Here is a 51,309-nt window from a genome sequence, read left to right as displayed (position 1 = left end):
CCTGATTCATAACTAATTCCTTTGTTTGCAAAATTATTATATAGCGAGCAAATGAATGGCATGAAAAATATAGCGGAACGGAGAATAAGGTCCTTCGCCTAACAAACAAACCCTGTCTTTTTTTCTAATATGGAAAAATATGACTAAGTTTGCATGATAGACATAGCAAGAAACATCGTTCCATTCAGTGATAAACAGGATATGAAAAGTAGAAATGGAAACTATTTCCAACCTTCTTTTTCAACCCGGAAAAGGCAACGGATAAGTAGCGATTTGTTTTCCTAACTCCCTCAAAAACGGTCAAAAACCACAAATGGAAGAATCTGGAACAAAGCTACATATTTCTTTAGTTCTCAAACACTTTGTACTATTTCCTCAAAAGTTATCCGAATGTGGGCGAGTTTCCTTATCTTTGCAATTTGAAACAATAAAAACAAATGAACAACAAGATGGAAACAAACAAGTACATTACCGTAGCCTATAAACTATATGCTATCGAGGATGGTGAGCGCGAATTTACAGAAGAAGCCACCGTGGAACATCCTTTTCAGTTCATCTCGGGACTGGGACTGACACTGGACGCTTTTGAAAGCCAAATCAAAGGACTGAATGCGGGCGACAAATTCGACTTCACCCTGACCTGCAACGAAGCATACGGCGAATACGACGAAGACCACGTCATCGACCTGCCGAAGGAAATATTCCTAATTGACGGAAAATTCGACACGGAACGCATCAAGGAAGGTGCCATTGTACCCCTGATGACAGCCGAAGGACAGCACATCAACGGCAGCGTGGTAGAGGTGAAAGACGACGTGGTAGTGATGGACATGAACCATCCGCTGGCCGGATGCGACCTGAACTTTGTAGGCGAAGTGGTGACCAGCCGCGAAGCAACCAACGAAGAACTGGCCGAAATGGCCCGCATGATGAGCGGCGGTTGCGGAGGCGGATGCGGCAGCTGCGGTGGCGGATGCGGCGACCACGGTTGTGGCGACGACTGCGGATGCAAAGAGGGATGCTGACACTAAACAATGAAGAACTAAAAATGAAGAATGAAGAATTTCCTGAGTGCTTCTTTATTTTGAATGCATAAATAGGGAATTCTTCATTCTTCATTTTTAGTTCTTCATTTACTCGTCATGATGTCGAGCACCAAGCGGTCTGTCTCGTTCATTCCCTGCGAACCAATCTTGGTGAGGTTACGGATGCTCTGGTCCACATCGGCATCGATGATGCCTTCGACCGAAGTGACGCAACGGTTTTCCATTGCCATAATGGCCGACAGGACAGCGGTAGAGACACCGGTAGTCACCTTCAAGGCACAACTGGGCTTGGCACCGTCGCAAATCATGCCTGTCAGGTTGGCAATCATGTTCTGCACGGCATAGGTAATCTGCTCGTAGGTACCGCCCATGAGCCACGTAATGCCGCAACTCGAACCGGTAGCGGCTACCACACAACCACACAGGGCAGACAAGCGGCCCAGGCTTTCCTTTATATAAATGACCGTCAGATGGCTCAGCATCAAGGCACGGATCAGTTCTTCTTCCGATTTGCCATTCTCTTCGGCAAAGACCACAACGGGAAGCGTGGCTGATATACCCTGGTTACCGCTGCCCGAATTGCTCATCACCGGTATCATGGCACCGGCCATACGCGCGTCGCAGGCACCGGACGTATAGGAAAGAATGTGCGAAAAGACACTGTCGCCCATCACCTTGTGTTCGTAAGTACCGCGAAGCATCTTGCCCAGACCGTGGCCGTAGTCACCTTCAAAGGAACGTTCGGCGGCAGCCTTGTTCAGGCGGGCCGTATCGAGAATGAAGCGGATCTCATCCAAGGGCGCCGTCGTGGCAAAGTCGTAGACCTTGCGTAACGTCAGGTCGGGTACCGGCATCTCCTTTTCTTCGCCGGAAGCCGTCTGCTTGTCGAGCAGCACTTCGCCGTCGCGGGCCACGTAGACAAACGACGTATGCCCTCCGGCAATGATGGCCGTGGCTACATGTCCACCAGCTTCGCAACACACCTCTATATATAGTTTCTCCGTAATGTCCGGCTTGAGGGCAATGGAGATGCGCTTTTCCCCGATGAAACGCTTGCCGGCCTCCACAGCTTCTGGTGTACTGTCCTTCAACACTTCCAACTGATATGCCGACTTGCCGACCAGGGCACCCAAGGCAATGGCAATGGGCAAACCGATCATCCCCGTCCCGGGAATGCCGACACCCATGGCGTTCTTCAGGATATTGGCACTGAGCCACACACTGATTTTCTCGGGCTTCATGCCCAGCGTTTCGGTAGCCCGCGCCACACACAAGGCCACGGCAATGGGCTCCGTACAGCCGATGGCCGGAACCACCTCGCGCTTTACCAGCGCTATAATCTGTTGTCTTTCTGCTTCGTTTATCATTCTGTCAGTTGATTTAAGTTCCTGCAAAGGTAGGAAAAAGGTTTTATCAATCAAATAGTCAGCACGGGGAATTTAATGTGCCGTAAATGACAGAATTTCAAAAAAGAAACGTAACTTTGCCCGCTCATTCAATTATGCTATTATTTTTATGAAAGTCAAACAGTTATTATCTTGCTTCCTGCTGGCAGCTTCATTATTTTCCTGCATACAGGACGAAGCGCTGAATGTGGAAGCGGCTATCGATGCCTGTACAGGCCCGGACGTGCAACTGGCCAGTATCAATCCCATGAACCGGACTGTAGATATCTACATTTCACGAAGTACAGACCTTAGCAAACTGGAGCTGAATTTTACTTTACCAGAAGGTGCTACCATCCAGGCTGACGAACCTCTTGCACAAGACGCTCCTCCCAAATACGATTTCAGCTCGCAGGCCAAACGTTCGTTCACCGTCACGGCAGAAGACAAAGAATATACCGCTGTTTATGAAATTGCCCCCATCATCAGCGAGTTGCCCACCGTTTACCATTTCGACGAATTGAAAAACGCGGCACAGACCAAATATCACACGCTGATGGAATTTCAATACCCCAGTTCAGGTTCGGACTTCCGCGTGATGGAGTGGTGCAGCGGTAATCCGGGCTTTGACATGACAGGCGAAGCTAAAGTCGCCGCCGACTACCCTACCGTACAAGCCCCCGACGGCATCAGCCGACAATGTGTCAAGCTGGAGACCAAGAGTACAGGCAGTTTTGGAGCCATGGTGAAAATGTATATTGCAGCCGGTAATCTGTTCATCGGATCGTTCGAATTGGAAAGCCTGGCCGAAGCTGCCAAGAACACGCATTTCGGTTATCCGTTCTACCAGATTCCCAAGGAACTGAAAGGCTACTACAAATACAAACGGGGAGCCCAATTCCAGGTTGGAAAGGATATCGTTACCGACCGTCAGGATTATTGTGACATCTACGGCGTGATGTATGAAAGTGACGACCAGGTAGACTTCCTGGACGGAACCAATTCGTTGACATCTCCCAACATTGTGCTGCTGGCTCGGGCAGAACCAAGCAGTTATGCCGAAACAGACGAATGGACAGAGTTTACTCTGCCTTTCGTTGCCCAAAACGGAAAGACCATCGACGAAGCCAAGCTGAAAGCCGGCAAATACAAACTCAGCATCGTCTTCTCATCCAGTGTAGAAGGAGCCATCTTCAATGGAGCCATCGGCAGCACACTCTACATTGACGAAGTGAAACTGGTGTGCGAACCCTGATATTTTTAACAAACAATCCATGAACAAAAAGAAGATATGAAAATTATACGAATCATCTTATGTTGTGCAAGTCTGCTTCTGGCAGCCCCCTGCCTGCATGCACAAAGCAAAGAAAACAACAAGGCCTTGTGGAAATCCTATCTGCACGGATGGGAATATGCCATCAAAGCAGGGTTCAATATTGGAGGCACCTCGCCCATCCCTCTCCCTGCAGAAATCAGAAGTCTTGAGAAGTACAACCCCAACGTAGCCATCTCCATCGAGGGAACCACTACCAAATGGCTGGATGCAGCCAAACAATGGGGACTGACTGTAGGTTTGCGGCTCGAAACCAAGAGCATGACAACAGAAGCCACAACCAAAAACTACGGTATGAAGATATTCAACAGCACGGGTGGATTTCTGGAAGGCCTGTGGACCGGAAAGGTATATACCAAGGTTAAAAACGCTTATCTCACCGTACCCATCACTGCCGACTACCGGATCAATGACCGCTGGAGAGTGTCTGCCGGTCCCTATTTTTCCTACCTGATGGAAGGAAATTTCAACGGACACGTATACGAAGGCCATCTGCGTACTCCCGACTATTCAGGAAGCAAAGTGGAATTTACAGGTGACAGCCAGGCCAACTATGACTTCTCCGATGAATTGCGCAAATTCCAATGGGGTATGCAATTGGGAGGCGAATGGAAAGCCTATAAGCACTTGAGCGTATATGCCGACCTCACCTGGGGCCTCAACGACATCTTCCAAAAAGACTTTGAAACCATCAACTTTGCCATGTATCCCATCTATCTGAACATCGGATTCGGATATGCTTTCTGATAAACGGACAATATAAATTCACGAGGGTATCAAAATGAAGAGTTCCGTACCTGAAATTAACATGAGGCCGGTCTACTTTATTTTGATACCCTCTTTATTTTATGTCACTGCCTGAAACCGAAGGAAAGGAAGTAAAGGCGTCCCGGATTATACCATAGCACATGTAAGATACGATCTCATGTTGCACAAGATGGCATCTTATGCTGCACAAGATGCCATCTCATGCTGCTCAAGATGCCATCTTATGTTGCATGAGATGCCATCTTGTGTAACGGATGATTCAAACCTGCATTGGACAGGATTATACGATACTCTTTGCAGGATGGGATTTCCCGAGTGTGAAGACAAACATATAAAAAGAGAAACTCCCATTTCTAGAACCAAGAAGAAACCAGAAATGGGAGTTACAAAACAATGTCAACCTTCAATGTTATTCAGCTTCTGTAGCCGGAGCCGCATCTGTTTCCGAATAGGAACCAAGAGCCAGATTCAAGCCAATGTTAAAAGAAGAAGTTGCTTCCCAAATCTGCTCAAATTCTGTCACATTCTGAATTCCTAAAAGTGCCTTTATCAAAGGATATATTGGAGTGGGATTTCCATAGATTTCAATTGTTGTATTTTGCAACAATTCATCCAAATCGGGTAACATCGGAAACAAAGCAGGCATAAGGATATCGAACACTTCTTTATCCACACTGACATACATATTCTCCAACTTCATTCCATTCTCAAAATTCACATCACCTATAAAATGAGACAGAGGGAAACCATTGAAAGCATAATCCATTAATGTCTCAATACCTTCATCGGAAATTTTACTGATATCCAATTTAGCCAGAATAGTATCCTTACCTACTTGTTCCAGCAATGCAGCAATCAGCTGTTTGATTTCAGCAGGTGTCTTTCCTTTCAAAGATTCGATGATACTGACAATTGCTTCAGTATCGCCTTCTCCACCTTGATCGGCCACAGCTTGTGCCATGATAGCTGGAATATCCAACACGACATAAAGGTCATTATCCGTTGCATACCAATCTACCAAATTGGCTGGAGATGTTTTCCAGGTCAACCCTTCACGGGAAGGTAATGCCCCCCCCATCATAACAGACATCAGTTGGTTCATATTAAGCTCAGGCATGTTTTCTGCGTATTCTGCAGTAAGTGAACCATCTGCATTAAAAGTCACCTTATTCAACAGCTGGGTCATGAAATAGGATAATGCCGTTGTACCCACAGTTGTAATATTACTGGTTGCCAATCCAGGATTGTTTCCATCAGAAGTATAATCCGAAATCCAGTTAATGTGACAAGGCGCATAACGGATTCCATCTTTATAATCAATCAGTCCATCACCATTATAATCCCCGAATTTATCAATATGACTGTCATCGCACAACGTCCACGTCTGTACCAACATACCCTCTGCTACAGTCTTGACACTGACAGTCGCCTTTCCGTCCATCGTAATGGTACCATCTACTTTTGCCTCCATAGAATTAAGAAGTGTACGAGTCAGAGGCAACATATATGAACCTTGGAACTTGAACGAACCGTCAGCTTGTTCAGCAAGCGTTACATCAACCTGTACTTCATCCCAACCTCTGATTGCTTTTGTCAATGTCAGCACACCGCTTTGAGCATCTTTCACAGCAAGAGTCACAGCAGCATCCGGCATATTCTTTTCATTCAAAGTCAATTCCAGATTCTCTGCCGATATGGCATCTGAAGGCAGCTTTTGCCAATTAGGTTGTTCGTCGTCGCTACAACCTGTAAACACTCCCATTGAACAAATCAATGCGAACAAATAAAACAAACTCTTTTTCATTGTAAAAAACATGTTTAGTTAATAATTAGTTTCCATTTAGAAAGTGGTTGATATTCCATTTTTTATTTCGGCTGCAAAGGAAGATGTTTCAAACGAGTTTCACAAGACCTATTTCCTTGAATTGATATTCCATTTTTAAGATTTTATTAGTTTAACACGATACCGCCAACATAGCTATTCAAGGAGAGTGACAAGAAAACTGTCTTAAAATTTGCGGCATCGGAAACTATTCCCTACTTTTATAGTGCGAAAAAGCCACTGAAGGCTACATGAAGCACAGCAGACTTATACACAACCCTTTAAAGCATCTGACTATGTTCAACTCATTCGGAAACATCCTGCGCCTGACCAGCTTCGGTGAGTCGCACGGCAAAGGTATCGGAGGTGTTGTCGACGGATTTCCCGCAGGTATCACCATCGACATGGACTTTATACAGAAAGAACTGGACCGACGACGCCCGGGACAATCGGCCCTTACCACTCCACGCAAAGAGGCCGACAAGGTGGAATTCCTCTCAGGAATCTTCGAAGGCAAGTCGACAGGCTGCCCCATCGGATTTATCGTGTGGAACGAAAACCAGCACTCCGGCGACTACGACAATATGAAAGACGTGTACCGCCCCTCGCACGCCGATTATACCTACAAGACCAAGTATGGCATCCGCGACCACCGAGGCGGCGGACGTTCGTCGGCCCGCGAAACCATTTCGCGTGTAGTGGCCGGTGCACTGGCCAAGCTGGCCCTGCGTCAACTGGGCATACACATCACGGCCTATACTTCGCAAGTGGGTCCCATCCGGCTGGAAGAAAACTATACGGCGTATAACCTGGAGCTGACCGAAACAAATCCCGTCCGCTGCCCCGACCCCGAGAAGGCAAAAGAAATGGAACAGCTCATAGCCGAGGTGAAGGCCGAGGGCGACACGATAGGCGGCGTAATCACCTGCGTCATCACAGGATGTCCCGTCGGATTGGGGCAACCGGTCTTCGGCAAGTTGCAGGCTGCCCTGGCATCGGGCATGCTGAGCATCAACGCCGCCAAGGCTTTTGAATACGGCGACGGCTTCAAAGGGCTGAAGATGAAAGGTTCGGAACAGAACGACGTGTTCTACAACAATGCCGGACGCATCACCACCCATACCAACCACTCGGGCGGCATACAGGGAGGCATCAGCAACGGGCAGGACATCTATTTCCGCGTAGCCTTCAAGCCCGTAGCCACCGTGCTGATGGAACAGCATACGGTGAACATCGACGGTGTGGACACCACACTGAAAGCCCGCGGACGCCACGACCCCTGCGTACTGCCACGTGCCGTGCCCATCGTAGAAGCCATGGCTGCACTCACCATCCTAGACTTCTACCTGATAGACCGGACGACACAATTATAATTGAGAAAACGTATTAAAACGAACTTTCACCACAGATTACCCGGATTTTCACAGATGCTCCGAACTTGTATACTGAGACTCAAAAAAACAATCTGTGAAAATCGGAGTAATCTGTGGTAAGTTCAAATACACCTTATATATAATGTATAACCTTTCATTCATATTCCTCTTCCACTTATGATCAGAACTTACATCTCCGAAAACGAACCCCGCATGCTGGACGAGCTGTTCAGCCTCATCCGCATTCCCAGTATCAGCGCCAAGCCCGAACATCACGACGACATGCTGGCCTGTGCCGAACGCTGGCGCCAACTGTTGCTCGAAGCCGGTGCCGACGAAGCCATGGTGATGCCCTCGCAGGGCAATCCGATGGTGTTTGCCCAAAAGACGGTAAATCCCGAAGCGAAGACCGTCCTCATTTATGCCCACTACGACGTGATGCCTGCCGAACCGCTGGAACTGTGGAAGAGCGCCCCCTTCGAACCCGAAGTACGCGACGGCCACATCTGGGCCCGCGGTGCCGACGACGACAAAGGCCAGTCGTTTATCCAAGTAAAAGCATTCGAATACTTGGTAAAAAACAGTCTTCTGACACACAACGTGAAGTTCATCTTCGAAGGTGAAGAAGAAATCGGCTCACCCAGCCTGGAAGCTTTCTGCCAGGACCATCGGGAATTGCTCAAGGCCGACATCATCCTCGTATCGGACACCAGCATGCTGGGAGCCGACCTGCCCTCGCTGACCACCGGTCTGCGCGGACTGGCCTACTGGGAGATAGAAGTGACAGGGCCCAACCGTGACCTGCACTCCGGCCACTTCGGCGGAGCGGTAGCCAATCCCATCAACGTGCTGTGCCAGATGCTGGCCCGCGTGGTGGATGCCGACGGCCGCATCACCGTCCCCGGCTTCTACGACGATGTGGAGGAAGTGCCGCAGGCCGAACGGGACATGATAGCCCACATCCCCTTCGACGAAGAGAAATACAAGGCCGCCATCGGGGTGAAGGAACTCTTCGGCGAAAAAGGTTACAGTACGCTGGAACGCAACAGCTGCCGCCCGTCGTTCGACGTCTGCGGCATTTGGGGAGGCTATACAGGCGAAGGTTCGAAGACGGTACTGCCGTCGAAAGCCTATGCCAAGGTGTCTTGCCGCCTTGTACCCCACCAGGACCACCACAAGATCTCACAGCTGTTTGCCGACTACATCCAGAGCATTGCCCCCGCTACGGTACAGGTAAAGGTAACGCCCATGCACGGCGGACAGGGCTACGTCTGCCCCATCACACTGCCCGCCTATCAGGCTGCCGAGAAAGGATTCGAGAAAGCGTTCGGACGGAAGCCGCTGGCTGTGCGCCGCGGCGGAAGCATCCCCATCATTTCGACCTTCGAACAGGTGCTGGGCATCAAGACGGTACTAATGGGATTCGGACTGGAGAGCAACGCCATCCACTCGCCCAACGAGAACATGCCGCTCGACATCCTGCGCAAAGGCATCGAAGCGGTAGTCGAATTCCACTTGAATTACGATTAAACAGACTGGTCAAGCATCGAACGGCTTACGGAAGGTACAACCATTGCGCCACTCGGAGCAACCGTAAGCCGTTTTTCCTTTGATAATGGTACCCTTGCCGCACAAGGGACACGGACGCCCCACCCATTCATCGGCCTGCGCCGCAGGAGCCGGAACTGTTCCGGCATCGGCAGCCTCGGTCTTCTTCTTGCGGGGCGAGCGCTTACGGGGTTCCTTCTTCGGCTGATCGTCGGAAGTGGAAGTATTACGCGCAACCTTACCCGCTACAGGAGGCACCTGTACCGTAATGTGGCGGTTGCTGTTGTCCGACAGGACACTGGTCACAATCTCAGCCACCATCTGCTTCAGTTCTTCCAAGAAACGAGAGGCATCATACGTGCGGCGTTCTATCTCGCGCAGCTTCTTTTCCCAGATACCCGTCAGTTCGGCACTCTTCAACAGTTCCTCGTGAATAGTTTGAATCAGCTCCACACCCGTGGGGGTAGCTATCAGGTTCTTCTTCTCCTTGCGGATATAGTTACGTTTGAACAAGGTCTCGATAATGGCGGCACGGGTGGAAGGACGGCCGATACCGTTTTCCTTCAGGGCGTCGCGCAGCTCGTCGTTGTCCACCAGCTTGCCGGCGGTTTCCATGGCACGGAGCAGGGTTGCTTCGGTGTAGGGGCGCGGAGGTTGCGTCCATTTCTCCACGAGTTCGGGCACGTGGGGACCGTTCTCTCCCTTGACGAAGGCAGGCAGCACACGGTCTTCTTCACTGTTCTCTTTATTCCCCTCATCGCCGCTTCCTTCCTGAGCGGAGGCATTGGCCGTGAACACCACCCGCCAGCCCGGATCGAGTATCTGCCGGCCGGATGTCTTGAACTCCACGCTATCCGCCTCACCCATAACGGTCGTAGTCGAAAAACGGCAGTCGGGATAGAACACGGCGATGAAGCGACGGGCAATGAGGTCGAACACCCGTCGTTCTACATCGGTGAGGTTGACCGGAGGCTGGCCGGTAGGGATAATGGCATGGTGGTCCGTGACTTTCGAATTGTCGAACACTTTCTTCGACTTCGTCAGGGTGGTTCCCTCCAGCGGCGAGGTCCAGGTCTCATAGCCCCGCAACCCCTTCAGAATGGAGGGACACTTAGGATAGATGTCATCGCTCAAGAAGGTCGTATCTACACGAGGATAAGTAGTGACCTTCTTCTCATAGAGCGACTGGATAGTCTTCAGCGTGTCGTCGGCCGAGTAGGCAAACTTCTTGTTGCACTCCACCTGCAGGGAGGTCAGGTCGAAAAGGCGGAGCGGTGCTTCACGCCCCTCCTTCTTCGTCACAGAGGTAACGGTAAACGGCACATCCTTGATGCGTGCCAGCAGCTCCTCGCCTCTCGTGCAGTCGGTTATGGGGTCTATACCACGGTTCTCTTCCTCCTTCTTGGGCTTCTTGCCAGCGGCCAGGGCTTCCTTCTGCTTCTCTGCTTCCAGTGCCAGCTCTTCGTCGCTCTTGCGGATGAGGGCCGAGAAAGTAGTATCGCGGTAAACGGTATTGAGCACCCAGTACTGCTTGGGCACAAAGTTCTGAATCTCCAGCTGGCGGTTCACGATAAGAGCTAGCGTAGGCGTCTGCACCCGCCCGATGGAAAGCACCTGACGGTTCTGCCCGTACTTCATGGTGTACAGGCGCGTGGCATTCATGCCCAACAGCCAGTCGCCGATGGCACGGCTCAAGCCCGCTTCGTACAGAGGCTGGAAATCGGCGGCATCCCGCAGGTTGGATAATCCTTCACGAATGGCCTCTTCAGTCAGTGAAGATATCCACAGGCGCTTCACGGGGCATTTGGCTCCCGCCTTCTGCATCACCCACCGCTGAATGAGCTCTCCTTCCTGGCCGGCATCACCGCAATTGATAATCATGTCGGCTTTCTGCATCAGTCCTTCGATGACGTGGAACTGACGTTCGTAGGTAGGATTGCTGATGAGCTTGATGCCGAAACGGGGCGGTATCATGGGCAGGCTGCCCAGACTCCACGCCTTCCAGCTCGGGGTATATTCATGCGGTTCCTTCAGGGTACAGAGGTGGCCGAACGTCCACGTCACCTGATACCCGTTCCCTTCGATATATCCGTCTTTCTTCTCCTTCGCTCCCAGCACGTCGGCAATATCGCGTGCCACCGAAGGCTTTTCGGCAATACAAACTATCATTTTCTTCTATTATTTGACAGGCAAAGATAGTGCAAACTGAGAGAAGTACAAAAGGGGAAAACAGAGTTTTCAACTTTTGTACTGCCGAGGTGCAGCCTATCTTATTCATAACTCACCACAGATTACACAGATTGGCACAGATTTATTCTCCTCCCCAACTCATACGGATAAACAGATAATCTGTGACAATCTGCGTAATCTGTGGTGAAAAACGACTTTCTCCAAAGGCTGAATCAATCAAGAAATTCTTACCTTTGTACATCATTCAACATCAAACCGTCAAAACAATATGGAAACAATTTCTGAAAAAGAATCCGGTTATCGCGTAAAATGCTACAACCAACCCGTAAAACGTTATTGCCAGACATTGGACCTGAAAGACAATCCCGAACTGATTGCCGAGTATCGCAAGAGGCATAGTAAAGAAGAAGCTTGGCCCGAGATACGCCAAGGCATCCGTGAAGTAGGAATCCTTGAAATGGAAATCTATATTCTGGGAAACCGCCTGTTCATGATTGTAGAGACACCGCTCGACTTCGACTGGAGCAGTGCCATGAAACGTCTGGCCACCCTTCCCCGCCAGGAAGAATGGGAAGCCTATATGTCCATTTTCCAACAAGCTGAAGCCAACGCCACTTCCGACGAGAAATGGCAACTGATGGACCGCATGTTCTACCTTTATGAATAATCCACTAACATACGAAAGGGCATAAAAAAAGGGCTCCGCTGAGCCCAACCTTTGTTAACCTTAAATCTAATACCATGAAAAACACAGTGCAAAGGTATTCGTTTTATGGGAATTTCCCCAAAAACAAAGTTCAAAAGCATGTTTTATAACATAGATTAAAAGAAAACGGCGGAAATGCAAATGCCTTCCGCCGTTTTTTAACATTTATCGATTCCGATTATTCTTCATCCAACAGGATATCCAGAATCTGACAAGCAGCCTTGGCCACAGAAGTACCAGGACCAAAGATAGCAGCCACACCAGCCTTGTACAGGAAGTCATAGTCTTGTGCAGGGATTACACCACCGGCTATCACTACAATATCCTCACGGCCCAGCTTCTTCAACTCTGCAATGATTTGCGGAATCAAAGTCTTATGACCGGCAGCCAGTGAAGATACACCTACTACATGTACGTCGTTCTCGACAGCCTCACGGGCAGCCTCGGCCGGAGTCTGGAACAAAGGTCCCATATCTACGTCGAAACCACAGTCGGCATAACCGGTTGCTACTACCTTCGCACCACGGTCGTGACCGTCCTGACCCATCTTGGCAATCATGATACGGGGCTGACGGCCTTCCTTCTTGGCAAACTTCTCGCAGAGTTCACATGCCTTGGCGAAGTCTGCATCGCTCTTACTTTCTGATGAATACACGCCTGAAATAGTTCTGATTACTGCTTTATAACGTCCTACAACTTTCTCGCAAGCATACGAGATTTCTCCCAAAGTAGCGCGAACACGGGCAGCCTCAACAGCCAGTTCCAGCAAGTTGCCCTTGCCTGTCTTCACACATTCGGTAATGGCGTCCAGTGCTTTGTCCACTTCTGCCTGATTACGTCCTTCCTTCAGACGCTTCAGGTTCTCCAACTGTTCCTGACGAACGGCCGTATTGTCAATCTCAAGGATATCAATCGGAGCTTCCTTCTCGAGGCGGTACTTGTTCACACCGACAATGGTCTGCGCACCGCTGTCGATACGGGCCTGCGTACGTGCGGCAGCCTCTTCGATACGCATCTTGGGGATACCAGTTTCGATAGCCTTGGCCATACCGCCCAGCTTCTCGATTTCCTGGATGTGCTCCCATGCCTTGTGGGCAATCTCGTTGGTCAGCGACTCTACATAGTAGGAACCACCCCACGGGTCAACGTTCTTACAGATATTGGTCTCTTCCTGAATATAGATCTGCGTATTACGCGCGATACGTGCAGAGAAGTCGGTCGGCAGGGCGATGGCCTCGTCGAGGGCGTTGGTGTGCAGAGACTGCGTATGTCCCAATGCAGCTGCCATAGCCTCGATACAGGTACGGCCTACGTTGTTGAACGGATCCTGCTCGGTCAATGACCAACCGGAAGTCTGAGAGTGCGTACGCAAAGCCAGTGATTTCGGGTTCTTCGGATTGAACTGCTTTACAATCTTGGCCCACAACATACGTGCGGCACGCATCTTGGCAATTTCCATGAAGTGGTTGGTACCGATGGCCCAGAAGAAAGACAGACGCGGTGCAAAAGCATCGATGTCCAGTCCGGCACCCACACCGGCACGGAGGTATTCCAGACCGTCGGCCAGGGTATAAGCCAACTCGATATCTGCCGTAGCACCAGCTTCCTGCATGTGGTAACCGGAGATGGAGATGGAGTTGAACTTCGGCATCTTCTGCGAAGTATATTCAAAGATGTCGGAAATAATCTTCATGGAGAATGCAGGCGGGTAGATATAGGTATTGCGCACCATGAATTCCTTCAGAATATCGTTCTGGATGGTGCCGGCCATTTCTTCAAGCTTGGCACCCTGCTCCAGACCGGCATTGATATAGAACGCCATGACGGGCAGCACGGCACCGTTCATCGTCATGGACACGGACATCTTGTTCAAGGGAATACCATCGAACAGAACCTTCATGTTCTCCAGCGAGCAGATGGATACACCGGCCTTACCAACGTCACCCACTACACGTTCGTTGTCGGGGTCGTAACCGCGGTGCGTAGCCAAGTCGAAGGCTACAGACAAACCTTTCTGACCGGAAGCCAGATTACGGCGATAGAACGCATTCGATTCTTCGGCCGTAGAGAAACCTGCATACTGACGGATTGTCCAGGGACGCAGGGTGTACATTACTGAGTACGGGCCACGCAGATAAGGAGGAATACCGGCAGCAAAGTCCAGATGCTCCATTCCTTCAAGGTCTTCTTTGGTATAAACAGGCTTCACATTGATGTGTTCCGGCGTCTTCCAATCAGCCTCAATGCCGTTAGCCTTCTGCCATTCAGCACCATTGACGGGCTTGAAATTGGCATATATATCTAAGTTTTTAAAATCTTTTCTCATCTTACTTCAAAAGTTTAGCGTTGTATTCTTTCAGGGTTTCCAGCACGTTGACACGAACATGGATGAAATTCTCGATACCGGCAGCCTTCAGTTCGTCCATGCAGGCAGGAGCTCCGGCAACGATGAACATGGCACGGCCATTCAAAGCCTTGAATGCGGGAACTGCATACTCAGCATATTCGTCATCGCTCGAGCAGAGTACTACAATGTCGGCCTTTGCAGCTACAGCAGCTTCAACGCCTTCTTCTACAGTAGAGAAGCCCAGGTTGTCCACCACTTCGTATCCGGCGCAAGCCAGGAAGTTGCAGGAGAACTGTGCACGTGCCTGACGCATAGCCAGGTTACCAATCGTCAACATGAATGCTTTCGGACGCTTGCCGGAAGTTTCGGTCTGCAGACGCAGAGCCTCGAATTCGCTGGCGGCACGGTCGAAATTCAAAGAAGGAACATCCTTTTCGCAAGTATCATGGTGCCCGCCACCACAGCAGCAAACAGCTTCCAACGGACGCTTTTCGCCAGCCAGCTCGGTGAAGTTAGGATACTGGTTGGTACCCAACAGAATCTCCTTACGCTTGGCCACTGCCTCGTGACGCGCCTTGTTGCTGGCATTCACAGCTTCCTGTACCTTGCCGGCCTTCACTGCCGCATAGAAACCACCTTCATCCTCAACAGCCAGGAACAAATCCCAAGCCTGCTTGGCAATGGATACCGTCAGGTTCTCAATATAATAGGAACCGGCAGCCGGGTCAATCACTTTATCGAAGTGAGATTCCTCTTTCAGCAACAACTGCTGATTGCGTGCCAGACGCTCGGAGAAATCATTCGGAGTCTCATAAGCCTTGTCGAACGGAACTACTGTCATAGAATCAACGCCTGCAATAGCAGCACTCATGGCTTCGGTCTGCGTACGGAGCAGGTTCACATACGAATCAAAAACTGTCAGGTTGAAAGAAGATGTTTCAGCATGTATCTTCATCTGCGCAGCACACTTACAGTCGCCTTCGGCCAGATACGAATTCACGATATCGGCCCACAACATACGGCCGGCACGGAACTTGGCAATTTCCAGGAAGTAATTGGAACTGATACCAAAATTAAACTTAATTTTCTTGGCAACCGTCGCAGCGGGAATACCAGCTTCGGTCAATTGGTTCATATATTCATTACCCCATGCCAACGCATATCCCAGTTCCTGATAGATATAGGCACCTGCATTGTTCAAAGTCAACGCATTGACATTGATGACACGATATTCGGGCAGAGCAGCTGTAGCGGCAATCAACGCCTTTGCCGTATCTACCAAGCTACCCTTCTCCTTACCCTTGGCCAGCATCTTGTTCAGATAGTCGAAGTTGATGGAGCCATGCAACTTGTTCAGGTCATATCCCTTCTTCTGGAAATACTCAACCAACAGATTGGCCAGTTCCACGACATGTCCCTGACAGGTAGAGAAGTTCAATTCGACACATTCTGCACAAATGCCCTCGAGCAACGTTTCCAGATAGGCGGCATTCAGTTCCTTGGCCTTTACATGGAACGACAAAGAATCAATTCCTTTGTTCAGGATATCCAAAGCTTTGGCATTGGCTTCCTTCGCATCGTCTACTCTGATTTCCTGACGTACCAGCCACTCATTGTTGTCTTTCTTGTTACCTCTCAAATAAGGAAATTCGCCGGGAAGCGCATCAGTAGTCTTCAGTCCTTCGAGGTCCTCCTTACGGTAGAAAGGTTTCACTTTGAATCCTTCGTTTGTCTTCCAAACGAGTTTCTTCTCAAAATCAGCGCCTTTCAGGTCGGCTGTCACTTTCTCCATCCACTGTTCGGTGGTAACAGGAGAAAAGTCCGAGAAGAGTTTTTCTTTACTGTCTGCCATAGTTTATTAAAAAATTAATATGATGAATACAATTCATTTTGTCGTCAATAGACATGCAAATATAGAAAAATCAATTGAAAGACCATTTATTTTAGCGAAATTTCGCACGGCATGCTAAACAAGTGTCAAGTCCACATAGCAAAATGGAAAAATAGATAAAAAACTTTGGCTATAATAGCTTTATTAAGTAATTTTGCGCACTCATTTTTTAAAATAATAGATGTAAGAAATAGAGATACTATGAATTGGTTAGAAAGCTTGTTGTGGGATCCGGCATCGGTTGCCCACATCGTATGCCTTTATGCCTTTGTCATATCGCTGGGCGTATTATTAGGCAAAATCAAATTCTTCGGAGTGTCCTTGGGAGTCACGTTCGTACTCTTTACCGGCATTCTGATGGGTCATTTTGGATTTACAGGAGAAATTCACATCCTGCACTTCCTTCGTGAATTCGGCCTCATCCTGTTTGTATTCTGTATAGGTCTGCAGGTAGGTCCTTCTTTCTTCTCTTCTTTCAAAAAGGGAGGAATGACTCTCAACTTATTGGCGGTTGGCATTGTTTTGCTGAACATTGTAGTGACCTTGGCCATCTACTTTTTGGCTAACGGACGTGTAGAACTGCCTATGATGATTGGTATCCTGTATGGTGCCGTCACCAACACCCCTGGTCTTGGTGCCGCCCAGGAAGCCCTGAACCAGCTGAACTATACCGGCGAACCTATCGCCCTGGGCTATGCCTGCGCTTATCCGCTCGGCGTAGTAGGTATCATCGGTTCCATCATTGCCATCCGTTACATCTTCCGCATTTCACTTGCCAAAGAAGATGAACAAATCAAGGTACAGGACAATGACACGAAGCACAAACCCCACAACATGCATCTGGAGGTACGTAATGAATCCATCAACGGCAAGACACTGCTGCAGGTGAAAGACTTCCTGGGACGTCCGTTTGTCTGTTCACGTATTCGCCACGAAGGTCATGTCAGCATTCCCAATCATGAAACGGTGTTTTATACTGGAGACCAATTATTCATTGTCTGCTCTGAAGAAGATGCTGAGGCCATCACAGCTTTCATCGGTAAAGAAATTCAAGTAGACTGGGAAAAACAAGACATGCCGATGGTTTCCCGACGAATTCTGGTCACCAAGTCGGAAATAAACGGAAAGAAACTGGGAAGTATGCACTTCCGCAGCATGTATGGTGTCAACGTGACCCGCGTGAACCGTTCGGGTATGGACCTGTTTGCCGATCCGAATCTGGTTCTTCAGGTAGGTGACCGTGTTATGGTCGTAGGCCAACAAGATGCAGTAGAACGGGTAGCAGGCGTATTGGGCAATCAGTTGAAACGTCTGGACACTCCGAACATCGTCACAATCTTTGTCGGTATCTTTATGGGTATCATATTGGGTAGTCTGCCCATCGCCTTCCCGGGTATGCCTACTCCCGTAAAACTGGGTCTGGCCGGCGGTCCGCTGGTAGTAGCCATCCTCATCGGACGTTTCGGACACAAATTGAAACTGGTAACCTATACCACAATGAGTGCCAATCTGATGTTGCGCGAAATAGGTATTGTACTCTTTTTGGCAAGTGTAGGTATAGAGGCCGGTGAGCATTTCGTACAAACGGTAGTACATGGAGACGGTTTATTGTATGTAGGCTACGGTTTCCTCATTACAGTCATTCCATTGCTTATCATCGGTGCCGTAGCACGTCTTTATTTCAAGGTCAACTACTTCACTCTGATGGGTCTTATCGCCGGTAGTAATACAGATCCCCCCGCACTGGCCTATGCCAATCAGGTGGTATCGGGTAACGATGCAGCTGCAGTTGGTTACTCTACCGTATACCCGCTGTCCATGTTCCTGCGTATCATTGCCGGTCAAATGATTCTGTTGGCCATGCTTTAGTACCCTCCTTACGGAAGATAAAAACAAACATCAGGCGCAAATTGCACACTTCAAAAGATGTACAATCTGCGCCTGAATTATTTTCAGACCGTATAACAAATATCCGTCAACGGACAGTAATATCCAAATTCAGCTTCTTGCGTACAAACTCCTCTATGTAATCTACCGTACCGGCAATACCCAAAACAGACGAATCGATACACAGATGATAGGTAGCAGCAGCCCCCCAGGTTTTATAACTATAATAATTGTAATATTCAGAGCGCTTTTTGTCTGCCTTTTCCATCATTTCCTCAGCCTCTTCTTTGGATATGCCGTGAATGCGGCACAAACGGGCCATCCTATCTTCTGGCGTTGAAGATATGAATATATTGGCACAACGGGGATGGTCACGCAAAATGTAGTCGGCACAACGCCCCACAAAAAGACATGACTTCTCATGAGCCAGCCTCCGAATGACGTCACTTTGTACCTTGAACAGCGAATCATTACTCAAACAATTATTCGCCGGAATAGTGCCGTCACCAATAAACGGAAACCGCATTCCGAACAACCCTCCCATAATACCTTGAGAAGGACGTTCATCGGCTTTCTCAAAAAATTCACGACACAATCCACTCTCTTCCGAGGCCAACTGAATCAGTTCCTTATCATAAAAGGATATATTCAACCGATGGGCCAGGCGTTCGCCAATCTCGCGTCCACCGCTTCCCAACTGACGGCCGATATTCACTACAAAATGTTCCATAAACCTTTATTCTTAACACGTTTGCTGCAGGCAAATATAAAAAATCTCACGCAAACGAACGAACACATCGCAAAAAATGTTTCACGCTGATGCAGACTGACGGGCCGCCGCTTTATGAAATTTACGGAATTGCATCAACAACATAACTGCTGCAATAATACTGGCCAACAAATCGGAAACAGGCATACTGATCCAAACACCAAGCGCACCAAAGAAATGCGGCAGAATCAGCAGACAGGGAAGCAGAATCAACAGCTGACGGGATAGCGAAAGGAAGATAGCCTTTCCGGCCATACCTATACTTTGAAAGAAATTGGCCGTAACCATCTGAAAACCTATTATAGGGAAAAACATAACGATAATGCGCAGTCCGCGAGCCGACAAGTCTATCAGTTCGGCATCCGAAGTAAAGATACTCACAACCAGTCGCGGTACAGCCATACCTACGACAAAACCAAAAGTCGTTACGACCGTAGCATATACAATGGTCAGTTTCAACACCTTGGTAACACGCTGATAGAGTTGCGCTCCATAATTATAGCCGGCTATAGGCTGCATCCCCTGATTCAATCCCATCACAATCATTACAACAATGTATACCAGACGATTGACAATACCAAATGCACCGATGGCCAAATCGCCTCCATGACGTTTCAATCCCTGGTTAATCAGAATGACAATAAAACAGGCAGCCATATTCATCAGAAACGGTGACATGCCGATAGCCAACGAATCAAATACAATCTTACGTTTCAGACGGAATATACCACGATGGAAATGAAGCAGTTCATTACGGTTACTGAAGAGTTTGAACTGCCAAAGCAATGCTATAATCTGAGCCAATATCGTAGCAATGGCTGCACCACGGATACCCCATCCGAAACCATAAATAAACAAAGGGTCGAGAATGGTATTGATGACGACCGTAGCCACCGTGGCATACATCGCCTTCTGCGGATGCCCCGAGGAACGCAGCACAGAATTCAATCCGAGATACAGGTGGGTAACAGCATTGCCGATAAGAATAATCTCCATATAGTCGCGTGCATAAGGGACCGTATCATCACTTCCACCGAAAAAATAAAGAATGGGGTCAAGAAAAGGCATCACCACCAACGTAAAAGCAACACCCAGCAGGATATTCAGCACCAGAACATTACCCAATACACGCTGAGCCGTATCATAATCCTTTTGTCCCAACTTGACCGACACCAGCGTGGAAGCCCCCACACCTACCAACGAACCGAAAGCCGCCGCAAGGTTCATCAACGGGAAAGTCAATGCCAGGCCCGAAATGGCCAATGGTCCTACACCATGGCCGATAAAGATACTGTCGACCATATTATACAGAGAAGAAGCCGTCATCGCAATAATTGCAGGAACGGCGTACTGCATCAACAATTTACCAATGTTTTCTGTACCCAACGCTGTAGGAGTATTCAATCCTGCCATATCTATTTCATCTAAACATTTTTACGGGTGCAAAGGTAGACAAAAACAATGGAAATCCGACATAATTACACTATCTTTGCCCAACGATTGGACCCACATTATTTTATTATGGACGAACGAACCATCAACGAACAACATAACAGCATCATCGCCCTGCTGAAAGGCAAGCGGCTGAAAGAAGCACAAACCCAACTGGCCGCTATGCTGGACGACTGTCCTGACTGGACACTACACAACCGGTTGGAACAGGTGCAGACCTCCTACGGCTATATGCTGCAATACATGAAGCAAGGTATTGACGACCCCGAACGAAGTAAGCTATACACCAGACTGCTGACCGAAACATGGACCATTGCCGACCAGGTACGGCTGATATTACTTGACGAAACGGTTTCCGGTTATTACCAGACACTTCACTACAGAAATCGCCATGCGGCAGTTCGTCTGGATGAATGCCTCCATGCGCTGGAAACCTTTCAAGACGACGTAGCCGTATGCCGTCTGATAGCTGACAACAACCAGAATCTGAATCACTTGCTGAAACGTCACGAAGAGACGAACCTGAAACTGTTCCAAGCCATCTGGGGAAACAGTGAATGGACAGTCGAAGAGAGTGGCCAGATGCAAGCTTTTCTCATCTCGGAACTATTGCGTCCCATTGACCTCTGCCTGGTTGTAAGCGCTGTAACCATGAGTCTTCAAGGCTGTTTCGACATTCGAAAGTGCTTGTGGCTGCTCGAAGCCTGCCAACACAAAGAAACGATCGTGAACCAGCGAGCTTTGACCGGCCTGCTTCTGACGCTGAACACATATCCCGACCGATGCCAACTCTATCCCGAATTGCAATCTCGCATCAGCCTTGCCAATGAGAACGGATGGCTGGGAAAAGAGCTGAATCGCATCAGCCTCCAATTGCTGCAAAGCCAGGAAACGGAAAAGATAGACAAGAAAATGCGCGAAGAAATCATCCCCGAGATGATAAAAAACGTCAGCATGATCAAAGGAATGAAACTGGGGCTGGAAGAGACGGCAGATGAAAACGACCGGAATCCCGATTGGGAAAAAGCATTTGAAAAATCGGGACTGGGTGACAAAATCCGTGAAATGAACGAAATGCAGATGGAAGGTGCAGACATCTACATGAGTACGTTTGCCCAACTGAAATCGGGTCCGTTTTTCGGCCAACTGTCCAATTGGTTTTACCCGTTCGACCTGCTGCACTCCAGCGTATCGGCCCTGTTCGGCTCTCCGGCAACAGGCGAGAATGCCATTCTGAACGTCATCCTGCAATCGGGTTTCTTCTGTAACAGTGACAAATACTCGCTCTGCTTCACCATGGCCCAGCTGCCTCCGTCGCAGCGTAACCTCATGTTGCATCAGCTCACTCCACAAGAACTGAACGACATGATGGACAACGAGCAGGCCAAGACTATGAAACAATATGCCGAACGCCCCGAAGTCATCAGTAACCAATATATACACGACCTGTATCGTTTCTTCAAACTAAACCAACGCCGACGTGAATTCAACGACCCGTTCAAGGATGATTTCGCTTTCTACGACCTACCTATCCTGAAGGGTATTCTGGATACCTCCGAGCTGCTGGGCAACATAGCCGACTTCCACTTCCGCAAAGAACACTACCCGGAAGCCCTCACTCTCTACAGACGTTTGGAGGCTGACAACCAAACTCATGCAGACCTCTTTCAAAAAATCGGTTACTGTTTGCAGAAAGAAAAAAAATATGCAGAAGCTATTGAAGCCTATCGGAAAGCAGATATCCTGAAACCTGACCACCTGTGGACCATACGCCATCTGGCTACTTGTTATCGGCAGATGCACAACTTCGGCATGGCTTTGGAATATTATCGGAAAGCGGAAACCATACAGCCTGAAAATGCCAACATCCTGTTCTTTGCAGGAAGCTGCCATGCCGAACTGGAAGAATACAAGGACGCACTCCAATATTTCTTCAAAATGGATTTCCTGGACAACCATTCTATAAAGGCCTGGAGAGGCATCGCCTGGTGTTCTTTCATGACCGAGAAATACGAACAAGCCGAAAAATACTACCAAAAACTGCTGCAAGACGAACAGGTGCTTGCAACAGACTGGCTCAACGCAGGGCATGTGGCATGGGGACAGCACAAAACTGATGTCGCAGCCGATCGCTACGGAAAAGCAATTGCGATGTGTGGAAGCAAATCTGATTTTCTGGATTTGTTCGACAAAGACCGCGACATCCTTGTCAGACACGGCATTCGCGAAGAAGATATCCCACTGATGGCCGACATTGCAAATTAAAAGCCATTGGTATCCAGATGCGATAAAAAATCAGGCCGGGAACTTTTCTTACTGTTCCCGGCCTGTTCCTTAAAGAATATTCATTCTACGGACAGCGAACTTCATTTCACTTCTTCGCCCTTGTCGGTAAAGAGGACAGCTGTCTCCGTTCCATCCTCGGCAACCAGCGTCAGTTTGTAAACCTGAGTTTCAGACTCTTCTTCCTGGCGTACAGCTGCTTCCTTCAACGTCTGTTCGGGATATGCTTTGGTTACGGCATCAATGACTGCCTGAGGAACCTCCTCCAACTTGACGGGAACAAAATCGTCCATCACCTGAATGGTCATCACTTCGTTTGTATTGACTGCCGCTGCAAAAGCTGCGGTTCCTAAACTCAATGTCATAGCTGCTACAAAAAACAATTTTTTCATAATCGTAAAGTTTAATAGTTAAAACATTTATTGAATAGAATAGTTGATCAAGCTATCTGCCTAACTAAAAACAAACCGAATGCCACAAATACATCCAACAAACAAACCAACTGAAAAACAGCATATTAAAGAAACATCCCGGTAAGAGCCATCAGTGCATTTGGGGAATTGTACCACAATAACTGAGGAAAAACGACTGTAAAAGTCACATAAAATCTACAGCAGTATATATAATATTAAACCTGTGAAAGGTTATGCAACCTTCATCCGCGCCAAGATACGGGGAAAGAAAAAAGCAAAAATCGTGGTACAGCAAATGGCAGCTACCGCATCAGAGATACCCTCAGCGGCAAAGACACCCATCACGCCCATCCAGCGGGGAAGCAACAAAGCCAGCGGTACCAGCAGAATGACCTTGCGAAGCAAAGCTATGAAGATAGACACCTTGGCCTGCCCCAAAGCGACAAACATATTCTGACAGGCACGTTGCAGCCCGAAGATGGTCATACCGGCCAGAAAGACAGGCATCGTGCGGGTCACAGTCTCCGTCAGATGCACATCGCTGGTGAAGACGGCCGATACCAATGAGGGGAAAAGTATCATCAGCAATACCAGCAGGAAGTTAAAGAGAAACATCACGGTCACCACTATCTTGAAGCACTCCTTCACCCGCTCACGGTTACCGTGCCCATAATTATAGCTGACTACAGGAACAAAGCCCTGGGCGAAGCCCGTCAGCGGCACACTGACGCAAAGCATGGCCGCCTGCATCACAGCCAATGCACTGACGTAGATGTCACCGTATCGCTCCAAACTTCCGTTCAGCACAAAACCCACCAAGCTCTCGGTACTGGCCATAATGAAAGGCGAAAGACCTAAAGCCAACGTAGCCCCCACAATACGGCGGTCCAGCCGCAGATATCTGCGTTCAAGCTGCAACGAAGCCCGCTTGGAAATGAGAAACGCCAGTACCCACACGGCACTGCATGCCTGCGACAGGATGGTAGCCAAGGCAGCCCCCTTCACCCCCATGCCAAAGGTAAAGATGAAAAGCGGGTCGAGCGCAATGTTGAGCACGGCTCCGATGATGACCGAACACATAGCCACGCCCGGACGTCCCTGACAGTTGATAAATGTATTGAGCCCCACGGCTACCTCGACGAAGAGTGTACCCAGCAGATAGACGGAAAGATAATCCACCGCATAGGGCAACGTGTGGGCCGACGCACCGATAGACGTCAGAATGGGCTTCATGAAAAGGTAGGAAACGGTCGAGGTAACCACTGCAAAGAGTACCAGCAGCACAAAGCCGTTACCCAGTATCTTCCCCGCCCGCTCGCGATGCCCCTGTCCCAAAGCAATGGCAGCCAGCGGAGCGCCTCCTCCGGCCACGATGGCCGAAAAGGCTGAAATAAGGATAATGACCGAGCTCGTCACCCCCACCCCAGCCAACGCATCGGTACCGATACCGGGTATGTGGCCGATGTAGACACGGTCTACCAACGTATAGAGCAGGTTGACCAACTGGGCCGCCACAGCCGGCAGGGCCATACGGAAGACCAGCGGCAACATGCGGTCGGTACCCAGACGTTCTTCGTACTGCGTGTTCGGCATCACTCTACAGACTTCAGTTCACGATAGAGACGCTGCACAGGCAGCCCCATAATATTGAAATAGCTGCCCGAAATATACTCTACGCCCACAAAACCAATCCACTCCTGCACGCCATAGGCGCCTGCCTTGTCCATCGGTTGGTAGCGGTCCACGTACCAGGCGATTTCTTCTTCAGTCAGCTGTGCAAAGCGCACCTCGGTCTGAGCCGAGAAACTGCGCTGCCACTCGGTCGTCGTGATGCACACGCCGGTAAACACTTCGTGCGTGCGGCCCGACAGGTTGCGAAGCATCTGCAAAGCCTCCTCACGGTCGCGAGGCTTACCCAACACACGGCCCTCCAGCCACACAATGGTGTCGGCTGTTATCATCAGTTCGTCGGCCTGCATCAGGTCGCGGTAGGCAGCAGCCTTCTCGCGGGCGATGTACAGGGGGATGTCTCCACCCTGCAACGTATCAGGGTAAGATTCGTCCACATCGGGCAGGGTACGTACTTCGTAATCGATACCCAAGCCTGAAAGCAGCTCCTTGCGGCGGGGGGAATTGCTCGCCAGTATCACTTTGTATTTCTTCAGAATGTCCAGCATAAATCAGATAATGTACAATGAATAATGAACAATAATATAGAAGACCGGTTACCAGCCGAAAGCCTTTTCGTCGGCCAACCAGAGTCCCTGCACCTTGAGAACCTGCTCCACGACGTCGCGCCCTACGCCATACCCGCCGTCGGCATACGAAATGTAACGGGATACGGCCTTCACCTCGGGCACGGCGTCGTGCGGACAGCAGGGCAAGCCGCAGGTACGCATCACTTCGAGGTCGGGGATGTCGTCGCCCACATAGAGAATTTCTTCGTCGAGCAGGCCATAGCGGTCGCGGAAGTCGCAATAGTCGTGTATCTTGACCGAAGAACCCAGGTAGATGTTCTCTTCCTTCAGGCCCAGCGAGAGGAAACGGCTGCGCACGGCCTCGGTCTTCCCTCCCGTTATGATGCCCAGCAGTACGCCCGACTTGGCAGCCAAATGGAGCGAATAGCCGTCCTTGATGTTGACGGTACGCATGGGCTCGCCTTCGGGACTCATGGGAATGACATTTGCACTGAGCACGCCGTCCACATCGAACAGCAAGGCCCGTATCTTCCTTAAATCATAATTGATGGTACTCACGATGGTTTGATTCATTTAATAGGGTTTCACAAAAAGTTTCATCGGTTGAAACCAGTGGTTTCATTGCTTGAAACCGGTAGTTTCATTGAATGAAACCAGTGGTTTCTTTAAATGAAACCGATGGTTTCAAATTACGAAACAAGTTTGAAACTACTGGTTTCATTGTCTAAACAACTTTTGAAACCAACAGTTTATTATCTCAATACCAGTTTTAAACTATGCCAGCCGATGGATATCATCGCTGAGCAGACGGTAGAGCTGTTGCATCTGAGGCTCGTCGGCCAGCATGTCGAGGTGCTTGCCAATGACGCCCATGTCGTAGCGTACGGCCGGTCCCGTCTGCGCCAGTCGGGGCGAAAGCTCGTGCACCTTGCGCGCCGTCTCGTCGATGAGGGGCAGCATCGCATCGAAAGGCAGGTCGTACTTCTGCAGCAGATGCTCGGCCAGGGCATACATGTGGTTGGTGAAATTGCAGGTGAAAACGGCTGCCAGATGCAGATTGCGCCGTTGTTCGGAAGAGGCTTCCAGCACCTTGCGCGACAAGGCCGAGGCTATCTGCTTGAGGAAGTGCACTTCCTCATCCGAGCTGCCTTCCACAAAGACGGGTATCTCGCGGAAGTCCACCAGGCGGCTTTTGCTGAAAGTTTGCAGAGGATAGAACACGCCGTAGCGCTCCACATGCCCCTTCCAGATGTCCATCGGGATGCTTCCGGCCGTATGTACCCAAAGTCCCCTTCCCTTGCCTGCCACCATTTGCGGCAGGAGCTCCACCAAGGCGTCGTCCTTGAGCGACACGATGTAGAGTTGCGCATCGGGCACTACGCTCGCGAGGCTCGTGGTATAGTCGGCCTCAACGGCCTGAGCCAGCGTTCGGGCCGACTCCTCCGTACGGCTGTATATCTGCACCACCCGAAAGCCTTTGCGGTAGAAGGCATGGGCCAGATTGGTGGCCAAGTTGCCTGCCCCGACGAACACGATGGATGTATCTTCTATACTTCTTTTCATAATGGATTTCGTTTCGTTATCTCGTAGCTATAAAATAGAGGATGATGCCTATCACCAGCAGCGCCAGTGGCAAAAGATAGGCCGACAAGGTACCCAGCAAAGCGGTTATCAACCCGAAGTTCAGCACCAGCCAGAGGCCTGCCAACACCAGGCCGACCGACTTGTCGTGCTTGACCAGCAGGAAAATAACAGCCGTGTAGAGCAGGAAGTTGTCCTTCTGCATGACCCACGGCAAACCCAATGCCGCAAAGTGCACCAGCTTGTCCAGCAGGTAGAGCACGCCGAAGACCATCAGTGTGATGCCCGTAGCCTTGTATGTGTCCTTATTGTTATTCGCCTTCGCCGCACTCACCGTTGTTTCCTCCGTATTTGTTCAGGTGAATCTTTTCCCATTGCAGGTGTTCCTCGTTGAAGGGCTTGCGCTCCATGCCCTTATGGCCAATGGCAATGATGCTGAGCACCTGGAGTTGCAAAGGGATGTCGAGCACATCGCGCACATACTCTTCGGACGTGATGCCCGGAGCGGCAAAACGCTCGCGCACCTGTACCCAGCAACTGCCCAATCCCAGGTCTTCGGCCTGCAACTGGAGATAGATGGAGGCAATAGAAGCATCTTCTATCCACACGTCACTGCCCAGCGGGTCGGCCATAACAACCACCGCCAGCGCTGCGTCGGCTATAAATTGCGAGGCCTGTTCCTTGCAACGGGACAACTTCTGGAGCGTTTCCTTATCGTCCACCACCACAAACTGCCAGGCATTGCTGCGCTTCGATGTAGGTGCCATTAGAGCCGCCTTCATCAGCGTCACCACTTCTTCCTGTGTCAATTCCTCGTCCGTAAACTTGCGCATGCTGCGACGGTTCTTTATCAATTCGCTGAAACTTTCCATAACTGAATCATCTATTTGTAGTGAAGAGAGCACTCTCTTCCCGATTAAACTTGATAAACGTTGCAAAGATACGAGAATATTTTCTAAATTTGCCGTCGATGCCTTTGAAACTGACGACATATCACGCGGGAAGCGACATTCCTCCCCTGCCGGGAAATGACACCTTCCATTCGGCAACCCTGTTCCGCATCTACGAAGCGACGCCGGGCTACAGGCCTCTGCTTGTTGTGGCCAGCCTCGACGGGCAGCCCGTAGCCAAGTTACTGGCCGTCGTCCGCCGCAGCGTGCGTCTATTCCCGCCAGGCATCATCCACCGTTGCGAAGTCTTCGGCAACGGCGAATACCTGGCCGAAGGTATCGACCGCGAAGCCGTCTTCAGCGACATGCTCCAGCGGCTCACCGACGAAGCCTTGCGCAGCTGTTTCCTCATCGAGTTCCGCAACCTGCCTGACGCCCGCTTCGGCTACCGCTCGTTCCGTTCGTGCAGCTACTTCCCCATCAACTGGCTGCGCGTACGCAATTCCCTGCACGACATGCCCCGTACCGAAGTGCGTTTCAGCCCGTCGCGCATCCGTCAGATAAAGAAAGGTCTGAAGAACGGTGCCGAAGTGCGCGAAGCACGTACGACCGAAGAAATCAAGGAGTTTGCCCACATGTTGCACCACGTCTATTCGTGGAAGATACGCCGCCATTTCCCCAGTCGGGAGTTCTTCAGGCAACTGGCCCTACAGGCTACTGACCCGCAACGGCAGAGCCGCATCTTTATCGTCACCTACAAAAACAAGATTATCGGTGGCAGTGCCTGCATCTACTCGGGCAGCAACGCCTACCTGTGGTTTTCGGGTGGCATGCGCAAGACCTACGCCCTGCAATACCCCGGCGTACTGGCTGTATGGAAAGCCCTCGACGATGCCCGTCAGCAGGGATACCGCCATTTGGAGTTTCTGGACGTGGGACTTCCTTTCCGCCGGCATGGCTACCGCGAATTTGTTCTCCGTTTCGGCGGAAAACAAATCAGCACCCGGCGTTGGTTCCGCTTCCGCTGGAAGTGGCTCAACCGAGTGCTGACTTGGATTTATGAATAAGCTTTTTCCTATTTCAGCTTGAATACGACAGAGGAATAGGCACCCAACTTCACAAGCGTCTGCCCTTCTTCGGTCGCCTGCTCTGCATTGCCCGATACGGCCACAGCTTTTTCCACTTCGTCGGTCAGCGGGAACTGTACTTCCGCGCCTCCAAAGTTATGGAGTACCAGCATCTTTTCCTCGTCCTTCGTCATATACCAGGCCGCCAGCGACTTGTAAGTCTCATTTGTTTCATTGTAGACGGCATGCCGGCTCATGGTTCCTTCTGCCAAAGCCGGATAGGTATTTCGAAGACGTGTAAAAGTGAGGTATGTGTTCAGCAACGAACTATTATCTGTCTGCTGGTCGGCCACCGACTTTACTGCTGAAGCAACTCCGGCATCCACCTTATCGGTATAGGAAGTGGTGTAGCTGTCGCCCCACAGCATCGGGGCGCGTACATATTCATCACCTTTTTCCTTGGTACCATATAATCCGAGTTCTTCTCCATAATAAATATAAGGAGAGCCAGCCGCCGTCAGCAGCACCGCCGCTGCCAGCCGACACTTGTCTGCCGACTTGCCCAGCTTGGAAGCTGTACGGTCTTCATCGTGGTTGGAGAGCTTCGTTGCCTCAATATAATCACTACAATAAGACGCATATTCCTGCTGATAACTCAGGATATCCTTGGCAAAATAGCAACCGGTCGCATTGTTGATGGCCCACTCCAGTCGATACCAGAAAGAGAACTCGAAAAAAGCAGGAAGGCCGGCATAATAAGGCGCCACCTCGTTGTGCTCCGAAAGCACTTCACCTACCATATAGAAATTATCCGTCTTTCCCGTCTGCTTGTAATACTTATTCATGTCGTCGTAAAACGTTTTCAGGAAACGGGGATTTTCATCGGAGGTCGCATTGTGATAGATATGTTTCACCGCATCCAGCCGCAATCCGTCCACTCCTTTGTCCACCCAGCCTTTGGCCGCGCTGACCATGGCAAGATAAGTTGGATTGGTAGCTACGGCATCCACTTTTCCGTAATTCAAGTCGGCAAACCAATCGGTATAGAAATGAGAATGATAATACCATAAGTCCATTGATTCGAACAGGATATCGGCAGCCGTTTTGTTGTCCAAAGCAAACGGCTCACCCAGCTTCACTTTGGCCGATTTGGAAGAAGCGCCGTATTTCGTGCCGCCATCCCAAGATGTGTTACTGGTACGGATCAGAAAGCCCCATGCCGAAGCGAAGTCCACCGTCAGGTCGTAGACTCCGTTTCCACGGTCATAGAATTTCTTGCAGACCTCATCACCGTAATACAGATATTTGGCCCCAGCGGTACTCGTGTCAGGATTGTCAGCATCGGGCTTCTCGGCCTGAGTCACCGTCACCGTAGGATGAGCGGCATCCGACCAGTCGAGCACAAACTTGTAACATCCTGTCATTTCGTCATCAGCCGAAGTGGTCGAGAACCATTCGCCTGCATTATATCCGGCCGCTCCTTCCGTAGCAATCATCGGAATCTTCCCAGCCGCAATATCAGCCGCAGGATCCTGTGAAAAGACATAATAATCACGATACTCACTGTCGGGCGATGCCTTGGCACTGACAAACCATGGATGATCTTTACCGGTATGATTCATCACATAATCCAGATAAACCTTGATGTCCCGCTGATGTGCTTCCGTCACCAGGCGTTCGAAATCGGCCATCGTCCCATATTGCGGATTGACCGCCGTATAGTCCGTCACGTCATATCCATGATACGACATGGCCGGATGAATGGGCGAAAGCCAAATAGCTCCTACCCCCATCTGCTGCAAATAATCCAATTTGGCTGTAATGCCATTGAAATCTCCCCATCCGTTTCCGTCGCTATCAGCAAAAGAATATACCAGAAGTTGGTACGAGATATCAGCCCGCTTCTGATTATCCCAGCTGTCGGGAGTAGCGGTAATGGAAGACCATTCGGTCGGTGTCGGTTCAGGTGAAGGGATATCAGACTCTGTATCCGAACAAGAAACGACTCCTAATGCCAGTAAACTTATTAAAAAATTATAGCTAAATCTCAACAAATAATGCATGATAATCTATTTCTATTGGATTAATAGATGAATAAAAATTCTCCATATTAGAATAAAAAATCCACTGGACAAAGACATTTCCTCAAGAAAGACAACAATTCTTGCAAAATATTCTTTCTCCAGTGGACTCTACCGGATTATATCAAAATCCTGACACGATCTGTCAATTCTTGGTCAGAACACAATAAATATTGTCAGAAGTACTTCGAGTCATATACACTGTAATCGTATAGTTTCCAGCTTCTTCTACTACAATATCTGATCCATTCTGAGTCAAATTATCGATATCACCACCTAAATTGATAGCCCAATCGTTATTAGCTCGGAACTTAAACTTTCCAGCAATCAGATCGGTAGTTACCGTCCATGTAGCATCTGCTACATTATAGGTCAATGGTGTATCCGTGTTCCATCCTCCAACGGTTGCATCACCCATAATTCCCCAATTAGTGGCCGTTACCGTAAGTTTTCCCGTTGCTACATCAGCAACAATATAATAAAATGCGGGAGTGGCTACATTAAAGTTTGTTCCTTCACCAAGAGTTATTTCAGGACTGTAAGTAGAGAAATCATTATAGTTATATTCACCATCTGCCCAACTTGCGTCACGACTCTTATTAAACTTAAAGTCACCATCCAGATAACTAAATCCTGTATACACTCCATCAAAATTGGGAGAACGTAATGCCGGAGCATTGGAAGTATTCCATCCTTGATGATTACCAGGCAAATAAATGAACTCTGTGAAATCAACAGATAATGTCACCTTTAACTCGATAGACGTTGTAGCTTTCATGACAGATTCTCCCGCAGAAATAAAGGCACTCAACGAACTCGAGATGGTACGCTCGACAGGAGCTTGACCAAACAATGAAACCACCACATCCGCCAATTCCGAAACTTTTGCCTTACCTTCCAAACTTACAGGCAAATTATGAGTACCGCCCAACAATAATTCATAGGAAGATACCACATCAGATTCTCCCATAGTTACAGACGGCGTAAACAACACAATAGAATCAGTAGTGACCTCCGCCATATTTATAGGATCGGCAGCCACGGCAGACAAAGAAACGTTTCTGCCTTCTTCCTGTTCAAAACCTTGTGGCGCAGCCCAATCTGTATAATCACCCTTACATCCCACAAAAGTAAGGACCAAGAGGAACAAACAATATAAAGCTTTCTTTTTCATAAAACTAAAAAAATTATATTTTCCGAGTGGAGGGATGTGCCATCAACTTCGGCACATCCCACCATCTCACATCAATCTAAGGAATAAAAGTAATAGAAGCCATTAATATCATTGAAAATAACATTATACCGGCCGGCTGGAATGGAGATATTGGCACCACCATTGGATCCGATACCATACGGGAAACTTGTTCCTCCCCAGTTAACACCCCAACCGTCAGCACTACCACCTTCGCCAGGACCTACTTTGAATTTAGCGGTTGTGTCTCCAGAAGTTGCATCCAATTCATACTTCCAAACATGATTGTTCATTCCTTCCACGGTATTTACCGGAGACATTGCAACATCAGTCCATCCGTTAAAATCACCTTGCATCATGATATGATAAACGTCTGGAGCCTCCACCGCCTCAATTGTCAATACATCTGTAGCTGTATTCAACTTGATTGAATAATAGCCACTTGTTGCCACCTGCAAGTTTGAAGAACCACCATCATTCTTCACAGGACTGTCAATACCTGCAGCAGAAGAATTACCCCATTGATTATCCCAGCTGCCCGGGGTCTTGATCAATTTAAAGCCTTTGCCTGCCAGGAAGTAACCGGTAAAGATAATTTCTCCCTGACCGGTAGTTGCATTATATTCATATCCGTCCACGATAGACATCGGTATCAATGATACGCCAATATTTCCGGGACCATCATTTCCCCACGTACCGTCACCGATGCAATCGCCAACCAGATACCAAATCTCTGGCTCAGCATTCACAACAGGCATATAATAGGGGAACACAGACAACGCAATAGAGTTCGAGTAACACTGGTAACCAGAAGTCAATGTGGCTCTCAAACGAATGTAAATCTTCACTGCTTCTTTGGGAACAGTTTCTTCATCATATCCACCCAGTTGCATAATCGCCCGATCAATCTGCGAAGTTTCCACACCAAATTCACAAGTAGACGAATTGCCATTCAGCTCTACATAAGTAGCCTCCGACTCTTCCGTCGCGTCATTCCATTTATCGGTCATTGATACCTGTGCATAATAAGTGACAGCTGCAGTATAACCATAATCAGGTTGTTTATAAGTCAATTGTATATACGAGGATTTCTCCAGATCATATACATTACCACTCAATGCAGGTGTATTCAATTCAAATGTATCAGGCTGCTGGACAATGGGATTTGAATCATTATCGTCTTCACAGGCTGTGAACAGACTCAAGCCTATCCCCAGAAACAATCCAGCCAATATATTAATTTTTTTCATACTATATTCATTTTAATAAATTAATAACCAGGATTTTGAATCAGGTTGCTATTATTGGTCAAATCATTTTCAGGAATAGCAAAAATATTCATATAGCTACCAAACTGGGCACCATCATAAGTACCGCCCATCCATTCCCATTTATAGGAAGCCTGTCCGCCGAAACGGCCGAAACGAATAAGATCCATACGACGACGTCCCTCAAACCAGAATTCTTTTGACCATTCATCCAAAATGTTGTCCAATGTATAAACATTCTGAGTAGCCGCATTGGCACGTCTGCGCAAATCATTAATCTTTTCTGAAGCATCTGTATTGACACCGTTCAAGCGAGTAGAAGCCTCGGCATAAGTAAGATAGGCTTCAGCAATACGGAACAATGGCAAATCGGTATTCACATAATCAATGACTTGATTGGGCTGACCATCCGAACGTACATTTCTAAACTTAACACAACCATAACCGGCAGCCTGTTCGCTTTCGTCATCAATAGACGGGGTAAAGCCTTCACCGTAGAACAAAGCACGGTCATCGTTAGCAGCAGCAGTCATTGCAGCTACAGAGTTGGCAGCCGGCGCTGTACTGCTTGGGAAGAACTTATCCAGCAACTGCTGACGTACTCTTGTACACCGGTTCCAACTGTTATTCGTTCCGGAAGGAACATTGACACTCATGTCCGAACTATAGGCAGCAAGTATCAGGAAGTTCATTCCACCATAGCTTTTAGTGGTTACACCATCAAACAAAACTGGGAAAATCATCTCATAACGAGCTTCTGTCTCATTATTATCGGCAAGGAACAACATCTGATATGGAGAGTAAACTTCACCTGTCGAAGGATTGGTTGCCCCCACTGTACACAGATGATAATAACCATTATTGATTACCTTGTCTGCATAATTCATGGCATCCTCCCAACGGGCGTTACCAGTGTATACTTCTGCATTCAAATAAAGTCTCGACAAGAGATTCCATACAGCTACTTTATCCACCCGGCCATAAGTATTCTGCCCTGCATCGGCCATATCATTTACGCAATTCAACAATTCGGTTTCAACAAATTCAAAGAGTTGCGAACGGGTATAGCGTTCAGCCAAATCCGAAGTGACAGTTGTCACAAATGCAGCATTGGCATACATATCCATCACATAATAATATTGTAAGGCACGGATAAATCGCACTTCAGCCCGCCTCATGGCTGTCTCAGGAGTACCATCTTCTGGAACTTGCTCCAAATAAAAGTTACATAATGTAATCGTAAAATATAAACGATAGTAAAAGCCTACTGAAAATACGTTACTAGCACCATAAGAATTATGAAGCAAATCGGGTACACCGGCATCTGTTGCCCAAACCCAATGAGCTTCGTCCGTTGTAAATTCATTCAGATACCAAGACATACGATAGAAATCGGACTGACCTTCATCAATGTCTGCCACGTCACCGCTACCGGCAGGACCTGTCTGACCTGTCAAAGCAAAACTGGCATATACTTTATTGAATAAAGCATCATTGTCTGCCTCCATTGTTTGTTGCGGATTGATTGGAGTGACATCCAAATCACCGACACAAGATGTATTCCCCATCAACAGTGCCAGGCTTGCCGCAAAAATAAATGCTTTTATTTTATTAAATTTCATATTCCACAAATTTTAAATGATTAGAAATTAAGACTAACTCCCAAAATACCCATAAAAGGACGGGGATAAATGTTGCTGTCATATCCACCGTTGACTTCAGGATCCAATCCTTTATACTTCGTAACAGTAAATACATTCTGAGCTGTAAAATAGATTCGTCCACCTAAAGCAAGCTTTCCTATCTTATCAAAAGAATAACCCAAAGTAATGTTGTCACACTTCAAATACGAAGCATTTTGAATAAAGTAGTCAGACAGGGCATCAGTTGAAGAAACTTGTTGCCAATTCTTAGGCCTTGTCATATCCAATACATTATGCCACGTAGACCCAGAATAAGTACTGGAAGAAGAAAGATTAGAATTGCTGCACTCAACCGCATTATAATTGTAGTTGCCCAAACTTGCGCGCAAAGAAAAACTTAAATCCCAATTCTTATAAATCAACTTAGATGTGAGTCCCATTAGTACATCGGGATCTGCTTTCTTATAGAAATAACGGTCGTCACCGTTGATTACACCATTACCATCGCGGTCTACAAATTCGCCTTCAATGGGCTGGCCATTTTCATCATAGACCTGTTGATAAGTATAATAAGCAGTGGACGGTTGACCTACTGCCCAACCCTTTATTCCATCCGAGCTACCTGCGCCTACAGCACTACCACCGTATTGCACAACATAGTCATCACCTTGACTCGCTACCAGTTCATCAATTTCATTGGAATTCCAAGTTACATTATAACCAAGTTCCCAACTCCAATCCTTCATTTGGATAGCACGCCAAGTCAATGCGAATTCCACACCTTGATTATGCAATGAACCGATATTGCTCGTCAACTTATTGGAAAAGTTTGAACCTGCCGCGATAAACACGGTATTGATCAAGTCTGTCGTTTTACGATAATAATAGTCAATATTTGCAGTCAACCGATTATTCCAAAAGCCTAAGTCGATACCCGCATTATAAGTTGTCGTCTTTTCCCATGTCAAATCCGGATTATATGCATCAGGTCTATAGGTAATTCCATTGCCGACTATCGGATAATAGGCACCTTGAGAGTTAGGAGTATAAGATGCGAAATAAGTATAATCGCCAATACCTTCCTGTTGTCCAGTAATACCATATCCCAAACGAAGTTTCATATCAGACAGCACATCTACATCTTTCAAGAAAGCTTCTTCCTTCAAACGCCAAGCCAAAGCGACTGACGGGAATATACCCCAACGATTATCTGGAGAGAAACGTGAAGACCCGTCACCACGCAAAGTTGCTGTCAACAGATACTTATCTTTATAAGAATAGTTCAAACGTCCAAAGAAAGAAACCAGATAGTTTTCAGTCTTGTATAATGTATTTTCTGATGGATTATACTGTTGACCCGGGAATTCTTCGTGGGTGTCTTGATAGTATCCACAATAGAAATAATCAGTTTCTTTATGGAAATGCTGCCATTCATAACCAGCCATAATATCAAAATGGTGATCCTCCGTAAAATCTTTCGTATATTGCGCATAGGCATTCAATGAAAGATTATAAGTATCCATCGTATTCCAACCATAGTTACCATAATAATAGTTGGCTGTATCATAGAAATAAGGAGAATAGCTTTGATTGGTTTCACCTGAAGACAGATTCATACCACCATTAACATGCAGACGCAAATCTTCAAAACCGTGTACTTTGTAGTCAATTTCCGCATTACCCATCAACACCTTAGACTCACCTGTATTAGAGTGCAGATTCAGTATAGCCACGGGATTTCCAACCGCCAGGTTGTTTACGCCATATTGCCAAGACGGGTCATAATCTGAAGCATATGGCCACTGCCAGTAACCTGCATAATTCTTCTTACCGGCTTCAGTATTGTCATACACAGGTTTTGTGGGGTCCATAGAAGCGGCAGCACCGATAGCACCTTCATCGGCATAATCAGTATTCGAATACATACCTTTTGCATTCAAATTGACACTCAAGTGATTGTCTAAGAACGATGGAGCTATATTGAAGCTTGCTGTGTAACGCTCGAAATTTGAGGTTTTCAAAATACCGTTCTGGTTGGTATATCCAAAAGAAACTCGGTAGGGCATATTTTTCAAGCCACCTGAAACTGTAATATTATGATCCGTGCTGATAGCCGTACGGTAGATTTCGTCCTGCCAATCGGTATTGGCGAACAAATGATTGCCGTTTTCGTCATAATATCCCAAAGACTGATATTCAGCACTGTTCAAGAAGTCTTCGTCCGAATAGCCGAACAAATTCTGAACATAATCCATATAAGCAGGTCCATCCAAGACATCTACCGTCTGCTTAACCTTGCTGAACGATACATTTCCATTGTAGGTAACCTTGGGTTTAGAGCCCTTGGAACCTTTCTTTGTAGTAATCAAAATAACACCATTTGATGCTCGAGAACCATAAATAGCGGTTGCTGAAGCATCTTTCAGAACAGTAAAGCTTTCAATATCATTCGGATTTACCATAGAAAGCGGATTCGACAAACCCTGAACACCATAACTGTCCATAGCCAAACCATCAATCACAATCAGCGGGTCGTTTGAAGCATTCAAAGAGGAACCACCACGGATACGGATAGTAGCTCCACCACCCGGCTGACCACCATTGTTCTGAACATTTACACCAGCAATTTTGCCCTGCATCATGTCCTGAGCATTAGTTACTAAACCTTTGTTCATTTCATCGGGCTTGATGGCCGTCACCGAACCGGTCAAGTCATTCTTCTTGGCCACACCATAACCGATGACCACCACCTCGCTCAACAACTCGGTGTCGTCCTGCAATGTTATTACGACCGAAGGGGCGGCTGCCACTTCCTGCGTCTTGTAACCGATAAACGAAACAACCAACGTTGCACCCTGAGGTACAGTTAAGGTAAAGTTACCATCCATGTCGGTAATGGTACCGTTGGAGGTATTACCCTTTTCCACTACATTCGCGCCAATCACACCACCCAGGGCATCTTTCACATGTCCTTTCACGGTGACAGTCTGTGCATAAGCGCCAGCACACAAGAACATCCCTAATACTAGGGTCAGAATCGTTTGACAGATTCTAAGATTAACTTGCTTCATGCATCTACAAAAATTAAAGTTAACAATAAAATTATCTTTATCAAAAAACACGCGGTACATTCACCGACAGCCGTCTGCCGTCTGTACATATTGCACCAAGACAAAAGTATGAGTTTCGTGTTTACCTTGTTTTGACAACCGACAAAAAGATGCTTCAGAAAGCATGCAAACGATTGCATCATGATGCATGAAAGCGGAGGTATAGTGAAAAGAAAGTCGGGGTTGTGTCAAAAGGACTCACCACAGATTGCGCTGAGTTCTGTTGACACAACCCCGACTCAATATCAGGACCGAAGCAGGCAAGTGCTTCGGAAACGCTTCATCAGCGTGTCACGTCGAGTGTGAGTTTGGCAGACTTCAAACCTTTGGCCTTTGCCTCGAACACCAGCTGGCCGGCTTCGGTACCCGTCTGCACGATGGCCGTCAGCTGGCCGCTGAAGGCGTGCATGCGCGGCAGGTGGAAGAGGTCCAGACAGGTGGCGTCACCATTGGCGGCCGCACGATAGGTACCCGCTCCCTTAACAGAGAAGGTCACCAGGCGGTTGTCGGCCGGGCAGAGGTTGCCGTCCTTGTCCACCACGCGGACGGTGATGTAAGCCAGGTCCTTGCCGTCGGCCGTGAGCTGCATGCGGTCGGCCACCACTTCCAGGTGATGGGGCTTGCCGGCCGTGCGCACAATCTTCTCTTCGGCGGGGCGGCCGTCCTTGTCGTAGGCCACGACTTTCAGTTCGCCGGCTTCATAGGGTACGTCCATCCACATCAGGCGGTAGCGGCGTTGCAACCACAAAGCATCCTTTTCCTTCAACGAAAGCGCTGTTTTCGCATCCAGTTTACGCTGCTTTCCGTAGCTCTTCCCGTTGACGAAGAGTTCGGCCTCGGGGTAGCTGGTGTAGACAAAGACAGGCGTGTTCTCCCCTTCCCTGCCAGGCCAGGTCCAGTGGGGCAATACATGGAGGGTGTTGTCGCGCTTGTTCCAAAGGCTGCGATAGAGGTAGTAGCGGTCCTTGGGAAGGCTGGCCAGGTCGATGATGCCGAACACGGAGCTATGGCTGGGCCATGCGTCGGTGTCGTAGGGCGACGGTTCGCCCAAATAGTCGAAGCCTGTCCACACGAACTGGCCGAGCGTCCAGTCGTAGTCATCGGCCAGGGCAAAGTCCTCGTCGGGCACGTTCGACCACGAGCAGGCCTCCAGGTCGTAACCCGAAGACTGATGGTCGTCGTACATGGCGTGTTTCTTCAGCTCGGCAGGGAACTTGTAGACGCCACGCGAGCTGACGGTGGAAGCCGTCTCGGAACCCAGCACCAGGTTCTGTGGCAACTGGCCGTAGGCCTCCACGTAGCGGTGCGTGCGGTAGTTGAAGCCGGGCACGTCGAGCATGGCGGCAAAGCCATTGCCCAGGACGCAGGATACCTGATCCATGCCGCAGGTGACGGGGCGTGTGGGGTCTTCGCGATGGCAGATGTCCTGCAGGAACGAGGCCACCTTGTAGCCTTCGGGGCTGCACTGGGTAGGCACTTCGTTGCCGATGCTCCACATCACCACGCTGGGGTTGTTGCGATACTGGCGGAGCATGTTCACCATGTCCTTCTCCGCCCACTCGTTGAAATAGCGGTGGTAGCCGTTCTCACACTTGGCGATATCCCATTCGTCGAAAGGCTCGAGCATCATCATGAAGCCCATCTCGTCGCAGAGCTGGACCAGCTCGGGCGCGGGCATGTTGTGGGAGGTGCGGATGGCGTCGCAACCCATGTCCTTGAGCAACGTCAGCTGGCGGCGGAGGGCAGCCACGTTGATGGCGGCACCCAGCGGACCGAGGTCGTGATGGTTGCATACTCCCTGAAACTTGCGGTGCTTGCCGTTGAGGAAGAAGCCCTTGTCGGCCACCAGCTCGATGCTGCGGATGCCGAAGCGGGTGACGTATTCGTCCACCTGACGGCCGTCCACGTATATCTTCGAAGAGGCCTTATATAAATAAGGTGTCTCGGGGCTCCACAACTGGGGCTTGTCCACGAGGAAGTTCTGCTCGAAGGGCTTTCCGTGGTTGATTTTCATCGTATTGTCCTTCACGGCCACCACCTGCCCTTCGGGCGAGAGGATTTCGGTGACGATGCGCACGTCCTGCTGTCCGGCTCCCTCGACGGTGGTCTTCAGGCAGACGGAGGCATAGTCGGCGGCCACGTGGGGCGTGGTGAGCTGGGTGCCCCATACGGGTACATGCACCGCTTCCGTGGCTACGACACGCACGTTTCTGTACAAGCCCGCACCCGGATACCAGCGTGAGGACTGGGGACGGTTCTCCAGGCGCACGGCCAATACGTTCGGCTGACCGTCCTTATATATATAAGGTGTAACGTCGCAATGGAAGGAATTGTAGCCGCAAGGCCAGAAGCAGGCTTCCTGCCCGTTGACGTAGACGCGCGCCTCGCTCATGGCACCGTCGAACACGAGCGACACCTGCTTGCCCGCAGGAGCGTCGAACGTGGTACGATACCACCCCACTCCTACGTAGGGAAGACCGCCCGTTCGGCCTGTCTTCACCGAAGCGGCCGTCTCGAGGTTCTGCGTCACGGCCACATTCTGCAGGTCGTTGTTACGGTCGAAAGGACCGTAGATGGCCCAGTCGTGGGGCACGGTGACCGTCTCCCACTTCGTGTCGTCAAACTCCGGCTTCATGGCATCGGCCACGTCGCCCTTCGTAAATCTCCAGTTCTTCTCCAACAACGTCTCCGTGCGTTGCTGGGCGGCCACCATCCAGGCCAACAACAGGCAACACAAGGTTGCCAACAATCTTCTGTTCATAAATTTGTCAGTCTTTAAAGGCGTTCATAATTACGGTAGGTTTTCCGTCTGCGGTAAAGGCACCCAGGCGGTATTGGCTTGGCTTGCACTCGGGCTCCCAGTAGAACACGCCCTTGCACTTGCCACCGGTATTCTCGCGGCATTCCTTGATGATGCGCGCCAGCTGCTCCCTGCCCTGCTGGAGGACGGCGTCGCCGGCCAGATTGCCCTTGTCGTCGGCACACTCCATGCCCGTCTCCACCACCATCACGTCGCAACCGTAGCGGGCACTGACGGCCATGATGTTGGCGATGCAGTCGGTAATCACCTTATTGGGGTCGGTATATTGATTGCCGTCGGCATCCTTGTTGTCCCAGTTGATGCACCAGTAGGGATAGAGCGACATGCCGATCATGTCCCACTTGCCGCCGTTCTTCTTCAGTTCGTCGAAGAACCAGGTATAAAGGCTCTTGTCGAAGCCGTTGTCCAGATGGACGATGGCGGCAGCCTGCGGGAAGACGCTCTTCACGGCATCATAGCCCGCATTGATGAAGGCGGCCAGATTGGCCCAGTTTTCCTTGAAGCTCACCTTGCGGTTACCGTCATAGTCGATGGTGCTTTCGCCGCTCCACGAGGCACCGCTGAGCGAGGCGTCTTCGTCCCACAACATGCCCGGGCGTATCTCGTTGCCCACCTGCACCCACTTGGGTGTCACGCCTTTGGCTTTCAGGGCCTGCAAGGCTTCGGTGGTATGGTTCCTGATGGCTTCCTTCAGCTGGCCGAGGTCCATGTCCTTCCAGGCCGCGGGCTTCACCTGCTTGCTGGGGTCGGCCCAAAAGTCGCTGTAGTGGAAGTCCACCATCACGTCCATGCCCAAGTCCTTGGCCCGCACGGCCTTCACGACCATATCTTCCACGTCGCACCATCCGCCGTACTTCGAAGGGTCGACCCACACGCGCAGGCGGATGGCATTGAGGCCGCACTCCTTCATCAGGGCGGTGCACTCGCGCTCCTGCCCGGCCGCATTGTAGAACTTATGTCCCTGGCTCTCCATCTGGGTCACCCAGCTGATGTCGGCCCCGAGGGCGAAGTCTGTCGTGCCCGAGGGCGTTTCGCCTCCCTCCTCGCCTTCCTTGGCAGAAGAGCTGCAGGCCCCGAAGAAGAGGACGAGGGCCAGCAAGAGGCTGGAAAAAGTAAAATGTCTCATAATCACATGTACTGAATAAAACATAAAAGGATAATTTTACTCAAAGATAAACAATATATCCTGATGATGAAAACATAGCTCCTATTTTATGGAAAAAAACTCCTGGTCCTCCCTATAAACCATGCTGATTATCAGCACATAGACTTTCTACCCCTTTCTCAAAACCGGGGAAAAGCTTTCCCTCACCGGGGGAAAGGTCTTCCCTTTTAAAGGGAAAGGCTTTCTCCTTTAAAGAGAAAGGTTTTCCCACGGCGTGAGATGCAGGGGGAAAAAGCCGGACTTCCTGTACTTCCGCCTCCTCCGCCCTGCCAAAGGAACGCAACAGAAGCCCCTATATGCAATCGTTTGCAAAAACAGATAACCCGATAACATTCAAGACTGAACGCCAATCCGCCCAAATCGCCTATTTTTGCAACAAAAAAGCAACGGCAAGCAGCTCCGGCCCTTGGGCGGATGGCAAATATTGCCTACCTTTGGCTGGAAAAAAACCGATACGTATGAACAGACCTCAAATCACCATCAAAGACATCGCACGTGCGCTGAACGTATCTCCCTCGACCGTGTCGCGGGCCCTGAAGGACAACCCGGACATCAGCCAGGAAACACGCGACCTGATACACGCCTATGCCCGCGAGCACAACTACAAGCCCAACGCACAGGCGGTGAACCTGCGTGCCGGACGGAGCAACACCATCGGCGTCATTGTCCCCCAGATGGTGCACCACTTCTTCTCGTGCGTACTGAGCGGCATCGAGCAGGCGGCCTCCGAAGCCGGCTACAACATCATCGTGGCCCAAAGCAACGAGTCCTACGAACAAGAGGTGAAGATTGTCCATTCGTTTCTGGCCGCACGCGTGTGCGGCGTCATCGCTTCGCTGGCCAAGGAGACTTCGCACTACGAACACTACCAGGAGTTGCTGGACAACAACATACCCATCGTCTTCTACGACCGCATCTGCACCGGCATCAAGACCGAGCGGGTGGTGGTGGACGACTATGCCGGCTCGTTTGCCGCCGTGGAGTACATGATACAGACGGGGTGCAAGCGCATCTGCTTCTACGGCTCGTCGCCCCACCTCGAAATCACCAAGAACCGCCGCAACGGCTATCTGGACGCCATGAAGAAGTACCACATGCCCGTAGACGAGGGCATGATGCTCCTTTGTGACACGCGCGAACAAGCCATCGCCCTCACGCCCGACCTGCTGGAGAGCGCCAACCGCCCCGACGGCTTCTTCGCCATCAACGACGAGACGGCGGCCGGCATCCTCTATGCGTGCAAGCTGGTGGGCGTCAAGGTGCCCGACGAGGTCTCCATCTGCGGATTCACCAACGGCGTCATCGCCCAGAACACCGACCCCAAGCTGACCACCGTCGAGCAGCATGGCGAGGAGGTGGGAAAGAGCGCCTTCAACATCCTCTGCGAGAAGCTGGAGGGCGAGGAGAAAAGCCCGAACAAAATCGTGCGAACCAACCTGGTGGTGCGGGGCACAACCAAATGAGAAACGTAAGAAATGAAATAACATAAAGAACGACCATGAAAGTAAAACCTGACTTGAGTTTCTGGAAGCTGTGGAACATCAGCTTCGGCTTTTTCGGCGTACAGATAGCCTACGCCCTTCAGAGCGCCAACATCAGCCGCATCTTTGCCACGCTGGGCGCCGACCCGCATACCCTGAGCTACTTCTGGATTCTGCCTCCGCTGGCGGGCATCATCGTCCAACCCATTGTGGGGGCGGCCAGCGACCGCACCTGGACACGCTTCGGACGCCGCATCCCCTACCTGTTCATCGGCTCGCTCATCGCCGTGCTGGTGATGTGCCTCCTGCCCAACGCGGGCAGCTTCGGCATGAGCGTGGGCACCGCCATGATATTCGGCCTCTTCGCCCTGATGTTCCTCGACACATCCATCAACATGGCCATGCAGCCGTTCAAGATGATGGTGGGCGACATGGTGAACGAGAAGCAGAAAGGCCTGGCCTACTCCATCCAGAGCTTCCTGTGCAATGCCGGAAGCCTCGTGGGATATCTGTTCCCCTTCTTCTTCGCATGGATAGGCATCCGCAACACGGCTCCGCAGGGCGTCATCCCCGACTCCGTCATCTATTCCTTCTACATCGGCGCGGCCATCCTCATCGCGTGCGTAATCTACACCAGCGTCAAGGTCAAGGAGATGCCTCCCAAGGAGTATGCCGAATACCACGGCATCAGCGAGGAGCAGGAGAAGGAGAAGACCAACATGCTGAAGCTGCTCGTCAAGGCGCCCAAGACCTTCTGGACGGTGGGACTAGTACAGTTCTTCTGCTGGTTTGCCTTCATGTTCATGTGGACCTACACCAACGGTAGCATCGCCGCCAACGTGTTCGGCGCGCCTACGGTAGAGACGGTGGTCAACGGAGTTACGAAAGTGGTGCTCGACACCACCAGCCAGCCCTATCAGGAGGCGGCCAACTGGGTGGGCGTACTCTTTGCCGTGCAGGCCATCGGTTCCGTCCTCTGGGCCATCTGCATCCCCCTGTTCAAGAACCGCCGGCTGGTCTATTCGCTCAGCCTCGTGCTGGGCGGCATCGGGTTCATCTCCACCTACTTCATCCACGACCCCTACACCCTGTTCTTCTCGTTCGTGCTCATCGGTTGCGCCTGGGCAGCCATGCTGGCCCTGCCGTTCACCATCCTCACCAACTCGCTGAGCGGTAGCCACATGGGCACCTACCTGGGGCTGTTCAACGGTACCATCTGCATCCCGCAGATTGTAGCGGCCGCCCTGGGCGGAAGCATCCTGGCCCTGTTCACCCCCGAAGGCTGCCTGCCGCCCGAAATCAACATGCTTGTCACCGCCGGCGTCATGCTGCTGATAGGAGCTGTCTGCGTGTATATTATCAAGGAAGGACGATCGGAATAAGAAAAAAATGTCTATCTTTACGGCGTAACCCTTATACAAAGACTATCGCCATGAGAAGATATCTGAAGACCGACGAGTGGAATATCATTGAAGACGAGTTTCATGCCGACGACCTCCGCATGTCCGAAAGCATATTCAGCCTGGGCAACGGACGCTTCGGCCAACGGGGCAACTTCGAGGAGCCCTATAGCAGCGACAGCTACCCGGGTTCGTTCGTGGCAGGCATCCCCTTCCTCGACAAGACCCGTGTAGCGTGGTGGAAGAACGGTTTCCCCCGCTTCTACACCCGCATCCCCAATGCCGCCAACTGGAGCAGCATCCACCTGCGCCTCATCGACGAGGAGCTGGATCTGGCACTATGGGACGTGAACAGCTTCAACCGCCGGCTCGACATGTACGACGGCATCTCCTACCGCGATGTCAAGGCCACTTCTCCGCGCGGAAACAGCCTGCAGGTGCATGTCGAGCATCTGGTCAACATGGCCCACCCCGACCTCTGCCTCATCCGCTATAGCGTCACCTCGCTCAACTATACCGGCCGCCTGTCGCTGCTCCCCCTGCTCGAGGCCAACCTGAACGACCACGCCGAATATACGGAAGAAAAGATATGGAATGTGATTGATTCGGGCGTCAGCCAGGATTGCGCCTACCTGTGGACACAAACCCGACGGGAAGACTCGCAAGTCTGTTTCGCCCTGTCCTATCACTTCTACAAGAACAACAAGGAAGCCGTCCACAACCCCATCCGCATCGAGAAGGGCAAGGTGACCGGCTTCAGCTTGGGAGCCGACGTCAAGCCGGGCGACACGGTGACGCTGGTGAAGTATGTCGTCGTGGCCTCTTCCCTCTACTACGAAAGGCCCCACCTGGTAGAGACCTCCATCCGCATGGCCCGACAGGCCAAGGCCGACGGATGGGACGCCCTGACGGAAGACCACCGGCAAGCCTGGCATGCCATCTGGGAAGAAGCCGACGTCACCATCGAGGGCGACCCCGAAGCCCAGCAGGGCATCCGCTACAACATCTTCCAGCTCTACCAGACCTATCGCGGCGACGACCCCCGCCTGAACATCGCCCCCAAAGGCTTCACGGGCGAGAAGTATGGCGGCAACACCTATTGGAATACCGAGTTGTGCTGTGTGCCCTTCTTCCTGTTTTCCACCCCGCGAAGCATTGCGAAGAACCTGCTGATGTACCGCTACAACCAGCTGCCCAAGGCCATCGAAAATGCCGAAAAGCTGGGATTCAGGAACGGAGCAGCCCTCTTTCCGCAGGTGACCAACAACGGCGAAGAATGCCATAGCGAATGGGAAATCACCTTCGAAGAGATACACCGCAACAACATCATCATCTATGCCATCCTGCAATATGCCACCGTCACCGGCTCCGACGACTACATTCTGAAGTACGGGCTGGAGGTGATGATAGCCGTCTGCCGCTTCTGGAGCCAGCGGGTCACTTTCTCACGCCCCAAACAGCAATACGTCATCCTGGGTGTCACCGGCCCCGACGAATATCAGAGTAACGTGGACAACAACTGGTACACCAACCTCTCCTGCACCAGCTGCCTCAAAATCACCTTATATTACCTCGACCTGGCCGCCGAGAAGCATCCCGACGACTACGCCCGCATCTGCCGCCTCACCGGCCTCGACTACGAAGGCGAAACGCCCCTCTGGCGCGACATTGCCCGCCGGATGTACCTGCCCGAAGACAAGGAGCAGGGCATCTTCGTGCAGAACGACGGCTTCATGGACAAGACCCTGCAAACCACCGACGCCATCCCCGCCGACGAACGCCCCATCAACCAGCACTGGTCGTGGGACCGCATCCTGCGCTCCTGCTACATCAAGCAGAGCGATGTCCTGCTGGGCCTCTACCTGTATTACTACAAGTTCGACACGGAGACCATCCGCCGCAACTTCCACTTCTACGAACCCATGACCGTACACGAGTCATCGCTCTCGCCCCACGTACACGCCATCCTGGCCGCACGCATCGGCGAGACGGAGAAGGCCTACCGCCTCTTCCTGCACGCCACCCGCCTCGACCTGGACGACTACAACAACGAGACCGACCAGGGCCTGCACATCACCAGCATGCCGGGCTCGTGGCTGGCCCTCGTCCGAGGATTTGCCAACCTGCAGGTGTACCACAAGATACTGAACTTCTCGCCCGTGCGGCCCTCGCATTGGACGAAATATGCCTTCAAGGTAAACTTTCAGGGAAGGAAGCTGGGCGTCGAAGTGACCGGCGAGGTGCGGATTACCCTCCTTGCGGGCGAACCGCTGGCCATCCAGGTGTACGACACTCCGTACACCCTCACCCCCAGTCACCCCCTCTGCGTGCCCTGCAAGTAAGCGGGCTCTGCTACAAGACAGCACAAAAAAAGAGAGGGTGCATCAAAAAAAATAAGTTTTATCATAAAAAAGTCATCCTGAACGAAGTGAAGGATCTCCCTACACAGATAACTGTTTTCGAGATTCTTCGCTTTGCTCAGAATGACAAAATGTAGTACTTATTTTTTGATACACCCTTCTTTATCGGATGTCTTTATCTTATCCCAGGAACGAGATGAGCACACCGGCAGCCACGGCCGAACCGATGACACCCGAGATGTTGCTGGACATACAGTAGTTCAGCACGTGGTTCTTCGGGTCGTACTTCGTGGCAATCTCGTTGCACACGCGGCTTGCCATAGGCACGGCGCTCAAGCCCGTCGCACCAATCAGCGGATTGATCTTCTTCTTCGAGAAGAGGTTCACCAGCTTCACGAACAGGATACCGCCCGAGATGGACAGGGCAAAGGCCAGGAAACCTCCGGCTACGATGCCGATGGTCGTCCAGTTCAGGAAAGCCTCGCTCGTCATCGTGGCGCCCACACTGAGGCCCAGGAAGATGGTGGCGGCGTTCATGATGCTGTTGGCGGCAGCGTCGAACAGGCGGCTCGTGTCCGAACCGATTTCCTTAATGAGGTTACCGAACATCAGCATACCGATCAAAGGCACGGCCGTAGGCACAAACAGGGCCACAATGGTCGTCACGGCTATCGGGAAGATAATCTTCAATACGCGCAGGTTTTTGATTTCGGTCTTCGACGGATAGAGCTTCTCCTGCTCCTTCATGTTGATCATCAGCTCCTTCTTGGTGCAGAGCAGCTTCACAACCAGCGGGATGATGACCGGCACCAGAGCCATGTACGAGTAGGCCGCGATGGCGATGGGTCCCAGCAGGTGGGGAGCCAGCTTGATGGTAGTAAAGATGGCCGTCGGGCCGTCGGCACCACCGATGATGCCCAGCGCACCGGCTTCCTTAGGCGTGAAGCCCATCAGCACGGCACAGATCAGCACCGTAAAGATACCCAGCTGGGCGGCCGCGCCGAAGATGGACAGGCGCAGGTTGCGGAGCATGGGGCCGAAGTCGGTCATGGCGCCCACACCCATGAAGATGACGGGCGGCAGGAAACCGGTCTTGATCAGCATGTAGTAGATGAAGTTCATCAGTCCCAGCTCGTGGGCAATCTCGTGCAGAGGCATTTCCCAGATGTTCTTCATCACCCCGTTCACCATTACCATACCATTCTCGTCGGCCTGGATGACACCCATTTCGCCGCCCGGAAAGTTGGCGATGAGCACACCGAAGGCGATGGGCACCAGCAGCAACGGCTCGTAGTGCTTCTTGATGCCCAGGTAGAGCAGGATGAAGGCAATGGCATACATCACGAGGAACGACGGGTCGGCAATGATGTTGCTGAACGCCGTCATGTCATAGAGTTTTCCAAATATATCTTCCATTATCCTATCTTCATTAATACGTCGTCTTCTGATACTGAGTCACCCGAGTTCAGGCAGATGGCGGTCACGGTGCCCTCCACGTCGCTACGGATGGCGTTGTAGGTCTTCATGGCCTCGATGTAGCACAGCAGGTCGCCCTTCTTCACGCGGTCGCCCACCTTGATCGGCGTCTCCTGCGTGTTCTTGGTCAGGAAGAACTTGCCTTCCAGCGGAGCCACTACCGGCTCGCCTTCGCCCGAGGGAGCCACCTTCTCGGTAGCCGAGGCGGGCAGGTCGATGTCGCCATAAGCCACGGTCACGCGATAGGATTGTCCGTCCACCTGTACGGTCAGGGTCTTGGGTTTGGCGTCGTCGGCCGGGGTGCTGTTCTGCTCGGCGCGGCGCTTCTCCACGTCGGCCAGGAAGTCTTCCTTGGCCTTTCCGCTCTTGTAGGCCTCATACTGGGCGGGGTGCATAGCATATTCGAAGAGTTCTTCGTCGTCTTCGCCCGTATCCCATTTCTTCTCCTTCATCATCTTGCGGTACTTGTCCAGGCAGTCGGGATAGTTGTCCTGCGGGTTGCCGGTGAAGAACTTGCGTCCCTCGCGTTCGGCCTTCTCCACGATTTCGGGAGCCAGCTCGCCCGGCAGCTTTCCGGCCTTGCCCAGAATCATGTCCCAGATGTCGTCGGCAATCATGCCCCAGCGTTCCTTGCCCTTCTCCATGGCGATGACGTTCATCATGGCCAGGTTCTTGACGTACTGGCTGAAGGGAGTCACCAAGGGAGGATAACCCACGCGCGGCCATACGTAAGCCACTTCGTTGAAGAGCTTGATGAGCAGCTCGTCCTGCTTCATGAAGGGCAGGTTGTGCTTGGCCTTGTATTTGTTGATGCTTTCGAGGTTCGTCTCCAGGTCGGCCATCAGCGAACCCATCATGCCGCCCGGCAGACCCGGACCGATGAGCAGGGAGTTCATCAGACGGTTACGCGGCGAGATGTACAGGCCCAGGAAGTCGTCCATGAACTCCTGGATGAGGGCGCGCACCTTCATGTAGGCCTCCATGTTGATTTCGGGCACCTGATAGCCGGCGTCCTTCAGCATGGCCTGCACGCTGAGCAGGTCGGCGTGACCCGTACCCCACGACAACGGCTCCATGCCCACGTCGATGTAGTCGCATCCGGCTTCGCAGACGGCCAGGATGCTGGCCATGTTGAAGCCGGGGCCCGCATGGCTGTGATACTGGATGGGGATGTCCTTGATCTGCTTGATGCCGGCCACAATCTTGCCCAGCGTCACGGGGCGTCCGATGCCCGCCATGTCCTTGATGCAGATTTCGTCGGCACCTGCCTCGATGAGCTGCTTGGCCATGTTGACGTAGTATTCCACCGTGTGTACCGGCGAGTGGGTGATGCAGAGCGAGCATTGCGAAATCATGCCGGCCTCGTGGGCATAGCCGATGGAGGGGATGATGTTGCGCACGTCGTTCAGTCCGCAGAACGTGCGGGTGATGTCAGTGCCCTGCGCCTTCTTTACCTTATAGAAGAGCTTGCGCACGTCGGCAGGCACGGGGCTCATGCGAAGGCCGTTCAGCGCACGGTCCAGCATGTGTGTCTGTATGCCGGCTTCATGGAAAGGTTTCGTCCAGGCACGCACGGCCTTATTCGGGTTTTCTCCAAAAAGCAGATTCACTTGTTCGAAGCCGCCGCCGTTGGTTTCCACGCGGGCAAAACAGCCCATCTCCACAATGGCGGGAGCCACCTTCACCAGCTGGTCAACGCGGGGAACATACTTACCGGCGCTCTGCCACATGTCCCTGAAGACCAAGCTGAACTTAATTTCTCTTTTCATCGTTGATTCTATTCTGTAAAAATATGAATAATGTGTTTTTTTATCTCAGTTTCTCCACCTTCGTCACCTTGCCTTTGTCGTGTGTCACTACGGCAACCGCGGCACTGATGGCCGCCATGATGTTGGCCGGTATCGGAGCGGGACCTTCCTTCTTGGCAGCCACCGCCTCTTCGGGCGCATACTTGTTGACAAGTGCAATCATCGCCTTGCCTAAATAGATGACAATCAGCAGGATGGCAAACACGGTAGCCATGCCCACCACCATCAGCAGAAGTGCAATATTCAAGTTCTCCATATTGATAATTTATTAGTATTTTTCATGAATCGGTAAAAAACCGCCCGAAATTACTGCTTTTTGCTTAGAATGTAACGGGCGATTATGATAAAAGATGCTAAATAACAAGAGCAGAATGAACAAAACAGAGTTGTCGAGTCAACAAGGTTTCATTCTCTATTTTCAATTTTCCCCCGTCGATTTATCGTAATTCACAGGCTCTCGTCCAGCTTTTGGGACTCCAAACACCTATTTTTTGAACTATTTTCGTTCATTTATGCCTGATTTTGAATGCCGACAATCGCGAAAAATCTACGCTC

At 50.5% G+C, this 51,309-nt stretch carries 36 protein-coding genes; 12 read left to right on the top strand and 24 right to left on the bottom strand.

Translation table 11 applies throughout. From position 1 onward, the window contains the following. Positions 1–449 precede the first annotated feature (449 nt). On the top strand, positions 450–1,025 hold the full coding sequence (locus tag RDO88_RS11590) for an FKBP-type peptidyl-prolyl cis-trans isomerase (RefSeq protein ID WP_307759524.1): 576 nt from the start codon (positions 450–452) through the stop codon (positions 1,023–1,025). A 104-nt stretch (positions 1,026–1,129) separates the two neighbouring features. Here RDO88_RS11590 and RDO88_RS11585 read toward each other — a convergent pair whose 3' ends face one another. Further along, positions 1,130–2,413 (bottom strand): L-serine ammonia-lyase, iron-sulfur-dependent, subunit alpha, encoded by a 1,284-nt coding sequence (locus RDO88_RS11585; protein WP_307759523.1) that lies wholly within the window; start codon positions 2,411–2,413, stop codon positions 1,130–1,132. A 148-nt stretch (positions 2,414–2,561) separates the two neighbouring features. On the opposite strand from RDO88_RS11585, the gene RDO88_RS11580 reads away from it, so the two are divergent. Together RDO88_RS11580 and RDO88_RS11575 are read left to right on the top strand one after the other, a co-directional pair. Beyond that, complete coding sequence (locus RDO88_RS11580; RefSeq protein WP_307759522.1) at positions 2,562–3,686, top strand: PCMD domain-containing protein; 1,125 nt, start codon at positions 2,562–2,564, stop codon at positions 3,684–3,686. Between the two features lie 36 nt (positions 3,687–3,722). Beyond that, positions 3,723–4,511: an outer membrane beta-barrel protein gene (locus RDO88_RS11575; RefSeq protein ID WP_307759521.1), complete on the top strand. Its 789-nt coding sequence runs from the start codon at positions 3,723–3,725 to the stop codon at positions 4,509–4,511. Positions 4,512–4,941: 430 nt separating this feature from the next. On the opposite strand, the gene RDO88_RS11570 is transcribed toward RDO88_RS11575, so the two are convergent. Continuing rightward, a complete protein-coding gene (locus RDO88_RS11570; protein WP_307759520.1) occupies positions 4,942–6,336 on the bottom strand; it encodes a DUF4925 domain-containing protein in 1,395 nt (464 codons plus the stop codon). 314 nt (positions 6,337–6,650) lie between these two features. On the opposite strand from RDO88_RS11570, the gene aroC reads away from it, so the two are divergent. Together aroC and RDO88_RS11560 are read left to right on the top strand one after the other, a co-directional pair. Then, positions 6,651–7,727: a chorismate synthase gene (gene aroC / locus RDO88_RS11565; protein WP_022021453.1), complete on the top strand. Its 1,077-nt coding sequence runs from the start codon at positions 6,651–6,653 to the stop codon at positions 7,725–7,727. Positions 7,728–7,904: 177 nt separating this feature from the next. Further along, entirely contained in the window at positions 7,905–9,257 is a 1,353-nt protein-coding gene (locus RDO88_RS11560; protein ID WP_307759519.1) for a dipeptidase, read from the top strand. 9 nt (positions 9,258–9,266) lie between these two features. Here RDO88_RS11560 and RDO88_RS11555 read toward each other — a convergent pair whose 3' ends face one another. After that, positions 9,267–11,444 carry a DNA topoisomerase 3 gene (locus tag RDO88_RS11555; RefSeq protein WP_307759518.1) on the bottom strand — a complete coding sequence of 726 codons (2,178 nt, stop codon included), beginning with the start codon at positions 11,442–11,444 and terminating at the stop codon, positions 9,267–9,269. A gap of 289 nt (positions 11,445–11,733) precedes the next feature. On the opposite strand from RDO88_RS11555, the gene RDO88_RS11550 reads away from it, so the two are divergent. Further along, positions 11,734–12,132: an L-rhamnose mutarotase gene (locus RDO88_RS11550; RefSeq protein WP_307759517.1), complete on the top strand. Its 399-nt coding sequence runs from the start codon at positions 11,734–11,736 to the stop codon at positions 12,130–12,132. 217 nt (positions 12,133–12,349) lie between these two features. Here RDO88_RS11550 and scpA read toward each other — a convergent pair whose 3' ends face one another. Further along, a complete protein-coding gene (gene scpA / locus RDO88_RS11545; protein WP_307759516.1) occupies positions 12,350–14,497 on the bottom strand; it encodes a methylmalonyl-CoA mutase in 2,148 nt (715 codons plus the stop codon). Between the two features lies 1 nt (position 14,498). After that, positions 14,499–16,370: a methylmalonyl-CoA mutase small subunit gene (gene mutA, locus RDO88_RS11540; protein ID WP_307759515.1), complete on the bottom strand. Its 1,872-nt coding sequence runs from the start codon at positions 16,368–16,370 to the stop codon at positions 14,499–14,501. 240 nt (positions 16,371–16,610) lie between these two features. On the opposite strand from mutA, the gene RDO88_RS11535 reads away from it, so the two are divergent. Next, entirely contained in the window at positions 16,611–18,278 is a 1,668-nt protein-coding gene (locus tag RDO88_RS11535) for a putative transporter (RefSeq protein WP_307759514.1), read from the top strand. Between the two features lie 106 nt (positions 18,279–18,384). On the opposite strand, the gene RDO88_RS11530 is transcribed toward RDO88_RS11535, so the two are convergent. Both RDO88_RS11530 and RDO88_RS11525 read right to left on the bottom strand, forming a co-directional pair. Further along, entirely contained in the window at positions 18,385–19,026 is a 642-nt protein-coding gene (locus RDO88_RS11530; RefSeq protein WP_307759513.1) for a cytidylate kinase family protein, read from the bottom strand. 81 nt (positions 19,027–19,107) lie between these two features. Next, positions 19,108–20,478 carry an MATE family efflux transporter gene (locus RDO88_RS11525; protein ID WP_307759512.1) on the bottom strand — a complete coding sequence of 457 codons (1,371 nt, stop codon included), beginning with the start codon at positions 20,476–20,478 and terminating at the stop codon, positions 19,108–19,110. Positions 20,479–20,586: 108 nt separating this feature from the next. Here RDO88_RS11525 and RDO88_RS11520 point away from each other — a divergent pair, with 108 nt between their 5' ends. Continuing rightward, on the top strand, positions 20,587–22,782 hold the full coding sequence (locus RDO88_RS11520) for a tetratricopeptide repeat protein (protein ID WP_307759528.1): 2,196 nt from the start codon (positions 20,587–20,589) through the stop codon (positions 22,780–22,782). Positions 22,783–22,883: 101 nt separating this feature from the next. Here the strand turns inward: RDO88_RS11520 and RDO88_RS11515 are convergent, their stop codons facing one another. The 7 genes from RDO88_RS11515 to RDO88_RS11485 form a co-directional block, all read right to left on the bottom strand. Then, on the bottom strand, positions 22,884–23,192 hold the full coding sequence (locus tag RDO88_RS11515) for a hypothetical protein (RefSeq protein WP_307759511.1): 309 nt from the start codon (positions 23,190–23,192) through the stop codon (positions 22,884–22,886). Positions 23,193–23,444: 252 nt separating this feature from the next. Beyond that, complete coding sequence (locus tag RDO88_RS11510) at positions 23,445–24,806, bottom strand: MATE family efflux transporter (RefSeq protein WP_307759510.1); 1,362 nt, start codon at positions 24,804–24,806, stop codon at positions 23,445–23,447. Continuing rightward, the gene (locus RDO88_RS11505) at positions 24,806–25,390 is read right to left on the bottom strand and encodes a Maf family nucleotide pyrophosphatase (RefSeq protein WP_307759509.1); all 585 of its coding nucleotides are present in this window, start codon (positions 25,388–25,390) and stop codon (positions 24,806–24,808) included. The genes RDO88_RS11510 and RDO88_RS11505 overlap by 1 nt, the downstream gene beginning before the upstream one ends. 48 nt (positions 25,391–25,438) lie before the next feature. Beyond that, a complete protein-coding gene (locus tag RDO88_RS11500; protein WP_307759527.1) occupies positions 25,439–25,969 on the bottom strand; it encodes a 3-deoxy-D-manno-octulosonate 8-phosphate phosphatase in 531 nt (176 codons plus the stop codon). Positions 25,970–26,185: 216 nt separating this feature from the next. Beyond that, positions 26,186–26,974: a DUF2520 domain-containing protein gene (locus RDO88_RS11495; RefSeq protein ID WP_307759508.1), complete on the bottom strand. Its 789-nt coding sequence runs from the start codon at positions 26,972–26,974 to the stop codon at positions 26,186–26,188. 16 nt (positions 26,975–26,990) lie between these two features. Continuing rightward, entirely contained in the window at positions 26,991–27,326 is a 336-nt protein-coding gene (locus tag RDO88_RS11490) for a hypothetical protein (protein ID WP_307759507.1), read from the bottom strand. After that, complete coding sequence (locus tag RDO88_RS11485) at positions 27,304–27,864, bottom strand: nitroreductase family protein (protein WP_307759506.1); 561 nt, start codon at positions 27,862–27,864, stop codon at positions 27,304–27,306. The genes RDO88_RS11490 and RDO88_RS11485 overlap by 23 nt, the downstream gene beginning before the upstream one ends. 98 nt (positions 27,865–27,962) lie before the next feature. Between RDO88_RS11485 and RDO88_RS11480 the strand changes: the two genes are divergently transcribed. Next, positions 27,963–28,949, top strand: coding sequence for a GNAT family N-acetyltransferase (locus RDO88_RS11480; protein WP_307759505.1), 987 nt, complete (start codon positions 27,963–27,965; stop codon positions 28,947–28,949). Positions 28,950–28,957: 8 nt separating this feature from the next. Here the strand turns inward: RDO88_RS11480 and RDO88_RS11475 are convergent, their stop codons facing one another. From RDO88_RS11475 to RDO88_RS11445, 7 genes are all read right to left on the bottom strand, one after another. Beyond that, positions 28,958–31,012 (bottom strand): alpha-amylase family glycosyl hydrolase, encoded by a 2,055-nt coding sequence (locus RDO88_RS11475; RefSeq protein WP_307759504.1) that lies wholly within the window; start codon positions 31,010–31,012, stop codon positions 28,958–28,960. 163 nt (positions 31,013–31,175) lie between these two features. Continuing rightward, a complete protein-coding gene (locus RDO88_RS11470; RefSeq protein ID WP_307759503.1) occupies positions 31,176–32,204 on the bottom strand; it encodes a DUF5115 domain-containing protein in 1,029 nt (342 codons plus the stop codon). A 71-nt stretch (positions 32,205–32,275) separates the two neighbouring features. Continuing rightward, the gene (locus RDO88_RS11465; RefSeq protein WP_307759502.1) at positions 32,276–33,472 is read right to left on the bottom strand and encodes a SusE domain-containing protein; all 1,197 of its coding nucleotides are present in this window, start codon (positions 33,470–33,472) and stop codon (positions 32,276–32,278) included. A gap of 20 nt (positions 33,473–33,492) precedes the next feature. Next, positions 33,493–35,112, bottom strand: coding sequence for a RagB/SusD family nutrient uptake outer membrane protein (locus RDO88_RS11460; protein ID WP_307759501.1), 1,620 nt, complete (start codon positions 35,110–35,112; stop codon positions 33,493–33,495). A 20-nt stretch (positions 35,113–35,132) separates the two neighbouring features. Further along, a complete protein-coding gene (locus tag RDO88_RS11455) occupies positions 35,133–38,204 on the bottom strand; it encodes a SusC/RagA family TonB-linked outer membrane protein (protein ID WP_307759526.1) in 3,072 nt (1,023 codons plus the stop codon). Positions 38,205–38,526: 322 nt separating this feature from the next. Continuing rightward, on the bottom strand, positions 38,527–41,004 hold the full coding sequence (locus RDO88_RS11450) for a glycoside hydrolase family 2 TIM barrel-domain containing protein (RefSeq protein ID WP_374043946.1): 2,478 nt from the start codon (positions 41,002–41,004) through the stop codon (positions 38,527–38,529). 7 nt (positions 41,005–41,011) lie between these two features. Beyond that, complete coding sequence (locus RDO88_RS11445) at positions 41,012–42,190, bottom strand: glycosyl hydrolase 53 family protein (protein WP_307759500.1); 1,179 nt, start codon at positions 42,188–42,190, stop codon at positions 41,012–41,014. Between the two features lie 497 nt (positions 42,191–42,687). Between RDO88_RS11445 and RDO88_RS11440 the strand changes: the two genes are divergently transcribed. From RDO88_RS11440 to RDO88_RS11430, 3 genes are read left to right on the top strand one after another with little or no spacing between them, the layout of a single operon-like run. Further along, positions 42,688–43,692: a substrate-binding domain-containing protein gene (locus RDO88_RS11440; RefSeq protein WP_307759499.1), complete on the top strand. Its 1,005-nt coding sequence runs from the start codon at positions 42,688–42,690 to the stop codon at positions 43,690–43,692. Between the two features lie 35 nt (positions 43,693–43,727). Continuing rightward, positions 43,728–45,092, top strand: a complete 1,365-nt coding sequence (locus RDO88_RS11435; protein ID WP_022021427.1) for an SLC45 family MFS transporter — start codon at positions 43,728–43,730, stop codon at positions 45,090–45,092. 50 nt (positions 45,093–45,142) lie between these two features. Next, positions 45,143–47,452: a family 65 glycosyl hydrolase domain-containing protein gene (locus RDO88_RS11430; protein WP_307759498.1), complete on the top strand. Its 2,310-nt coding sequence runs from the start codon at positions 45,143–45,145 to the stop codon at positions 47,450–47,452. Between the two features lie 198 nt (positions 47,453–47,650). Here the strand turns inward: RDO88_RS11430 and RDO88_RS11425 are convergent, their stop codons facing one another. From RDO88_RS11425 to RDO88_RS11415, 3 genes are read right to left on the bottom strand one after another with little or no spacing between them, the layout of a single operon-like run. Next, positions 47,651–48,886 carry a sodium ion-translocating decarboxylase subunit beta gene (locus RDO88_RS11425; RefSeq protein WP_307759497.1) on the bottom strand — a complete coding sequence of 412 codons (1,236 nt, stop codon included), beginning with the start codon at positions 48,884–48,886 and terminating at the stop codon, positions 47,651–47,653. Then, positions 48,886–50,715 (bottom strand): biotin/lipoyl-containing protein, encoded by a 1,830-nt coding sequence (locus RDO88_RS11420; RefSeq protein ID WP_307759496.1) that lies wholly within the window; start codon positions 50,713–50,715, stop codon positions 48,886–48,888. Before RDO88_RS11420 ends, RDO88_RS11425 begins: the two co-directional genes overlap by 1 nt. A 40-nt stretch (positions 50,716–50,755) precedes the next feature. Further along, positions 50,756–51,010: an OadG family protein gene (locus RDO88_RS11415; RefSeq protein WP_021848407.1), complete on the bottom strand. Its 255-nt coding sequence runs from the start codon at positions 51,008–51,010 to the stop codon at positions 50,756–50,758. Positions 51,011–51,309 lie beyond the last annotated feature (299 nt).

Origin of the sequence: uncultured Mediterranea sp., assembly GCF_902493215.1 — a bacterium.
Classification (GTDB): Bacteria; Bacteroidota; Bacteroidia; order Bacteroidales; family Bacteroidaceae; genus Bacteroides.
The sequence above is the reverse complement of the archived record's forward strand: the minus strand, read 5'-3'. Positions and strand labels throughout refer to the sequence as shown.

Coding starts and splice junctions, on each gene's coding strand:
- RDO88_RS11590 (WP_307759524.1), top strand. CDS start 450: ATGGAAACAAACAAGTACATTACCGTAGCCTATAAACTATATGCTATC.
- RDO88_RS11585 (WP_307759523.1), bottom strand. CDS start 2,413: ATGATAAACGAAGCAGAAAGACAACAGATTATAGCGCTGGTAAAGCGC.
- RDO88_RS11580 (WP_307759522.1), top strand. CDS start 2,562: ATGAAAGTCAAACAGTTATTATCTTGCTTCCTGCTGGCAGCTTCATTA.
- RDO88_RS11575 (WP_307759521.1), top strand. CDS start 3,723: ATGAAAATTATACGAATCATCTTATGTTGTGCAAGTCTGCTTCTGGCA.
- RDO88_RS11570 (WP_307759520.1), bottom strand. CDS start 6,336: ATGAAAAAGAGTTTGTTTTATTTGTTCGCATTGATTTGTTCAATGGGA.
- aroC (WP_022021453.1), top strand. CDS start 6,651: ATGTTCAACTCATTCGGAAACATCCTGCGCCTGACCAGCTTCGGTGAG.
- RDO88_RS11560 (WP_307759519.1), top strand. CDS start 7,905: ATGATCAGAACTTACATCTCCGAAAACGAACCCCGCATGCTGGACGAG.
- RDO88_RS11555 (WP_307759518.1), bottom strand. CDS start 11,444: ATGATAGTTTGTATTGCCGAAAAGCCTTCGGTGGCACGCGATATTGCC.
- RDO88_RS11550 (WP_307759517.1), top strand. CDS start 11,734: ATGGAAACAATTTCTGAAAAAGAATCCGGTTATCGCGTAAAATGCTAC.
- scpA (WP_307759516.1), bottom strand. CDS start 14,497: ATGAGAAAAGATTTTAAAAACTTAGATATATATGCCAATTTCAAGCCC.
- mutA (WP_307759515.1), bottom strand. CDS start 16,370: ATGGCAGACAGTAAAGAAAAACTCTTCTCGGACTTTTCTCCTGTTACC.
- RDO88_RS11535 (WP_307759514.1), top strand. CDS start 16,611: ATGAATTGGTTAGAAAGCTTGTTGTGGGATCCGGCATCGGTTGCCCAC.
- RDO88_RS11530 (WP_307759513.1), bottom strand. CDS start 19,026: ATGGAACATTTTGTAGTGAATATCGGCCGTCAGTTGGGAAGCGGTGGA.
- RDO88_RS11525 (WP_307759512.1), bottom strand. CDS start 20,478: ATGGCAGGATTGAATACTCCTACAGCGTTGGGTACAGAAAACATTGGT.
- RDO88_RS11520 (WP_307759528.1), top strand. CDS start 20,587: ATGGACGAACGAACCATCAACGAACAACATAACAGCATCATCGCCCTG.
- RDO88_RS11515 (WP_307759511.1), bottom strand. CDS start 23,192: ATGAAAAAATTGTTTTTTGTAGCAGCTATGACATTGAGTTTAGGAACC.
- RDO88_RS11510 (WP_307759510.1), bottom strand. CDS start 24,806: ATGCCGAACACGCAGTACGAAGAACGTCTGGGTACCGACCGCATGTTG.
- RDO88_RS11505 (WP_307759509.1), bottom strand. CDS start 25,390: ATGCTGGACATTCTGAAGAAATACAAAGTGATACTGGCGAGCAATTCC.
- RDO88_RS11495 (WP_307759508.1), bottom strand. CDS start 26,974: ATGAAAAGAAGTATAGAAGATACATCCATCGTGTTCGTCGGGGCAGGC.
- RDO88_RS11485 (WP_307759506.1), bottom strand. CDS start 27,864: ATGGAAAGTTTCAGCGAATTGATAAAGAACCGTCGCAGCATGCGCAAG.
- RDO88_RS11480 (WP_307759505.1), top strand. CDS start 27,963: ATGCCTTTGAAACTGACGACATATCACGCGGGAAGCGACATTCCTCCC.
- RDO88_RS11475 (WP_307759504.1), bottom strand. CDS start 31,012: ATGCATTATTTGTTGAGATTTAGCTATAATTTTTTAATAAGTTTACTG.
- RDO88_RS11470 (WP_307759503.1), bottom strand. CDS start 32,204: ATGAAAAAGAAAGCTTTATATTGTTTGTTCCTCTTGGTCCTTACTTTT.
- RDO88_RS11465 (WP_307759502.1), bottom strand. CDS start 33,472: ATGAAAAAAATTAATATATTGGCTGGATTGTTTCTGGGGATAGGCTTG.
- RDO88_RS11460 (WP_307759501.1), bottom strand. CDS start 35,112: ATGAAATTTAATAAAATAAAAGCATTTATTTTTGCGGCAAGCCTGGCA.
- RDO88_RS11455 (WP_307759526.1), bottom strand. CDS start 38,204: ATGAAGCAAGTTAATCTTAGAATCTGTCAAACGATTCTGACCCTAGTA.
- RDO88_RS11450 (WP_374043946.1), bottom strand. CDS start 41,004: ATGAACAGAAGATTGTTGGCAACCTTGTGTTGCCTGTTGTTGGCCTGG.
- RDO88_RS11445 (WP_307759500.1), bottom strand. CDS start 42,190: ATGAGACATTTTACTTTTTCCAGCCTCTTGCTGGCCCTCGTCCTCTTC.
- RDO88_RS11440 (WP_307759499.1), top strand. CDS start 42,688: ATGAACAGACCTCAAATCACCATCAAAGACATCGCACGTGCGCTGAAC.
- RDO88_RS11435 (WP_022021427.1), top strand. CDS start 43,728: ATGAAAGTAAAACCTGACTTGAGTTTCTGGAAGCTGTGGAACATCAGC.
- RDO88_RS11430 (WP_307759498.1), top strand. CDS start 45,143: ATGAGAAGATATCTGAAGACCGACGAGTGGAATATCATTGAAGACGAG.
- RDO88_RS11425 (WP_307759497.1), bottom strand. CDS start 48,886: ATGGAAGATATATTTGGAAAACTCTATGACATGACGGCGTTCAGCAAC.
- RDO88_RS11420 (WP_307759496.1), bottom strand. CDS start 50,715: ATGAAAAGAGAAATTAAGTTCAGCTTGGTCTTCAGGGACATGTGGCAG.
- RDO88_RS11415 (WP_021848407.1), bottom strand. CDS start 51,010: ATGGAGAACTTGAATATTGCACTTCTGCTGATGGTGGTGGGCATGGCT.